General features: G+C 72.3%; 52 protein-coding genes, 7 tRNA genes and 1 pseudogene (1 of these 60 running past the window's edge). 15 read left to right on the top strand and 45 right to left on the bottom strand.

Features of this window, described 5'->3' with window-relative positions:
• The 9 genes from aroB to ABEB07_RS06535 form a co-directional block, all read right to left on the bottom strand.
• A protein-coding gene (aroB, locus tag ABEB07_RS06575) for a 3-dehydroquinate synthase (RefSeq protein ID WP_176148238.1) crosses the window boundary here: on the bottom strand, positions 1–91 show its start. Its footprint begins 1,001 nt before the window's first position; only the first 91 of its 1,092 coding nucleotides appear in the window; its start codon is at positions 89–91; its stop codon lies beyond the left edge, outside the window.
• On the bottom strand, positions 88–606 hold the full coding sequence (locus tag ABEB07_RS06570) for a shikimate kinase (protein WP_164585476.1): 519 nt from the start codon (positions 604–606) through the stop codon (positions 88–90). The genes aroB and ABEB07_RS06570 overlap by 4 nt, the downstream gene beginning before the upstream one ends.
• Complete coding sequence (aroC, locus tag ABEB07_RS06565; protein WP_176148239.1) at positions 603–1,787, bottom strand: chorismate synthase; 1,185 nt, start codon at positions 1,785–1,787, stop codon at positions 603–605. Before aroC ends, ABEB07_RS06570 begins: the two co-directional genes overlap by 4 nt.
• Positions 1,788–1,936: 149 nt before the next feature.
• Entirely contained in the window at positions 1,937–2,776 is an 840-nt protein-coding gene (locus ABEB07_RS06560) for a shikimate dehydrogenase (RefSeq protein WP_345667408.1), read from the bottom strand.
• Positions 2,757–4,601, bottom strand: coding sequence for an endolytic transglycosylase MltG (gene mltG, locus ABEB07_RS06555; RefSeq protein WP_425588964.1), 1,845 nt, complete (start codon positions 4,599–4,601; stop codon positions 2,757–2,759). The genes ABEB07_RS06560 and mltG overlap by 20 nt, the downstream gene beginning before the upstream one ends.
• A 174-nt stretch (positions 4,602–4,775) precedes the next feature.
• Positions 4,776–5,240 (bottom strand): Holliday junction resolvase RuvX, encoded by a 465-nt coding sequence (gene ruvX, locus ABEB07_RS06550; protein WP_176148242.1) that lies wholly within the window; start codon positions 5,238–5,240, stop codon positions 4,776–4,778.
• A 35-nt stretch (positions 5,241–5,275) separates the two neighbouring features.
• The gene (alaS, locus tag ABEB07_RS06545; RefSeq protein WP_176148243.1) at positions 5,276–7,948 is read right to left on the bottom strand and encodes an alanine--tRNA ligase; all 2,673 of its coding nucleotides are present in this window, start codon (positions 7,946–7,948) and stop codon (positions 5,276–5,278) included.
• Positions 7,948–8,307 (bottom strand): hypothetical protein, encoded by a 360-nt coding sequence (locus ABEB07_RS06540; protein WP_164585470.1) that lies wholly within the window; start codon positions 8,305–8,307, stop codon positions 7,948–7,950. The genes alaS and ABEB07_RS06540 overlap by 1 nt, the downstream gene beginning before the upstream one ends.
• Before the next feature lie 9 nt (positions 8,308–8,316).
• A complete protein-coding gene (locus ABEB07_RS06535) occupies positions 8,317–8,766 on the bottom strand; it encodes a DUF948 domain-containing protein (protein ID WP_176148244.1) in 450 nt (149 codons plus the stop codon).
• A 196-nt stretch (positions 8,767–8,962) separates the two neighbouring features.
• On the opposite strand from ABEB07_RS06535, the pseudogene ABEB07_RS06530 reads away from it, so the two are divergent.
• Positions 8,963–11,239 (top strand): annotated as a pseudogene (locus tag ABEB07_RS06530) (ATP-binding protein).
• On the opposite strand, the gene rpsD reads toward ABEB07_RS06530, so the two are convergent.
• The 5 genes from rpsD to ABEB07_RS06505 form a co-directional block, all read right to left on the bottom strand.
• Entirely contained in the window at positions 11,240–11,854 is a 615-nt protein-coding gene (gene rpsD / locus ABEB07_RS06525; protein ID WP_018570215.1) for a 30S ribosomal protein S4, read from the bottom strand.
• 297 nt (positions 11,855–12,151) lie between these two features.
• Positions 12,152–13,507, bottom strand: a complete 1,356-nt coding sequence (locus ABEB07_RS06520) for a replication-associated recombination protein A (RefSeq protein ID WP_164588911.1) — start codon at positions 13,505–13,507, stop codon at positions 12,152–12,154.
• A 92-nt stretch (positions 13,508–13,599) separates the two neighbouring features.
• A complete protein-coding gene (locus tag ABEB07_RS06515) occupies positions 13,600–14,256 on the bottom strand; it encodes a vitamin K epoxide reductase family protein (protein WP_164588910.1) in 657 nt (218 codons plus the stop codon).
• 268 nt (positions 14,257–14,524) lie between these two features.
• Positions 14,525–15,787: a histidine--tRNA ligase gene (hisS, locus tag ABEB07_RS06510; RefSeq protein WP_345667405.1), complete on the bottom strand. Its 1,263-nt coding sequence runs from the start codon at positions 15,785–15,787 to the stop codon at positions 14,525–14,527.
• 11 nt (positions 15,788–15,798) lie between these two features.
• Positions 15,799–16,512 carry an MBL fold metallo-hydrolase gene (locus ABEB07_RS06505; RefSeq protein ID WP_176148246.1) on the bottom strand — a complete coding sequence of 238 codons (714 nt, stop codon included), beginning with the start codon at positions 16,510–16,512 and terminating at the stop codon, positions 15,799–15,801.
• Between the two features lie 180 nt (positions 16,513–16,692).
• Here ABEB07_RS06505 and ABEB07_RS06500 point away from each other — a divergent pair, with 180 nt between their 5' ends.
• On the top strand, positions 16,693–17,514 hold the full coding sequence (locus ABEB07_RS06500; protein ID WP_164588907.1) for a peptidylprolyl isomerase: 822 nt from the start codon (positions 16,693–16,695) through the stop codon (positions 17,512–17,514).
• A 138-nt stretch (positions 17,515–17,652) separates the two neighbouring features.
• Positions 17,653–18,882 carry a DUF349 domain-containing protein gene (locus tag ABEB07_RS06495; protein ID WP_345667404.1) on the top strand — a complete coding sequence of 410 codons (1,230 nt, stop codon included), beginning with the start codon at positions 17,653–17,655 and terminating at the stop codon, positions 18,880–18,882.
• A 72-nt stretch (positions 18,883–18,954) separates the two neighbouring features.
• Here the strand turns inward: ABEB07_RS06495 and ABEB07_RS06490 are convergent, their stop codons facing one another.
• From ABEB07_RS06490 to pgsA, 15 genes are all read right to left on the bottom strand, one after another.
• The gene (locus ABEB07_RS06490) at positions 18,955–21,480 is read right to left on the bottom strand and encodes a RelA/SpoT family protein (RefSeq protein WP_164588905.1); all 2,526 of its coding nucleotides are present in this window, start codon (positions 21,478–21,480) and stop codon (positions 18,955–18,957) included.
• A 207-nt stretch (positions 21,481–21,687) separates the two neighbouring features.
• A complete protein-coding gene (locus ABEB07_RS06485; protein WP_176151878.1) occupies positions 21,688–22,227 on the bottom strand; it encodes an adenine phosphoribosyltransferase in 540 nt (179 codons plus the stop codon).
• 5 nt (positions 22,228–22,232) lie between these two features.
• Positions 22,233–23,348, bottom strand: coding sequence for a protein translocase subunit SecF (secF, locus tag ABEB07_RS06480; RefSeq protein ID WP_164588904.1), 1,116 nt, complete (start codon positions 23,346–23,348; stop codon positions 22,233–22,235).
• Between the two features lie 3 nt (positions 23,349–23,351).
• Positions 23,352–25,145 carry a protein translocase subunit SecD gene (secD, locus tag ABEB07_RS06475; RefSeq protein ID WP_345667403.1) on the bottom strand — a complete coding sequence of 598 codons (1,794 nt, stop codon included), beginning with the start codon at positions 25,143–25,145 and terminating at the stop codon, positions 23,352–23,354.
• A 131-nt stretch (positions 25,146–25,276) separates the two neighbouring features.
• Positions 25,277–25,774: a preprotein translocase subunit YajC gene (gene yajC, locus ABEB07_RS06470; RefSeq protein WP_176148249.1), complete on the bottom strand. Its 498-nt coding sequence runs from the start codon at positions 25,772–25,774 to the stop codon at positions 25,277–25,279.
• Positions 25,775–25,937: 163 nt separating this feature from the next.
• Entirely contained in the window at positions 25,938–27,008 is a 1,071-nt protein-coding gene (gene ruvB, locus ABEB07_RS06465; RefSeq protein WP_345667402.1) for a Holliday junction branch migration DNA helicase RuvB, read from the bottom strand.
• Positions 27,009–27,036: 28 nt separating this feature from the next.
• Positions 27,037–27,642 (bottom strand): Holliday junction branch migration protein RuvA, encoded by a 606-nt coding sequence (ruvA, locus tag ABEB07_RS06460; RefSeq protein WP_164588900.1) that lies wholly within the window; start codon positions 27,640–27,642, stop codon positions 27,037–27,039.
• Positions 27,639–28,205 (bottom strand): crossover junction endodeoxyribonuclease RuvC, encoded by a 567-nt coding sequence (gene ruvC / locus ABEB07_RS06455; protein WP_164588899.1) that lies wholly within the window; start codon positions 28,203–28,205, stop codon positions 27,639–27,641. The genes ruvA and ruvC overlap by 4 nt, the downstream gene beginning before the upstream one ends.
• Positions 28,206–28,317: 112 nt before the next feature.
• Positions 28,318–29,070 carry a YebC/PmpR family DNA-binding transcriptional regulator gene (locus tag ABEB07_RS06450; RefSeq protein ID WP_164588898.1) on the bottom strand — a complete coding sequence of 251 codons (753 nt, stop codon included), beginning with the start codon at positions 29,068–29,070 and terminating at the stop codon, positions 28,318–28,320.
• Positions 29,071–29,148: 78 nt separating this feature from the next.
• Positions 29,149–29,760, bottom strand: coding sequence for a pyridoxal 5'-phosphate synthase glutaminase subunit PdxT (pdxT, locus tag ABEB07_RS06445; protein ID WP_164588897.1), 612 nt, complete (start codon positions 29,758–29,760; stop codon positions 29,149–29,151).
• Between the two features lie 7 nt (positions 29,761–29,767).
• The gene (gene pdxS, locus ABEB07_RS06440) at positions 29,768–30,616 is read right to left on the bottom strand and encodes a pyridoxal 5'-phosphate synthase lyase subunit PdxS (RefSeq protein WP_234311763.1); all 849 of its coding nucleotides are present in this window, start codon (positions 30,614–30,616) and stop codon (positions 29,768–29,770) included.
• A gap of 175 nt (positions 30,617–30,791) precedes the next feature.
• Complete coding sequence (locus ABEB07_RS06435; protein ID WP_345667401.1) at positions 30,792–31,334, bottom strand: LemA family protein; 543 nt, start codon at positions 31,332–31,334, stop codon at positions 30,792–30,794.
• Between the two features lie 171 nt (positions 31,335–31,505).
• Positions 31,506–32,669, bottom strand: coding sequence for a glycosyltransferase family 4 protein (locus ABEB07_RS06430; RefSeq protein WP_345667400.1), 1,164 nt, complete (start codon positions 32,667–32,669; stop codon positions 31,506–31,508).
• Complete coding sequence (locus ABEB07_RS06425; RefSeq protein ID WP_345667399.1) at positions 32,666–33,574, bottom strand: phosphatidylinositol mannoside acyltransferase; 909 nt, start codon at positions 33,572–33,574, stop codon at positions 32,666–32,668. The genes ABEB07_RS06430 and ABEB07_RS06425 overlap by 4 nt, the downstream gene beginning before the upstream one ends.
• A complete protein-coding gene (gene pgsA / locus ABEB07_RS06420) occupies positions 33,571–34,245 on the bottom strand; it encodes a phosphatidylinositol phosphate synthase (RefSeq protein WP_176148255.1) in 675 nt (224 codons plus the stop codon). The genes ABEB07_RS06425 and pgsA overlap by 4 nt, the downstream gene beginning before the upstream one ends.
• Positions 34,246–34,523: 278 nt before the next feature.
• On the opposite strand from pgsA, the gene ABEB07_RS06415 reads away from it, so the two are divergent.
• The gene (locus ABEB07_RS06415; RefSeq protein ID WP_345667398.1) at positions 34,524–36,731 is read left to right on the top strand and encodes an elongation factor G-like protein EF-G2; all 2,208 of its coding nucleotides are present in this window, start codon (positions 34,524–34,526) and stop codon (positions 36,729–36,731) included.
• A 193-nt stretch (positions 36,732–36,924) separates the two neighbouring features.
• Positions 36,925–38,580 (top strand): hypothetical protein, encoded by a 1,656-nt coding sequence (locus ABEB07_RS06410; protein ID WP_176148257.1) that lies wholly within the window; start codon positions 36,925–36,927, stop codon positions 38,578–38,580.
• 9 nt (positions 38,581–38,589) lie between these two features.
• On the opposite strand, the gene ABEB07_RS06405 is transcribed toward ABEB07_RS06410, so the two are convergent.
• The 4 genes from ABEB07_RS06405 to ABEB07_RS06390 all read right to left on the bottom strand — a co-directional run bounded on the left by ABEB07_RS06405 (position 38,590) and on the right by ABEB07_RS06390 (position 43,148).
• The gene (locus ABEB07_RS06405; RefSeq protein WP_345667397.1) at positions 38,590–39,147 is read right to left on the bottom strand and encodes an HIT family protein; all 558 of its coding nucleotides are present in this window, start codon (positions 39,145–39,147) and stop codon (positions 38,590–38,592) included.
• 82 nt (positions 39,148–39,229) lie between these two features.
• On the bottom strand, positions 39,230–41,206 hold the full coding sequence (thrS, locus tag ABEB07_RS06400) for a threonine--tRNA ligase (protein ID WP_176148258.1): 1,977 nt from the start codon (positions 41,204–41,206) through the stop codon (positions 39,230–39,232).
• Between the two features lie 95 nt (positions 41,207–41,301).
• Complete coding sequence (locus tag ABEB07_RS06395; RefSeq protein ID WP_345667396.1) at positions 41,302–42,585, bottom strand: hypothetical protein; 1,284 nt, start codon at positions 42,583–42,585, stop codon at positions 41,302–41,304.
• Entirely contained in the window at positions 42,582–43,148 is a 567-nt protein-coding gene (locus ABEB07_RS06390; protein WP_164583536.1) for a DUF4365 domain-containing protein, read from the bottom strand. Before ABEB07_RS06390 ends, ABEB07_RS06395 begins: the two co-directional genes overlap by 4 nt.
• A gap of 191 nt (positions 43,149–43,339) precedes the next feature.
• Between ABEB07_RS06390 and ABEB07_RS06385 the strand changes: the two genes are divergently transcribed.
• Positions 43,340–44,068 (top strand): 3'-5' exonuclease, encoded by a 729-nt coding sequence (locus ABEB07_RS06385; RefSeq protein WP_345667454.1) that lies wholly within the window; start codon positions 43,340–43,342, stop codon positions 44,066–44,068.
• Positions 44,069–44,141: 73 nt separating this feature from the next.
• On the opposite strand, the gene ABEB07_RS06380 is transcribed toward ABEB07_RS06385, so the two are convergent.
• The 4 genes from ABEB07_RS06380 to ABEB07_RS06365 form a co-directional block, all read right to left on the bottom strand.
• Positions 44,142–44,216 (bottom strand) — tRNA-Val (locus tag ABEB07_RS06380).
• 39 nt (positions 44,217–44,255) lie between these two features.
• Complete coding sequence (locus ABEB07_RS06375) at positions 44,256–44,702, bottom strand: SRPBCC family protein (RefSeq protein WP_345667395.1); 447 nt, start codon at positions 44,700–44,702, stop codon at positions 44,256–44,258.
• Between the two features lie 317 nt (positions 44,703–45,019).
• A tRNA-Val gene (locus ABEB07_RS06370) sits at positions 45,020–45,091 on the bottom strand.
• Positions 45,092–45,189: 98 nt separating this feature from the next.
• On the bottom strand, positions 45,190–45,663 hold the full coding sequence (locus ABEB07_RS06365; RefSeq protein ID WP_345667394.1) for a TIGR02611 family protein: 474 nt from the start codon (positions 45,661–45,663) through the stop codon (positions 45,190–45,192).
• Positions 45,664–45,854: 191 nt separating this feature from the next.
• On the opposite strand from ABEB07_RS06365, the gene ABEB07_RS06360 reads away from it, so the two are divergent.
• Both ABEB07_RS06360 and ABEB07_RS06355 read left to right on the top strand, forming a co-directional pair.
• Positions 45,855–46,268 carry an SsgA family sporulation/cell division regulator gene (locus tag ABEB07_RS06360; RefSeq protein WP_004002642.1) on the top strand — a complete coding sequence of 138 codons (414 nt, stop codon included), beginning with the start codon at positions 45,855–45,857 and terminating at the stop codon, positions 46,266–46,268.
• Between the two features lie 309 nt (positions 46,269–46,577).
• Entirely contained in the window at positions 46,578–47,138 is a 561-nt protein-coding gene (locus ABEB07_RS06355) for a CGNR zinc finger domain-containing protein (RefSeq protein WP_164583540.1), read from the top strand.
• A gap of 100 nt (positions 47,139–47,238) precedes the next feature.
• Here ABEB07_RS06355 and ABEB07_RS06350 read toward each other — a convergent pair whose 3' ends face one another.
• Positions 47,239–47,391, bottom strand: coding sequence for a hypothetical protein (locus tag ABEB07_RS06350; RefSeq protein WP_176148262.1), 153 nt, complete (start codon positions 47,389–47,391; stop codon positions 47,239–47,241).
• A 235-nt stretch (positions 47,392–47,626) separates the two neighbouring features.
• Positions 47,627–48,079 (bottom strand): hypothetical protein, encoded by a 453-nt coding sequence (locus ABEB07_RS06345; protein WP_345667392.1) that lies wholly within the window; start codon positions 48,077–48,079, stop codon positions 47,627–47,629.
• 261 nt (positions 48,080–48,340) lie between these two features.
• Between ABEB07_RS06345 and ABEB07_RS06340 the strand changes: the two genes are divergently transcribed.
• The gene (locus ABEB07_RS06340; protein WP_203632950.1) at positions 48,341–48,868 is read left to right on the top strand and encodes a DsbA family protein; all 528 of its coding nucleotides are present in this window, start codon (positions 48,341–48,343) and stop codon (positions 48,866–48,868) included.
• Positions 48,869–48,943: 75 nt separating this feature from the next.
• Here the strand turns inward: ABEB07_RS06340 and ABEB07_RS06335 are convergent, their stop codons facing one another.
• The 3 genes from ABEB07_RS06335 to ABEB07_RS06325 all read right to left on the bottom strand — a co-directional run bounded on the left by ABEB07_RS06335 (position 48,944) and on the right by ABEB07_RS06325 (position 51,749).
• Positions 48,944–49,768 (bottom strand): GNAT family N-acetyltransferase, encoded by an 825-nt coding sequence (locus ABEB07_RS06335; RefSeq protein ID WP_345667391.1) that lies wholly within the window; start codon positions 49,766–49,768, stop codon positions 48,944–48,946.
• A gap of 82 nt (positions 49,769–49,850) precedes the next feature.
• Positions 49,851–50,672: an aminotransferase class IV gene (locus ABEB07_RS06330; RefSeq protein ID WP_345667390.1), complete on the bottom strand. Its 822-nt coding sequence runs from the start codon at positions 50,670–50,672 to the stop codon at positions 49,851–49,853.
• Positions 50,673–50,705: 33 nt separating this feature from the next.
• Positions 50,706–51,749: a chorismate-binding protein gene (locus ABEB07_RS06325; RefSeq protein WP_345667389.1), complete on the bottom strand. Its 1,044-nt coding sequence runs from the start codon at positions 51,747–51,749 to the stop codon at positions 50,706–50,708.
• Between the two features lie 214 nt (positions 51,750–51,963).
• Here ABEB07_RS06325 and ABEB07_RS06320 point away from each other — a divergent pair.
• The 5 genes from ABEB07_RS06320 (at position 51,964) to ABEB07_RS06300 (ending at position 52,427) form a co-directional block, all read left to right on the top strand.
• Positions 51,964–52,036: transfer RNA gene (locus ABEB07_RS06320), tRNA-Gly, on the top strand.
• Positions 52,037–52,073: 37 nt separating this feature from the next.
• A tRNA-Cys gene (locus tag ABEB07_RS06315) sits at positions 52,074–52,147 on the top strand.
• 1 nt (position 52,148) lies between these two features.
• Positions 52,149–52,220: transfer RNA gene (locus ABEB07_RS06310), tRNA-Val, on the top strand.
• Positions 52,221–52,243: 23 nt separating this feature from the next.
• Positions 52,244–52,315 (top strand) — tRNA-Val (locus ABEB07_RS06305).
• Positions 52,316–52,355: 40 nt separating this feature from the next.
• A tRNA-Val gene (locus ABEB07_RS06300) sits at positions 52,356–52,427 on the top strand.
• Positions 52,428–52,479: 52 nt separating this feature from the next.
• Here the strand turns inward: ABEB07_RS06300 and ABEB07_RS06295 are convergent.
• The 3 genes from ABEB07_RS06295 to ABEB07_RS06285 all read right to left on the bottom strand — a co-directional run bounded on the left by ABEB07_RS06295 (position 52,480) and on the right by ABEB07_RS06285 (position 54,351).
• On the bottom strand, positions 52,480–52,767 hold the full coding sequence (locus ABEB07_RS06295; RefSeq protein ID WP_345667388.1) for a TFIIB-type zinc ribbon-containing protein: 288 nt from the start codon (positions 52,765–52,767) through the stop codon (positions 52,480–52,482).
• An 81-nt stretch (positions 52,768–52,848) separates the two neighbouring features.
• Positions 52,849–53,790, bottom strand: a complete 942-nt coding sequence (locus tag ABEB07_RS06290; RefSeq protein ID WP_345667386.1) for a phosphotransferase family protein — start codon at positions 53,788–53,790, stop codon at positions 52,849–52,851.
• A gap of 366 nt (positions 53,791–54,156) precedes the next feature.
• On the bottom strand, positions 54,157–54,351 hold the full coding sequence (locus ABEB07_RS06285; protein ID WP_164584476.1) for a hypothetical protein: 195 nt from the start codon (positions 54,349–54,351) through the stop codon (positions 54,157–54,159).
• A gap of 633 nt (positions 54,352–54,984) precedes the next feature.
• Here ABEB07_RS06285 and ABEB07_RS06280 point away from each other — a divergent pair.
• A partial coding sequence (locus tag ABEB07_RS06280) for a serine/threonine-protein kinase (protein WP_345667385.1) occupies positions 54,985–56,099 on the top strand: 1,115 nt, incomplete at its 3' end.

Raw genomic sequence — 56,099 nt, 5'->3', positions numbered from 1 at the left:
GCTCGCCCAGGAGCTGACGGCCCACCAGGACGTCGTAGGGCTCACTGCCGGCGGTGCCGCCGACGTGGATGCGCGTCACTGCGTCGCTCATGCTTCTTTCCACTCCACTACGTCGAGGACGGCTTGGGCGACTTCCTCGGGCGTACGGCCGTCGGTGGCGACCACCGCGGTGGCGACCTCCTCGTACAGGTGCCGCCGTGCCTCCATCAGCTCGCGCCACTGCTTGCGCGGGTTGACCGCGAGCAGCGGGCGGGCCACGTTCAGGCCGGTGCGCTTGACGGCCTCCTCGACGTCCATCGAGAGGTAGACCACGGGCACGGCGGCGAGCAGCGCGCGGGTGTCGGCGTCGAGGACGGCGCCGCCGCCGAGCGCGAGGACGCCCTCGTGCTCGGCGACGGCCCGGCGCACCGCCTGCTTCTCCAGCGCGCGGAAGGCGGCCTCGCCCTCCTCCACGAAGATGTCGGAGATGGGGCGGTCCCGCTCGGCGACGATGTCCTCGTCGGTGTCGCGGTAGCCGGTCCCGAGACGGTCGGCCAGCAGGCGCCCGACGGTGGACTTGCCCACGCCCATCGGTCCGACCAGCACGACGCGGGGCGTCACGGTCATCGGATCGCCAGGTTGTCGAGGTAGGAGCGGACGTTGCGACGGGTCTCGGGGACGCTGTCGCCGCCGAACTTCTCCGCGACCGCGTCGGCGAGGACCAGGGCCACCATGGCCTCGGCGACGATGCCGGCCGCCGGGACCGCGCACACGTCGGAGCGCTGGTGGTGGGCCTGGGCCGGCTCGCCGGTGGCCACGTCGACCGTCCGCAGGGCGCGCGGCACGGTGGCGATCGGCTTCATGGCCGCCCGCACCCGCAGCAGCTCGCCGGTGCTCAGGCCGCCCTCGGTGCCGCCGGAGCGGCCGGTGGCCCGCTTGATGCCGTCGTCGGTGGTGAGGATCTCGTCGTGGGCCTGCGAGCCGGGCACCCGGGCCAGGTCGAAGCCGTCGCCGACCTCGACGCCCTTGATCGCCTGGATGCCCATGAGGGCCGCGGCGAGCCGCGCGTCCAGGCGCCGGTCCCAGTGCGTGTGCGAGCCGAGGCCCACCGGCACGCCGTAGGCCAGCACCTCGACCACGCCGCCGAGCGTGTCGCCGTCCTTGTGGGCCTGGTCGATCTCCTCGACCATCGCCCTGGAGGCGTCCTCGTCCAGGCAGCGCACCGGGTCGGCGTCCAGCTTCTCCACGTCCGCCGGGGTCGGGTACACGCCGTACGGCGCCTTCGCCGCGGCCAGCTCCACGACGTGGCTGACGATCTCGATGCCGGCGGTCTCCTTCAGGTACGACCGGGCCACCGCGCCGAGCGCCACGCGCGCCGCGGTCTCCCGGGCCGAGGCCCGCTCCAGGATCGGCCGGGCCTCGTCGAAGCCGTACTTCTGCATGCCGGCGAGGTCGGCGTGGCCGGGCCGGGGGCGGGTCAGCGGCGCGTTGCGGGCCAGCTCGGCCAGCTTCGCCGGGTCGACCGGGTCGGCCGCCATGACCTGCTCCCACTTCGGCCACTCGGTGTTGCCCACCATGACCGCCACCGGGGAGCCGAGGGTCAGACCGTGCCGGACGCCGCCGAGGAAGGTCACCTCGTCCCGTTCGAACTTCATCCGGGCGCCGCGGCCGTAGCCGAGCCGGCGCCGGGCGAGGTGGTCAGCCACCATCTCCGTGGTGATCGGCACGCCGGCGGGAAGTCCCTCCAGCGTGGCGACGAGTGCGGGTCCGTGCGACTCCCCCGCGGTCAGCCAACGCAACCTGCTCAACGGTGCTCCTCATGTGCGCGCCTGGAACTGCGATGGCGCGACCGGGTGCGCGGCCCGGGCCCGCCACCTCCGATCCTCCCACGTCCGGGGACCGGAGACGGCCGCCGGTCCAGCAGTCGGACGCCCGGTGGACCGCCGCGCGGGCCGGGTCAGCGGTCGGCGAGGGCCTTCTCGCCCGCGTGGCGCATGGCGTGCAGCGGGGCCGGAGTCAGCCCGGTCATCTGTTCGACCTGGAGCACGGCCTGGTGGACCAGGAGGTCCAGGCCGCCGACGACGGCGCCGCCGGACATCGACCAGCGCGCCGCCAGTTCGGTGGGCCAGGGCTCGTAGAGCACGTCGAAGAGGGTGGCGGGCCGCTCGGGGACGGCGGCGGCGAGGGCGTCGGCGGCGCCGGCCGGGGTGGTGGCGAAGACCAGCGGGGCGCGCAGGGCCCGCTCGGCGTCCGCCCAGTCGGCGGTGCGGACCGCGACGTCGAGGCGCTCGCCCCACTCGCGCATCTCGGCGGCGCGGACCTCGCTGCGGACGTAGACGGTGACCTCGCCGGTGCAGATCCGGGCGAGCGCGGCGAGCGCGGAGGAGGCGGTGGCGCCGGCGCCGAGGATCGCCGCCGAGTCGACCTGCTCGATGCCGTGCTCGCGCAGGGCGGCGATCATGCCGGGGATGTCGGTGTTGTCGCCGGTGCGGCGGCCGTCCTCGGCGAGGACGACGGTGTTGACCGCCTCCACGGCGGCCGCCGTCTCGCTGATCGCGTCCAGCAGCGGGATCACCGCCCGCTTCAGGGGCATGGTCAGCGACAGTCCCGCCCACTCCGGCCCGAGCGCCTCCAGGAAGCCGGGCAGAGCGGCCTCGTCGACGTCGAACCGGTCGTACGACCAGCCCGCGAGCCCCAGTTCCCGGTAGGCGGTCCGGTGCAGCACCGGGGAGAGGGAGTGGGCGATGGGCGAACCGAGCACGGCGGCCCGGCGGGCGTCAGTGGCCCGAGCTGGCATTGAACTTTTCCTTGAGCTTGTTGAAGTCGGCCAGGTTCTTGGCGAACTCGGTCTTGTTCATGCCGTCGGTCGCCACGAAGTAGAGCCAGCCCTCGTCGGTCGGGTTCATCGCCGCCTTCAGCGCGTCCTCGCCGGGGTTCCCGATCGGGCCGGGCGGCAGCCCCTTGTGGGTGTACGTGTTGTACGGGCTCTGGTTGCCGTGCACGTCCTTCTCGGCGATGTGGATGTTGCTCTCGCCCTTGAGGTAGTTGTAGGTCGAGTCAAACTGGAGCAGCTGGTTGGTCTCGGTGTTGGTCGGCTTGAGCCGGTTGTAGATCACCTCGGCCATGGCGCGGAAGTCGTCGTGCGTCTTGCCCTCGGCCTGCACCAGGCTCGCGAGCGTGACGAACTCCAGCGGGTCGGCGAGGTCGAACTGCTTCGCCTTCGCCGTCACGTCGTAGCGCTTGTAGGCCTCGCCGGCCTGTTTGACCATGGCCCTGAGGACCATGTCCGGCTTCATGCCCTTGGCCGCCGGATAGGTGCCCGGGTAGAGGAACCCCTCCAGCGGGTCCATGATCTGGCCGTTGCCGTCCGCCCAGGAGGGCAGGCCGAGGCTCTTGTACTGCTTGGCGGCGATGTTCTTGGTCGTGCCCGCGGACAGGTGGAGCTGTTTGTCGATCGCCTGGTAGACCTCGGCGTTGCGCTCGCCCGGTTTCACCAGGACGCTGCTCTGGCTCGTGGGGTCGAGCATCATCGCGACGGCGCTGGCCGCGGACATCTCCTTCTTCAGCAGATAGGCGCCCGCCTGGATCTGCTTGCCCTGGGGATTGTTCGACTGGGCGGAGACGAACGCGTCGACGCTCTTGACGACGCCCGCCTTCTTCAGCGCGCGGCCGATGTCGTAGCCGACGGCGCCCTGCGGGATCTCCACGGTGACGGTCTCGCCGGTGCCGTTGCCCGCGTAGTCCGGCGCCGCGCCGAAACGATTTTGGTAGAACTGGTAGCCGTAGTAGGCGACGCCGGCCGCGCCGCCGCCGAACACCAGCACCACGACCAGGCAGGCGCAGCCGTTGCGGCGCTTCTTGCCGCTCTTGCCCTTGCCGCCCCGTCCCTTGCGGCCGGCCCGGCCGCGGCCCCCGCCCGGTTCGCCGGCGCCCGGGGCGTCGTCCTCGTCGGCCCCGTCGTCGTCGCCCGCGAAGAAGGCGTGGTCCTCGTCCTGGTCGCCCTCCTGTTCCGGGTCCCAGTCCGGGCGAGGCTCCGGCTCGGCGGTGCGGCGGTTGGGAGGCTCCGGCGGGGGGTATGCCTCGGGGGTGCCGTACAGATCGGGCTGCTCGGCGCCGTAGGCCGCGGCCTGCTGCCCGTAGGGATCCACGGGATCGGCGGCGTACGGCGGCTGCTGGTGCCCGGCGGCGCCGTCCCAGCCGGCCTGCTGCTGGTGCTGGTCCTGGAGGTGGGCCCCGTACTGCGGGTCGTACGGGTGGTGGCCCTGGTGACCGTGCTGCTCGGGGTGCTGGCCCTGGTGACCGTGCTGCTCGGGGTGCTGGGGCTGGTGACCGTGCTGCTCGGGGTGCTGGGGCTGGTGACCGTGCTGCTCGGGGTGCTGGGGCTGGTGACCGTGGTGCTGGGCCTGCTGGCCCTGGTGCTGGGGCTGCTGGCCCTGGTGCTGGGCCTGCGGGTCGTAGTGCTGCGGGTACTGCTGGCCGTAGCCGGACTGCTGCTCCTGGCCCCAGTCGCCGTACTGCTGGGGGTGCTGCGGCTGCTGCGGGTGGTGCTGCGGCAGGCCGCCGTAAGGAGGCTGCGGGGCCGGCCGGCCCTGCTGCTCTCCCCATCCGCCGTCCCCGTACAACGGGTCCTCCGGATGCCACGGTTCGGAGCCTGGGCCCCGGCCATACTCAGTCATCGATCCCCTAGAGCCGCGAGGCAGCGGTCACTCAGCGTATCGCCCGGCACCGTCCCGCCTCTTGCTGTGCGCCGGCTGTTCGAACACCGGCGCATCGCGCGGAACGTTACCGTATCGCGATCACATGACCACTTCGACGCCCTCGCCGGGTGGCTCACCTGACACCCGTTCGGATTCGAGGGCCTGCTGCAGGATGATGACGGCGGCGGCCTGGTCGATCACGGAGCGTCCCTTCTTGGACTTCACCCCCGAGGCCCGCAGCCCCTGGCTCGCCGTCACCGTGGTCATCCGCTCGTCCACCAGCCGCACCGGCACCGGCGCGATCCGCCTGGCCAGTTCGCCCGCGAACGCGCGGACCTTCACGGCGGCGGGGCCCTCGCCCCCCTTGAGGGAGCGAGGGAGACCGACGACGACCTCGACCGGCTCGTACTCCTCGACCAGCTGCCCGAGGCGACGGTGCGCCGCCTGGACGTCCCGGCCGGGGACGGTCTCGACCGGGGTGGCGAGGATCCCGTCGGGGTCGCACGAGGCGACCCCGATCCGGGCGTCCCCGACGTCGATCGCGAGCCGACGTCCTCTGCGCATCTTCTCGACCGTCTCTTGCTCGCTCCCCGTCGTTCCTACTTGGCGGTCTCGGCGACCAGGCGCTCGACCGCGTCGACGGCCTCGCCGACGGCGGCCGGGTTCTGGCCGCCGCCCTGGGCGACGTCCGGCTTGCCGCCACCGCCGCCGCCGAGCGTCTTGGCGGCGGTGCGGACCAGGTCGCCGGCCTTCAGGCCGCGCTCACGGGCGGCCTCGTTGGTGGCGATGACCGTGAGCGGCTTGCCGTTGTTCACGGTGAACAGGGCGACCACGGCGGCCCGGCCGCCCTGGATGCGGCCGCGCACGTCCAGCACCAGCCTGCGCAGGTCGTCCGGCGTGGTGCCGTCCGGGACCTGGCCGGTGACCAGGGCCACGCCGCGCACGTCCTTGGCGGACTCGGCGAGACCGCCGGCCGCCTGGAGCACCTTCTCGGCGCGGAACTTCTCGATCTCCTTCTCGGCGTCCTTCAGCTTGCCGAGCATGGCGGAGACCTTCTCCGGCAGCTCCTCCGCGCGGCCCTTGATCAGCTCCTGGAGCTGGGCGACGACCGTGTGCTCGCGGGCGAGGAAGTTGTAGGCGTCCACGCCGACCAGGGCCTCGATACGGCGCACGCCCGAGCCGATGGAGGACTCGCCGAGCAGCTTCACCAGGCCCAGCTGGGCGGTGTTGTGCACATGGGTGCCGCCGCACAGCTCCTTGGAGAAGTCGCCGATGGTGACGACCCGCACGCGCTCGCCGTACTTCTCGCCGAACTCGGCGATGGCGCCCTGCTTCTTGGCCTCGTCGATGCCCATGACCTCGGCGTGCACGTCGAGATCGCGGGCCAGCACCTCGTTGATCTTCTGCTCGACGTCGGTCATCACGGCCGTCGGGACGGCGGCGGGGGAACCGAAGTCGAAGCGGAAGCGGCCGGGCTGGTTCTCGGAGCCGGCCTGGGCGGCCGTCGGGCCGAGCGCGTCGCGCAGCGCCTGGTGGGTGAGGTGGGTGGCCGAGTGGGCGCGGGCGATGGCGGTGCGGCGGCGGGAGTCGATCGAGGCGTGCGCCTTGGCGCCCACAGTGACCTCGCCGAACTGGACGACGCCCTTGTGGACGTAGACGCCCGGGACCGGCTTCTGGCAGTCGCGGACCTCGATGACGGCGCCGGAGTCGACCTTGATGCGGCCGGTGTCGCCGATCTGGCCGCCGCCCTCGGCGTAGAACGGGGTGCGGTCGAGGACGACCTCCACCTCGTCGCCCTCGGTGGCGGCCGGGGAGGACACGCCGTCGACGAGGAGGCCGACGATCGTGGACTCGCCCTCGGTGTCGCCGTAGCCGATGAAGTCGGTCTCGCCGGCGGCGTCGGCGATCTCCCGGTAGGCGCCCAGGTCGGCGTGGCCGGTCTTCTTGGCCTGGGCGTCGGCCTTGGCGCGCTCCCGCTGCTCCTTCATCAGGCGGCGGAAGCCGTCCTCGTCCACGGACAGGCCCTGTTCGGCGGCCATCTCCAGGGTGAGGTCGATCGGGAAGCCCCAGGTGTCGTGGAGCAGGAACGCCTTGTCGCCGGAGAGGACCTTGCCGCCGGACTGCTTGGTCTCGGTGACGGCGGTGTCCAGGATGTTGGTGCCGGCCTTCAGCGTCTTCAGGAAGGCGTTCTCCTCGGCGAGGGCGACCTTCTCGATGCGCTCGCGCTCGGTGACCAGCTCCGGGTACTGCTGGCCCATCATGCCGATGACGACCTCGATGAGGTCCTGTACGACCAGGCCGGTGGCGCCCAGCAGGCGCATGTTGCGGATGGCGCGGCGCATGATGCGGCGCAGCACGTAGCCGCGGCCCTCGTTGCCCGGGGTGACGCCGTCGCCGATGAGCATGGTGGCGGTGCGCATGTGGTCGGTGACCACGCGCAGGGACACGTCCGAGGCGTGGGCGTCGCCGTAGGCGACACCGGTCAGCTCGGTGGCCTTCCTGATGACGGCCATCGAGGTGTCGATCTCGTACATGTTCTGCACGCCCTGCAGGATCATGGCGAGGCGTTCGAGACCGAGGCCGGTGTCGATGTTCTGGCTCGGCAGGTCGCCGAGGATCTCGAAGTTGTCCTTGCCGATGCCCTCGCCGCGCTCGTACTGCATGAAGACGAGGTTCCAGATCTCCACGTACCGCTCGTCGTTGACGGCGGGGCCGCCCTCGGCGCCGAACTCGGGGCCGCGGTCGTAGTTGATCTCGGAGCAGGGGCCGCACGGGCCGGGGACGCCCATGGACCAGTAGTTGTCCTTCATGCCCAGGCGCTGGATGCGCTCCTTGGGCACTCCGACGACCTCGTGCCAGATGCGCTCGGCCTCGTCGTCGTCCTTGTAGACGGTGATCCACAGGCGCTCGGGGTCGAGGCCGTAACCGCCCTCGTCCTGGGCGCCGGTGAGCAGCTCCCAGGCGAACTTGATGGCGCCTTCCTTGAAGTAGTCGCCGAAGGAGAAGTTGCCGCACATCTGGAAGAACGTGCCGTGCCGCGTGGTCTTGCCGACCTCTTCGATGTCGGGCGTGCGCACGCACTTCTGCACGCTGGTGGCGCGCGGGAACGGCGGCTTGACCTCGCCCAGGAAGTAGGGCTTGAAGGGCACCATGCCGGCCGGGACGAGGAGCAGAGTCGGGTCGTCCGCGATGAGCGACGCCGAAGGGACGACGGTGTGCCCGCGCTCCTCGAAGAAGCTCAGCCAGCGGCGGCGGATCTCAGCCGACTCCATCAGTGGTCCTCATTCCGGTTGTTCGAGTTCGTCGGGTACGCCGAGCCGTCGACGTACTTCGGGCTGTGGTGGTTCTCGATGGCGGCGAGCCGCCTGGGCGGGGGCAGTTGGGCGTCGACGGAGGCGTTGATGCCGAGCGCGTCGCCGAGTTCGGCCTCCCGCTGCGCCATGTTGTCGCGGACGTCGAGCGCGAAGCCGACCGCGCGGTCCTTGATCCGGTGACCGGTCTCCAGCGCCTTGTTCGCCGCGGTGACGGCGAGCGACTCGGGGGTCAGCTGTCGCAGCTTGCGGTTGACCTTGGTGGTGGCCCACACACCGGCGGCGACACCTGTGCTGAACCAGAACGAACGGCGGAACATCGCTAGTCCTTACTTCTCCCGGTTGTTCCGCTTCCCCCGCCGTGCGGCCGGGACGGTGCGGCCCACGATCACGGTACGCCTCGACGCCTTGGCGGGCACGTCCTCCTTGCGGCCGCCCAGGGCCCGGCGCACGCCGTAGCCGAAGGCGGCGACCTTCACCAGGGGGCCGCCGAAGGTGGAGGCGACGGTCGTCGACAGCGCGGACGCGTTGGAGGTGACCTCCTGGACGTCGGAGGCGATGGCGTCGACGCGGTCGATCTGGGTCTGCGCGGAGCGCACCGCCTGCGACGCGTCGGACAGCAGCGGAACGGCCTGGTCGGTCACGTCCGCCACGAGCTTGGTGGTCGCCTTGAGCGTCTGGGCCAGCCTCGCCAGCGCCACGGCGAGGAAGGAGACCAGGATCGCCCAGAAGACGGCCACCAGGATCCCGGCCACCTCACCACCGGACACTGTGCGCACCCGCTCCCTGAAACGTGCCTGAACTTCGGGACTGTCCGGAAGATCTAGAACGCCTGGCACCTAGAACACCGAGAAAGCCGTACACCGAGCCTATCGCGCCCGGGGCGGGGCTCCGTACCGGATTACCGCCGGTGCGCCGCGCGGCGCGGACCGGCGATTGTACGGACCGATTACGGTTCAGTACGCTCCGTGTCCCATGCGAGACCCCATGCGTGACTCCACGCCGGCCGGCCGGTCCCCGGGCGGCGGCGCCGCGGGCAATCTGCCCGCCGAACTCGACGCGTTCGTCGGCCGCGCGGCCGAACTCGACGCGCTGGCGCGGACGCTCGGCGCCGCGCGGCTGGTGACGGTGACCGGCGTGGGCGGGGTCGGCAAGTCGCGGCTGGCGGCGCGGGCGGCCGCCCGCCCGGCGGCGCCGGACGGCGTGTGGCGGGTGGACCTCGCGCCGCTCCAGGACCCGGAGTTCCTGGACCACGCCGTGGTGGAGGCGATGGGGCTGACCGACCACACCACGCGTCCGCCGCGCGAGGCCCTGCTCGCTCATCTGGCCGAGCGCCAGCTGCTGCTGGTGCTCGACGGGTTCGAACACCTGGCGGACGCCTGCGCCGGCCTGGCGGCCGAGCTGCTCCGGCGGACCCCGGGGCTCACGGTGCTGGCCGCGGGGCGGCGGCCGCTGGGGGTGGCGGGCGAACGGCTGTTCCCGCTGGCACCGCTGGGCGCGGAGGACGCCGCCGAACTGCTGGTGGCGCGGGCCGCGCAGCAGGACGTCACGGTGGACGGCGGCGATCCGGCGGTACGGGAGCTGTGCCGGCGCCTGGACGGGATCCCGCTGGCGATCGAGCTGGCCGCGGGACGGCTGCGGGCGCTGTCGCCGGTGCGGCTGCTGGAGCGCCTCGACGACCGGTTCCGGCTGCTGACCGGCGGCGGCCGCGACGCCCTGCCTCGGCACCGCACGCTGCGCACGGCGATCGGCTGGAGCCACGAGCTGTGCACGCCCGCCGAGCGGCTGCTGTGGGCGCGCCTGTCGGCGTTCGCCGGGCCGTTCGACCTGGAGGCCGCCGAGTACGTGTGCGGCGGGCGCGGTCTGCCCTCCGAGGACGTCCTCGACGTGCTGACCGAGCTGCTGGCGCAGTCCGTGGTGGCGCGCGAGGAGACGGCGGCGGGGGTGCGCTACCGGATGCTGGACACGGTGCGCGCCTACGGCGCCCAGTGGCTGGCGGCGGCCGGGGACGCGGAGCGGCTGCGGCGCCGGCACCGCGACTGGTACGTCGGGCTGGCCACCTGGTGCGAGCTGGAGTGGTTCTCGCCCCGGCAGCGGGAGGTGGCCGCGCGGATCGAGGCGGAGCTGCCGAATCTGCGCGCCGCCCTGGAGTACTGCATGACCGGCCCGGACGAGGCCCGGCTGGGCCAGTACCTGGCGGGCTGCCTGTGGTTCTGCTGGGCCGGCTGCGGGCGGCTGTCGGAGGGCCGGCACTGGCTGGGGCGGGCGGTGGAGCTGGCGGGCGGGCACGAGCAGTCCCGGCTGCGGGCGCTGGCGACGCTCGGCTACGTGGCCATCCTCCAGGGCGACACGGCGCCGGCGCTGGCCGCGCTGCGCGAGTGCCGGGAGAGCGCGGAGCGCTCGGCGAGCGCGCCGGCGCTGGCGTACGCGGAGCACCGCACCGGCTGTCTGGCGCTGATCACGGACGACGTGGAGCGCGCGGAGCGGCTGCTGCGCTCGGCGCTGGAGCGCTACCGGGAGCTGGGCGAGCTGAACAGCACCGTGCTGATGGGCCAGGTGGAGCTGGCGATGACGCGGGCGTTCCAGGGCGATCTGCCGGACGCGGTGCGGTTGTGCGAGGACGTGCGCCGGGTGTGCGAGGAGCACGGCGAGCGCTGGACGCGCGCGTACGCGCTGTACGTCCTGGCGTACGCGGCCTGGCGCGAGGGGAACCTGGGCTGCGCGCGGGAGCTGCTGGTGGACTGTCTGGGCAGCGCGCACGGGTTCCGCGATCTGCTGGGCTCGGTGCTGGCGGTGGAGCTGCTGGCGCTGGTGACGGCGGCCGAGGGCGACGCGGCGGAGGCGGCGGTGCTCCAGGGGGCCGCGGCCGGCATGTGGCCGGCGGTGGGGCTGCGGCTGTTCGGCTCGGCGCACTACAACGCCCCGCACGAGCTGTGCGAGGCGATGGCCCGGGAGCTGCTGGGCGACGAGCGGTACGAGGAGTGCGTGCGCCAGGGGGCGGGGCTCGGCCGGGAGGCGGCGGTGACGCGGGCGCTGCGCGGCGCGCGCACCCGGTCGCTGCGGCGGCTGCCGGCGCCGCGCGGTCCGGGCGCGGTCCGCCGGCTGCGCTCCCAGCTGTCGAACGGCGACTGACCGGCGGCCCGAGGTGCGTCTTGGGCGCGTCCGGGCCCGGGAACGGGCGAACCCGCCGCCCCGCCCGCCCGGAAGGGCGGCGGGACGGCGGGTCGAGGTGGTGCTACGGCCTGCCGGTGATCAGCGGGCGTAGTACTCGACGACGAGCTGCTCGTCGCAGATCACCGGGATCTCCTTGCGGTTCGGCTCGCGGTCCAGGCGGAACGCCAGGGCCTTGAGGTTCACCTGGAGGTAGCGCGGGGTCTCGCCCTCGGGGGCGAAGCCGCCCTCACGGGCGATGGTGAAGAGCGTCTTCTCCTTGGAGCGGTCGCGGACCTGCACGACGTCGTCCGGACGGACGCGGAAGGACGGCTTGTCGACCTTCTGGCCGTTGACCTGGATGTGGCCGTGGACGACCATCTGGCGGGCCTGGTAGATCGTGCGGGCGATGCCCGAACGCAGGACCAGCGCGTCGAGGCGGCGCTCCAGCTCGATGATCAGGGCCTCACCGGTCTTGCCCTGGACCTTGGAGGCACGCTCGTAGGCGCGGACGAGCTGACGCTCGGACACGTCGTACTGCGCGCGCAGACGCTGCTTCTCGAGCAGACGGACCTTGTAGTCCGAGTTCTGCTTGCGGCCGCGGCCGTGCTCGCCCGGCGGGTAGGGACGGGCCTCGAAGTACTTGACGGCCTTCGGGGTCAGCGCGATGCCGAGGGCACGCGACTTCTTCACCTTGGGGCGGGACTGGTTCGCCACTGTCTCTCATTTCCTAGTTTTCCGGCTTGCCAGGGTTACGGAGGTCGCATCCGCAGCCGGGAAGACCCGCAGGTCCACGAGGGACCCGCTGGGCAGCCGCTTCCTGATCTGGGCACATACGTGCAGCACGCGAGTGGCCCACCGACCGTCCCGGAACCCCGGGTGGTGGTGGGCTGCCCGCGACACCGTTCGACGGTGCGCGACGCTCCTGGAGCCGGTCCGCGAGGACCGGGCCTCCGGCTGACTGTCCCGCTCTGACGGCACGGGACTCAGCACTGTGCAGCAGTCTACAGGCTGCTACGACCGCTTCCGACCGAGGTGCTGGCGGGTCCACTCCACCGCGTCCGCGTAGCGCGCCTCGGCGCCGTGCCGGCTCGGGCTGTAGTACTCGCGGTCCTTGAGGGCGTCCGGCGCGTACTGCTGGGCGGCGATGCCCTCGGCCAGGTCGTGCGGGTAGACGTAGCCCTGCGCGTGGCCGAGCTTGGCGGCGCCCTTGTAGTGCCCGTCCCGCAGGTGCGGCGGCACCGAGCCGGCCAGTCCCTTGCGCACGTCCTCCAGGGCGGCGCCGATCGCGGTCGTCGCCGAGTTGGACTTGGGGGCGAGCGCGAGGGCGATGGTGGCGTGGCTGAGGGTGAGGGCGGCCTCGGGGAAGCCGATCATGGCGACGGCCTGCGCGGCGGCGACGGCCGTGGGCAGCGCGGTGGGGTCGGCGAGGCCGATGTCCTCGCTGGCGGAGATCATCAGCCGGCGGGCGATGAACCGGGGGTCCTCGCCGGCCTCGATCATCCGGGCCAGGTAGTGCAGCGCGGCGTCGACGTCGGAGCCCCGGATGGACTTGATCAGGGCGCTGGAGACGTCGTAGTGCTGGTCGCCGTCGCGGTCGTACTTCACCGCGGCCCGGTCGACCGTCTCCTCCAGCGTGGTCAGGGAGATCTCGTCCTCGCCCTTGTCGAGGGCGGCCCCGGCGGCGGCCTCCAGCGCGGTCAGCGCCCGGCGGGCGTCGCCGCCGGCGATGCGCAGCAGGTGGTCCTCGGTGTCCTCGGGCAGCGCGACCGCGGACTTCAGACCGCGCTCGTCGGTCAGGGCGCGGCGCAGCAGACCGCGTACGTCGTCGTCGGTGAGGGGTTCGAGGGTGAGCAGCAGGGAGCGGGACAGCAGCGGGGAGATCACCGAGAAGTACGGGTTCTCGGTGGTGGCGGCGATCAGGGTCACCCAGCGGTTCTCCACCGCCGGGAGCAGGGAGTCCTGCTGGGCCTTGCTGAAGCGGTGGATCTCGTCCAGGAAGAGGACGGTCTCCTGGCCGTACCCGCCGGTGGCGCGGCGGGCGCCGTCGATGACCGCGCGGACCTCCTTGACGCCCGCGGTGATCGCCGACAGCTCCACGAAGCGCTTGTTGGTGGCCTTGGAGACGACGTAGGCGAGGGTGGTCTTGCCGGTGCCGGGCGGACCCCACAGGATCACCGAGGAGGGCCCGGCCGGGCCGCCCGCGCCTTCGCCGACGAGCCGCCGCAGGGGCGAGCCGGGCTTGAGCAGGTGCTGCTGGCCCACCACCTCGTCGAGGGTGCGCGGGCGCATCCGGACGGCCAGCGGGCTGGCGGCCGGATCCTTCTCCTGGCGTTCTTCTGCTGCGGCGGTGAACAGGTCGGGCTCCACACGGAAACCCTAGGGCACGCCACTGACAACGCCGCCGGCCGTCGGACCCGGGGGCCCGGGTACGACGGCCGGCCTGTTCCGGACGAGAGGGCCTAGGCCCAGAGGCTGCTGCCCCAGCGGGTGAGGATCAGCATGGCGATGACGCCGGTGTGAGTGACCGGGAGCACCCAGGTGAACTCGGCCAGGAACGACTTCACCGCGCGCGGGGCGGGCAGGAAGTCGTTGCGGATGGTGAAGGAGGTGACGTACCAGAACAGGGTGAGGGTGGCGACCCAGGCCAGCGAGCACCACAGGCACAGCGCGTTGATCCGGTACAGCGACTGGAACTGCAGCCAGGTGACGAAGCAGACGCCGAAGAGGGTGCCGGCGTTGAAGGTCAGCCAGTACCAGCGCGGGAAGCGGGCGCGGCCGAGCAGGCTCATGCCGACGCAGATCACCACGGCGTAGGCGGCCAGGCCGAGCATGGGGTTGGGGAACCCGAAGACGGAGGCCTGCTTGCTCTCCATCACGCTGCCGCAGGAGATGATCGGGTTGATGCTGCAGCTCGGCGTGAAGGTCTTGCCGCTCAGCTTGCCTTCGAGGATCTTCTGCTTGTCGATCGTGATGACCCAGGCGGCGAGCAGTCCGGCGGCGCCGCAGATCACCAGCAGCAGGGCGAGGGCGCGGCTGCCGCCGGCCGTCCGCGGTCCGGGGGCCGGGTGCTCGGAGTCGGGCTCCATGGAGACGTCCTTGACTGTCGTCTTGCTCATCACGCCGATTCCGTCGCTCGAGAGTCGGAGGGTGCTTCGGGCAGGGCCATTGTGCCGTACGCGCACGCGTGTGCACCGTTCGGTGCGGATAAGGAAGTGACCGCCGGGAACGCGGTCGCCGTGGGCGTGAGCGGCGCCCACGGCCAGGAGCGGCGTTCACGCCCGTCCACCGAAACCGCCCGACGTGGTGAAGCGCCACGCACGAGGTTGACGTGCCGGGGCGCCGGGCCCCGGTGCGGGGATCCGGCGCCCTCGACGCGCGGGTGGCTCAGCCGAGCCGCGACTCCAGTTCGGCGACGATCTCGTTGACGCCGATGGCCACCTGCTCGCCGGACTCCATGTCCTTGAGCTGGACGACGCCCTCGGCGAGGTCGCGTTCGCCGGCCACGATCGCGTAGCGGGCGCCGCTGCGGTTGGCGTTCTTCATGGCGCCCTTGAGGCCCTTGCCGCCGTAGGAGAAGTCGGCGGCGACGCCGTTCTTGCGCAGCTCGGTGACCTTGGCGAACAGGACGCGGCGCGCCTCCTCGCCGAGCGGGACCGCGAAGACGCTGGTGGCGGCGGGCAGTTGCAGTTCGACGCCCTCCGCCTCCAGGGCCAGGACGGTGCGGTCCACGCCCAGCGCCCAGCCCACCGAGGGCAGCGCGGGGCCGCCGATCATCTCCGACAGGCCGTCGTAGCGGCCGCCGCCGCCGACCGCGGACTGCGAGCCGAGGCCGTCGTGCACGAACTCGAAGGTGGTGCGCGTGTAGTAGTCCAGGCCGCGCACCAGCCTGGCGTCGTCCTCGAAGGAGACGCCCGCCGCGGTGATCAGCTCGCGGACCTCCTCGTGGTACGCCTTGCACGCGTCGCACAGGTAGTCGCGCAGCAGCGGCGCGTCGGTGAGCTGCTTCTGCACGTCGGGGCGCTTGTCGTCGAGCACGCGCAGCGGGTTGATCTCCGCGCGGCGCAGCGTGTCCTCGTCCAGGTCGAGGCCGCGCAGGAAGTCCTGGAGCGCCGTGCGGTACAGCGGGCGGCACTCCTTGTCGCCGAGGCTGTTGAGCAGGATGCGGAAGTTCCTGAGGCCCAGCGAGCGGTAGGCCTGATCGGCCAGGATGATCAGCTCGGCGTCGAGCGCCGGGTCCTCCGCGCCGATCGCCTCGGCGCCCACCTGGGAGAAGTGGCGGTAGCGGCCCTTCTGGGGGCGCTCGTAGCGGTAGTAGGAGCCGGAGTACCAGAGCTTGACCGGCAGGTTGCCGCTCTTGTGGAGGTTGGCCTCCAGGGCGGCGCGCAGCACGGAGGCGGTGCCCTCGGGACGCAGCGCGAGCCGGTCGCCGCCCTTGGTCTCGAAGGCGTACATCTCCTTGGTCACGATGTCGGTGGACTCGCCGACACCGCGCGCGAACAGCTCGACGCTCTCGAAGCCGGGCGTCTCGACGTAGCCGTAGCCGGAGTTGCGCAGCGGGGCGGCGATGGCCTCGCGCACCGCGAGGTACTTGGCGGAGTCCGGCGGGATCAGGTCGTAGGTGCCCTTGGGGGCCTTGAAGGTGCTCACGGAGTCTCTCGTCACATTCCTCGTCGGGGAGCGGGACCGGTGTCCGCTCCCTGGCCGGCCGCCACCTGCCGCAGATACGGGTTGGTGGCGCGCTCCTGGCCGATGGTCGTCTGGGGGCCGTGGCCGGACAGCACCACGGTCGAGTCGTCGAGCGGCAGGCACACGCGGGCCAGCGAGTCGAGGATCTCGGCCATGTCGCCGCCGGGCAGGTCGGTGCGTCCGATGGAGCCGGCGAACAGCAGATCCCCGGAGAAGAAGACCTGCGGGACGTCCGCGGTCTCGGGCATCCGGAACGTCACCGACCCCTTGGTATGGCCCGGCGCGTGCGCGACGGAGAACTCCAGACCGGCCAGCTCCAGCCGGGCGCCGTCGGTCAGTTCCTCGACGTCGTCCGGCTCCCCCACGGTCAGCTCGCCCATCAGCGGCATGCCGATGGAGCGGCCGAGGGCCTTCTCGGGGTCGCTCATCATGTACCGGTCGGCCGGGTGGATCCAGGCCGGTACGCCGTGTGCGCCGCATACCGGGACGACCGAGGCCACGTGGTCGATGTGGCCGTGGGTGAGGACGACGGCGACGGGCTTGAGCCGATGCTTCTTCAGCGCTTCCTCGACGCCTGGGGCGGCCTGGTGGCCGGGGTCGATGATCACGCACTCCTCACCGGCGGCGGGGGCGACGAGGTAGCAGTTCGTCCCCCAGGCCCCGGCGGGGAACCCGGCAATGAGCACGATCGTCCTTCGTTTGTCTCGGTACGGGAGGGCTTCGGCCGGCTGGGCCGGTGATCCGAGCCTACCGGCGCTGCCGGATCCTCAGGTAACCCATATACGGTACGGGGCACACGCAGGCGGTCGACGCACGGGACGCGCGCGTACCGGTCGGCACACGAGACGCAATGAGGAGAGAACCCGGTGGTCAGCCAGGAGCAGCGGCGGCGTCAGCTCGCCCGGGAGAAGTTCTTGCGGCAGCAGCAGCGGCGCACCGACGCGCGGCGCAAGTCGCGCATGCGCAACTCGGTGATCGCGTCGGTGCTCGCCGTCGTGGTCATCGGCGGCGTGGCGCTGTACACGACCGGGGTCCTGAAGAACGGCTCGGACGACGACAAGGCCGCGCCGAGCACGACGCCGAGCGCCTCGGCCACCAGCAAGGCGCCGGACCCGTGCGCCAAGCCGGCCGCGGGCGCGGTGAAGAAGCTGAGCTGGAAGAAGGAGCCGGCGATGACGATCGACACGTCGGCGGCGTACGCGATGAAGCTGGCGACGACGTGCGGCGACATCGACATCGCGCTGAAGACGGCGGCGGCCCCGCACACGGTGAACTCGTTCGACTTCCTGGCGGGCAAGGGCTTCTTCGACCACACCAAGTGCCACCGGCTCACCACCAACGGCATCTACGTGCTCCAGTGCGGCGACCCGACGGCGCAGGGCAACGGCGGGCCGGGCTACACGATCCCGGACGAGAACCTCAAGGACAAGAGCCTGAAGGGCAACGTCTACCCGGCGGGCACGGTCGCGATGGCGAACACCGGCCAGAAGCACACCGGCGGCAGCCAGTTCTTCCTGGTGTACCAGGACAGCCAGCTTCCGCCCAACTACACCCCCTTCGGTACGATTTCGCAGTCCGGCCTGAAGGTGCTCAAGAAGATCGCCGCCGCGGGTGAGAACACGGGCGGCGGCGACGGGGCGCCCAACGCGACGGTCGTCATCGACAAGGCCACGGTCACGAAATCCTGATCGTCAACTGCGTAATTTCGGTCGCGCTGGATGCGGACAGGCAACCCGCCGGTCGCCTATGTTGGCCGTGACGAAACTGTGGACGATGCCCGGGGGAGCCACGAAGCCCCCTCGCGGGCATCATGTGGAGGAGGCGCTGTGAGCAGCGACCCGTGGGGCCGCGTCGACGAGACGGGCACCGTGTACGTGCGTACGGCCGACGGCGAGCAGGTCGTCGGTTCCTGGCAGGCCGGCTCCCCCGAGGAGGCGCTGGCCTACTTCGAGCGCAAGTACGAGGGCCTGGTGGTCGAGATCGGCCTCCTCGAGAAGCGGGTGCGGACCACCGACCTGTCGTCGAAGGACGCGCAGGTCGCCATCGGCCACATCAGGGAACAGGTCGACGCGCACCACGCGGTCGGTGATCTCCAGGCGCTGCGCGCCCGGCTGGACAAGCTGGTCGAGACCGTCGAGTCGCGGCGCGAGGAGCGCAAGGCGCAGCGCGCCCGGCAGACGGACGAGGCCCGGCACGCCAAGGAGTCGCTGGTCGCGGAGGCGGAGGAGCTGGCCCGTTCCGACCAGTGGCGGGTGGCCGGTGAGCGGCTGCGGGCGCTGGTGGACACCTGGAAGGGGCTGCCGCGGCTGGACCGCAAGTCCGACGACGAGCTGTGGCACCGCTTCTCGCACGCGCGCTCGGCGTTCTCCAAGCGGCGCAAGGCGCACTTCGCGCAGCTGGACGCGCAGCGCGAGGACGCCCGCCGGATCAAGGAGCGGCTGGTCGGCGAGGCCGAGGCGCTGTCCGGCTCGACGGACTGGGGGCCGACCGCGGCCCGCTACCGCGATCTGATGGCCGAGTGGAAGGCCGCGGGCCGCGCCCAGCGCGAGCACGAGGACGACCTGTGGAACCGTTTCCGCGGCGCCCAGGACGTGTTCTTCGCCGCGCGCGGTTCGGTGTTCGCCGAGCGCGACGCCGAGCAGACGGAGAACCTCAAGCTGAAGGAGGAGCTGGCCGAGGAGGCCGAGCGGCTGCTGCCGGTCAGCGACCTGAAGGCCTCCCGGGCCGCCTTCCGCACGATCAACGAACGCTGGGAGGCCATCGGCCATGTGCCGCGGGACGCCCGGCCCAAGGTCGAGGGCCGGATGCACACGGTCGAGCGGGCCCTTCAGGAGGCCGAGGAGGCCGAGTGGCGCCGGACGAACCCGGAGGCGCGTGCGCGTGCCGAGGGTCTGACCGGTCAGCTCCAGGCCGCCGTGGACAAGCTGCGCGGTCAGATCGAGCAGGCGCGCGCCCAGGGCAACTCCTCCCGGGCGGACAAGCTGGAGAAGGAGCTGGAAGGCCGCCAGGCGCTCCTGGACCAGGCCCTGAAGGGTCTCCAGGAGTTCGGCGGCTGAGCACCCCTTCCGCATGACTGAGGGCTCCCGTACGGCGCGTACGGGAGCCCTCAGGCGTGTGCCGGACAGGCTCTAGGAGCGGTTGCGCGCCGAGGTCACCCGGTACACGTCGTAGACGCCCTCCACGCCGCGTACGGCCCGCAGGACGTGGCCCAGGTGCTTGGGGTCGCCCATCTCGAAGGTGAAGCGGGAGGTGGCGACCCGGTCGCGGGAGGTCTGGACGGCCGCGGAGAGGATGTTGACGTGCTGGTCGGACAGGACGCGGGTGACGTCCGACAGCAGCCGGGAGCGGTCCAGCGCCTCGACCTGGATGGCGACCAGGAAGACGGAGGACTGGGTGGGCGCCCACTCGACGTCGAGGATCCGCTCGGGCTCGCGGGAGAGCGACTCCACGTTGACGCAGTCGTTGCGGTGCACCGAGACGCCGCTGCCGCGGGTGACGAAGCCGATGATCGGGTCGCCGGGCACCGGGGTGCAGCAGCGGGCCAGCTTCACCCACACGTCGTCGACGCCCTTGACGACGACCCCCGGGTCGGCGCTGGAGCGGCGCTTGCGGCCGCGGCCGCGCGCGGGCGGCAGCTCCTCGTCGATCTCGTCGGTGGCGGCCTCCTCGCCGCCGAGGGCCTGCACGAGCTTCTGGACGATGTTCTGCGCCGAGACGTGGCCCTCGCCGATCGCCGCGTACAGCGCGGAGATGTCGGAGTAGCGCATCTCGTGGGCGAGGGTGACCAGCGAGTCGCCGGTCAGGATCCGCTGGATCGGCAGGTTCTGCTTGCGCATGGCGCGGACGATGGCGTCCTTGCCCTGCTCGATCGCCTCGTCGCGGCGCTCCTTGGAGAACCAGCCGCGGATCTTGTTGCGGGCGCGCGGTGACTTGACGAAGCCGAGCCAGTCCCGGGAGGGGCCGGCGCCGGTCGCCTTGGAGGTGAAGACCTCCACCAGGTCGCCGTTGTCCAGGGTGGACTCCAGCGGCACCAGACGGCCGTTGACCCGGGCCCCTATGGTGCGGTGGCCGACCTCGGTGTGCACGGCGTAGGCGAAGTCCACGGGGGTGGCGCCGGCCGGCAGCGCTATGACGTCGCCCTTGGGCGTGAAGACGAAGACCTCGTTGCGGGAGAGGTCGAAGCGCAGCGACTCCAGGAACTCGCCGGGGTCCTCGGTCTCCTTCTGCCAGTCCAGCAGCTGCCTGAGCCACGCCATGTCGTTGATGGCGGCCGAGTCCTTGCCCGACTTGCCGGCGGGCGACTTCGGCGCGTCGGTGCGGACCTTGGAGGCGCCGGCGACGGCCTCCTGCTTGTACTTCCAGTGCGCGGCGATGCCGTACTCGGCGCGGCGGTGCATGTCGAAGGTGCGGATCTGGAGCTCGACCGGCTTGCCGTTGGGGCCGATGACCGTGGTGTGCAGCGACTGGTACATGTTGAACTTGGGCATCGCGATGTAGTCCTTGAACCGGCCGGGGACCGGGTTCCATCGCGCGTGCACGGTGCCGAGGGCGGCGTAGCAGTCCCGGACGGTGTCGACCAGGACGCGGATGCCGACCAGGTCGTAGATCTCCGCGAAGTCGCGGCCGCGGACGATCATCTTCTGGTAGACGCTGTAGTAGTGCTTGGGGCGGCCGGTGACGGTGGCCTTGATGCGGGCGGCGCGCAGGTCGGCCTGGACCTCGTCGGTGACGACGGCCAGGTACTCGTCGCGCTTGGGCGCGCGTTCGGCGACGAGGCGGACGATCTCGTCGTACATCTTGGGGTAGAGGATCGCGAAGGCGAGGTCCTCCAGCTCCCACTTGATGGTGTTCATGCCCAGGCGGTGGGCGAGCGGCGCGTAGATCTCCAGGGTCTCGCGCGCCTTCTTCTCCTGCTTCTCGCGCTTGAGGTAGCGCATGGTGCGCATGTTGTGCAGGCGGTCGGCGAGCTTGATGACCAGGACGCGGGGGTCCTTGGCCATGGCGACGACCATCTTGCGCACGGTCTCGGCCTGCGCGGCCTCGCCGAACTTGACCTTGTCCAGCTTGGTGACGCCGTCGACGAGCAGGGCGACCACGTCGCCGAAGTCGCGGCGCAGGTCCTCCAGGCCGTACTCGGTGTCCTCGACGGTGTCGTGCAGCAGGCCGGCCATCAGGGTGGCCGGGTCCATGCCCAGTTCGGCGAGGATGGTGGTGACGGCGAGCGGGTGCGTGATGTACGGGTCGCCGCTCTTGCGCTTCTGGCCGCGGTGCCAGCGCTCGGCGACCTGGTAGGCGCGCTCGATCTGGCGCAGCGTCGAGGTCTCGATCTTGGGGTCGTTGCTGCGCACTATCCGCAGCAGCGGTTCCAGGACCGGGTTGTAGGGGTTGGCGCGCTGCACGCCGAGGCGGGCCAGGCGGGCGCGGACGCGGTTGGAGGAGCCGGAGCGGGCGCCGGAGCCGCCGGCGGAGCGCACGGGCGGAGCGGGTTTGGGGCGCGAGGCCTCGGCGGTCTTCTCGACCGGCGCGGACTGGGCGTGCTCGACCGCCCGCCGGGTGTCGTTCTTCGCGTTCGACCCCTTCGGCGCGGGCTTCGCCGCGGACGCCGAGGCGGACTCGGGCTTGGCGGCGGTCAGTGGCTGGGCCTCGTCTGGCAAGAGGACTCCTCGTGCGCGATCCGGGTCCCCCGGGCAGGCTCCGGAAACCCCATGGTAGCGATCCCGGGCCGTGGCATCGCCTTCAGTCCGGGTGCGCGGTCCGTTCATTGGTCAAACACCGGAGACGGGCACCGGATTCCTCCGGGCCCGCCTCTTTCGGTGCTTTCCGTACGGATACGGGGATTTCGTCCCCTTTCCGCGTCCTGGTCAGACCTGGAGCAGCGCCTCCAGGGGCGCTCCGGCCAGGGCCGGTTCGAGTCGGCCGCGGCCGCCCAGGAAGCCCAGCTCCATCAGGACGGCGACGCCGGCGATCTCCGCGCCCGCCCGGCGGATCAGCTGGAGGGACGCCTCGGCGGTGCCGCCGGTGGCCAGCACGTCGTCGACGACCAGGATCCGGTCGCCGGCACTCAGGTCCTCGGCGTGCACCTCGATCTCCGCCGAGCCGTACTCCAGGTCGTAGGCCTGGCGCAGGGTCGCTCCGGGGAGCTTGCCCGCCTTGCGCACGGGGATGAAGCCCAGGCCGGCGCGGACCGCGACCGGGGCGCCGAGGATGAAGCCGCGGGCCTCCAGGCCGACGATCTTCGTGGCGCGGGTGCGCTCGGCGATCTCGGCGAACGCGTCGGTCAGGGCGGTGAACGCCGCCGGGTCCGCCAGGAGCGGGGTGATGTCCTTGAACATCACGCCCTGCTCCGGGTAGTCCTCCACATCGCGGATCCGGCTGAGCAGCAGTTCCTGGATGTCGGTCATCACGGTCACCGGCGCTTCCCGGAGGGCCGGCCGCGGCCCCGGCTGCGGGAGGCGCCCTGCTCGCGCGGTCCGACGACCGCGGGCGCGGCGTCCGCGGTCTCCTCGTCGAAGGAGGCTCCGGCGCGGTCCGCGACCGGCTCGCCCTGGGCCTCGGCCTGCGCCCGCTTGGCGAGCACCCGCTTCCTGAGGGCCTTCATCTGCGGCTCGCGCTCCTTGAGGTCGGCGACGAGCGGCGTGGCGATGAAGATCGAGGAGTACGCGCCGGCCGCGAGGCCGACGAACAGCGACAGCGAGATGTCGTTGAGCATGCCCGCGCCGAGCACGCCGCCGCCGATGAACAGCAGGCCCGCCACCGGCAGCAGCGCGACCACCGTGGTGTTGATGGAGCGCATCAGCGTGCCGTTGATCGACAGGTTGGCGATGTCGCTGTAGGTCCAGCGGGTCTGCTTGGTGATGTCCTTCGTCTGCTCCTTGAGGCTGTCGAAGACGACGACCGTGTCGTAGAGCGAGTAACCGAGGATGGTCAGCAGACCGATCACGGTGCCCGGCGTGACCTCGAAGCCGACGAGGGCGTAGATGCCGGTGGTGATCGTGATGTCGTGGATCAGGGCGACCAGGGCGGCCAGCGCCATCCGCCACTCGAAGGCGATCGCCAGGTAGATCACGACCAGGACCATGAAGATCGCCAGGCCCTCCCAGGCCTTGTTGGCGATCTGCTTGCCCCAGCTGGGGCCGACCAGGTCGGCGTTGATCTGCTCGGCGTTGACCTTCAGGTCCTTGGAGAGCGTGTCCTTGATCTCGTCGGACTTGCCGGTGTCGATGCCCGCGATCTGGATGCGCAGGCTGCCGTCACCGAGCTTCTGCACGATCGCGTCGTGGCCGGAGGCCTCCACGGCGTACGTCTCGGCCTGGCTGACCGAGGTCGACATGTGCTTCGGCGTGGTGAAGACCGCTCCGCCCTGGAACTCGATGCCCATGTTCAGGCCGCGCACCGCCAGGCCGAGGATGGCCGTGATGGTGATCAGGATGGAGATGCCGTACCAGATCTTGCGGTTCTTGACGAAGTCGTAGCCGACCTCGCCACGGTGGAGCCGGGCGCCGAGGGAGCCGATCTTCGACATCGCTCACGCCTCCTTCGTGTCGACGGGGCGGGCGGGGCGGCGGGTACGGCGCAGCGGCGGCTTGGCACCCAGGGCCTTCGGGTCGAGACCGGACAGCTTGTGGCCGTTCGCGTAGAACTTCCTGCGGGCCAGGATCGTCATCAGCGGCTTGGTGAACAGGAAGACGACGACCACGTCGAGCAGGGTGGTCAGACCGAGCGTGAACGCGAAGCCCTGCACCTTGCCGACGGTGACGATGAAGAGCACCGCGGCGGCCAGGAACGAGACGAAGTCGGAGACCAGGATGGTCCGCCGGGCCCGCGGCCAGGCGCGCTCGACGGCGGGCCGCAGCGTGCGGCCCTCGCGGATCTCGTCCCGGATGCGCTCGAAGAACACGATGAAGGAGTCCGCAGTGATGCCGATGGCCACGATCGCGCCGCACACGGCGGGCAGGTTCAGCGCGAAGCCGATGGCCGGGCCGAGCAGCGACATGATCACGTAGGCGAGGACCGCCGAGACCAGCAGCGAGGGGATGGCGATCAGCGACAGGCCGCGGTAGAAGACCAGCAGGTAGACGACGACCAGGGCGAGGCCGATGGCGCCCGCGATCAGGCCGGCGTGCAGCTGGTCGCCGCCGAGCGCGGCCGTCACGGTGGTGACGCTGTCCTCCTTGAAGGTCAGCGGCAGGGCGCCGTAGGACAGCATGTTGGCCAGGTTCTGCGCGGACTGCTGGTCGAAGCTGCCGGAGATCTGGGCGTTGCCGCCGGTGATCGCGGTGGTGACCTGAGGGTCGGAGACGACCTCGCCGTCCAGGACGATCGCGAACTGGTTCTGCGGCGACTGGTTCTGGGCCAGCTTGCCGGTGACGTCGGCGAACTTCTTGCCGCCCGAGCCGGTGAAGTCGAGCTGGACAATCCAGCCGGCGGCGCCCTGCGTGTCGAAGACCGCCTGGCCCTTCTTGACGTCCGTGCCGTCGACGGCGGCCTTGTCGAGGACGTACTTCTGCCACACGCCCGCGTTGTTCTTGCCGCACGCGACGGTCGGCTCGGTGGGCAGCGCGCCCTTGCCGGCGGTGGCCCGGACGCTCTCCTTGGAGCAGTCGAGGGCGGCGTACTGGGCCTGGAGCTTGGCGGTGGCGTCGTTGCCCGCGCTGCCGCTCGGGGACGGGGAGCCACTGGCCTTGGGGGTGCTGGAGGACTTGGCGGAGCCGGTGGCGCCGCCGGACGGGGTGGCGTCGGCCTTCAGGGCGTCGGTGACGGCGCGGCCCTGCTGGGTCGCGGTCCCCGACGGACTGGCGGAGCCGGAGGTCGCCTTGTCACCCGAGGTCGCCTTGTCGCCGGAGCCCGTCGTCGCCTTGCCGGAGGGGCTGGCGGACGTGCTCGGCGACGGGCTGGCCGTGGCGGCGCCGGCGGACAGCTCGGTCGCGATGACCGGGCGGAAGTACAGCTTCGCGGTGGTGCCGACCTGCTCCCGGGCCTGCTTGGAGTTCGTGCCCTTGGGGATGTTGACGATGATGTTGTCGTCGCCCTGGGTCTGGACCTCGGCCTCCGAGACGCCAAGACCGTTGACACGCCGCTCCATGATGTTCACGGCCGTGTTCATGTTGGTCTTGTTGATCGCGGATTCCTGACCGCGCTCGGGGACCGCCCGCAGGGTGATGCTGGTACCGCCGGCCAGGTCGATGCCGAGACGCGGGGTGGTGTTCCCCGAGGCGAACATGCCGCCGGTGAGCGCCACGATGGCGATCAGGATGAGGGCCAGCGAGCGCCATGGCTTGCTCTGGGCGCTCGCGCTCCGGCCCTTCTTAGGTGCTGCCACCTTCTCGTACTCCCTCTCGGGCCGCTCCGCGCCGGGTCAGCCCGGTGGCGGCCATGACATGGTGTCGGGATCCCGCGCGAAGTGAACACGTCCCAGGGCGCGCGGGCGGTGCCGCGCGCCCCGAGTGGTGACTACTTCGCCTCGGAGTCGCCGTCGGTCTTCTTCGGCTCTGCGTCCGCCTTCGCCTCGGTGGCGGCGCCGGCCGGTCCCTCGGCCGCGTCCTTCTTCCCGAGGTCGATGGGCTTGTCGTCGGAAGCGGTGGAAGCGTCGGCGGCGGGCTCGTCGGTCTCGGTGAGGGAGGAGGCGTCGTCGGGAACGAGGTCGGCGTCGGACTTCAGGTCGTGCTCGATGCCGTGGACGATGCGGTTGTACTCGTCGTCGGACAGGACGGTGGCGATCGCGTTCTTGGCGAACAGCAGTTCCACGCCCGGACCGGCGTCAACGAGGACCGTGTCGTCGCTGACCTCCTTGACCGTGGCGTACATGCCCCCGATGGTGCGGATTCCGCTGCCGGGCTGCATCTGGTTCCGCATGTCGGCGGCCTGAGCCTGCTTGCGCTTGGCCGACCGGGTCATCAGGAACATGGCCCCGATGAGCACGATGAACGGGAGGAGGGTCACGAGACTCACGGGTCGGAACTTCCTTCACACGACCGCGATGGGGGCGGCCTGATGGTTGGGGGTGTGCGTGCCGTCGACAAGGGCGGCATCGGCGGAGTCTAAGCGAGTCCGCGCGTGGGGAACAACGCTCAGCATGGCACCTGGGTTCCTGCTCGGGCCAATGCCGCACGCATCACGCCCCGAACAAGTCCCCTTGTCCGTTTCCCGCGGTCTGCGAACGCGGCGGCGTCAGTCCGAGGTGCGCCCAGGCCGCGGGGGTGGCGACCCGCCCGCGGGGGGTGCGGGCGAGCAGGCCCTCCCGTACCAGGAAGGGCTCGGCGACCTCTTCCACGGTCTCACGTTCCTCCCCGACCGCCACCGCGAGCGTCGACAGGCCCACCGGTCCGCCGCCGAAGAGCTTCAGCAGGGCGTGCAGCACGGCGCGGTCGAGCCGGTCCAGGCCGCGCGGGTCGACCTCGTACACGGCGAGGGCCGCGGCGGCGATCTTCCGGGTGATGACGCCGTCCGCCTTGACCTGCGCGTAGTCGCGCACCCGGCGCAGCAGCCGGTTGGCGATGCGGGGCGTGCCGCGGGAGCGGCCGGCGATCTCGGCGGCGCCGGCGGTGTCGATCTCGACGTCGAGCAGGCTCGCCGAGCGGTGCACGACGCGCTCCAGTTCGGCGGGCTCGTAGAACTCCATGTGCGCGGTGAAGCCGAAGCGGTCGCGCAGCGGGGGCGGCAGCAGACCGGCGCGGGTGGTGGCGCCGACCAGGGTGAAGGGGGGCAGCTCCAGCGGGATGGCGGTGGCGCCGGGGCCCTTGCCGACGATGACGTCGACGCGGAAGTCCTCCATCGCCATGTAGAGCATCTCCTCGGCGGGCCGGGACATCCGGTGGATCTCGTCGAGGAAGAGGACCTCGCCCTCCTGGAGGGAGGACAGGATGGCGGCGAGGTCGCCGGCGTGCTGGATGGCGGGGCCCGAGGTGATCCGGATGGGAGCGCCCATCTCGGCCGCGATGATCATCGAAAGGGTGGTCTTGCCCAGGCCGGGCGCGCCGGAGAGCAGCACGTGGTCGGCGGTCGCGCCGCGCGCTCGGGCGGCGCGCAGCACGAGGTCGAGCTGTTCGCGCACCTTCTCCTGGCCGATGAACTCGCCCAGGTCCTTGGGGCGCAGGGCGGCCTCGACGGCCTGGTCCTCGCCGTCGGCGACAGAGCCCACCAGCCGTTCGCCGGCGGGCGTGTCGGTCGTGTCGTCCCAGTTCATGTCTGCTCTGCCTCGGGAGGGTGGTGGGTCAGCGGGCTCGGTTCAGGGTCTGCAGGGCGGCCTTCAGCAACTGCCCGACCTGCGGCGGGCCGCCGGCGGCCTCGGCCTGCGGGGCCACCGCCGACACGGCCTCGTCGGCCTCGCGGGTGGCGTAGCCCAGGCCGATGAGGGCGGCGTGCAGCTGGTCGCGCCAGCCCTGGGTGACGGGGGCGCCGACCGCGGGGGCGCCGACCGGTTCGCCGAGCCGGTCCTTCAGTTCCAGCAGGAGTTTCTGGGCGCCCTTCTTGCCGATGCCGGGCACCGCGGTGAGTGCCTTCTCGTCGCCGGTGGCGACCGCGCGGCGCAGGGCGTCGGGGCTGTGCACGGCGAGCATGGCCTGGGCGAGGCGGGGGCCGACGCCGCTCGCGGTCTGCAGGAGTGCGAAGACCTGGCGCTCGTCGTCGTCGGCGAAGCCGTACAGGGTCAGCGAGTCCTCGCGGACGACCAGGGAGGTGTGCAGCTTGGCGGGCTGTCCGATCCGCAGGGTCGACAGCGTGTTCGGGGCGCACAGGACGGTCATGCCGACGCCGCCCACCTCGATCACCGCGGTGTCGGGGGCGAGTGCGGCGACGGTGCCGCTGACGAAGGCGATCATGCCGTACGGCCTTTCGGTGTCATCGGGGTCATCGGGGTCATCGGTGCTCCGGCCGCGTGCCGGGCGACGGCCTGCTGGAGCCGGTTCTGGGCGGGCGCCCGCCAGATGTGGCAGATGGCGAGCGCGAGGGCGTCGGCGGCGTCGGCGGGCTTGGGCGGCGCGGCGAGCCGCAGCAGCCGGGTGACCATGGCGCCGACCTGGGCCTTGTCCGCGCGTCCGCTGCCGGTGACGGCGGCCTTGACCTCGCTGGGGGTGTGCAGGGCGACGGGGATGCCGCGGCGCGAGGCGCACAGGATGGCGACGGCGCTGGCCTGGGCGGTGCCCATCACCGTGCGCACGTTGTGCTGGCTGAAGACGCGCTCGACGGCGACGAACTCCGGGCGGTGCTCGTCGAGCCACTGCTCGACGCCCTGCTCGACGGCGACGAGGCGGCGGCCGAGGTCGGCGTCTGCGGGGGTGCGGACCACGCCGACGCCGATCATGGTCAGCGGGCGGCCCGCGACGCCCTCCACGACACCGATCCCGCACCGGGTCAGTCCCGGGTCCACCCCCAGTACGCGCACGCCCCGCCCCTTCCGTCTGCTGTTCGTGCAGGCTATCGGGCGCCACTGACAACGGCGGCGGGCCGGGGGACGTGTCCCTCCGGCCCGCCTGGGTCGCCGTGCGCGCGGTGCGTTACGCGTCGACCTTCTCCATGACCTCGTCGCTGACGTCGAAGTTGGCGAAGACGTTCTGCACGTCGTCGCTGTCCTCGAGCGCGTCGATCAGCTTGAAGATCTTCCGGGCGCCCTCCTCGTCCAGCTCGACCTGCATGGTCGGGACGAAGTTGGAGTCGGCGGAGTCGTAGTCGATGCCCGCCTCCTGGAGCGCGGTGCGGACCGCGACCAGGTCGGTGGCCTCGCTGAGCACCTCGAAGCTCTCGCCGAGGTCGTTGACCTCCTCGGCGCCCGCGTCCAGGACGGCGCCCAGGACGTCGTCCTCGCCCAGCTCGCCCTTGGGGACGATGATGACGCCCTTGCGGTGGAACAGGTACGACACCGAGCCCGGGTCGGCCATGTTGCCGCCGTTGCGGGTCATGGCGACACGGACGTCGGAGGCGGCGCGGTTGCGGTTGTCGGTGAGGCACTCGATGAGCACCGCGACGCCGTTGGGACCGTAGCCCTCGTACATGATCGTCTCGTAGTCGGCGCCGCCGGCCTCGAGACCGCCGCCGCGCTTGATGGCCGAGTCGATGTTCTTGTTGGGCACCGACTGCTTCTTCGCCTTCTGGACGGCGTCGTAGAGCGTCGGGTTGCCCTCCAGGTCGACGCCGCCCATGCGCGCCGCGACCTCGATGTTCTTGATCAGCTTCGCGAAGAGCTTGCCACGCTTGGCGTCGATGACGGCCTTCTTGTGCTTCGTCGTAGCCCATTTAGAGTGGCCGGACATCTGCCTGTCTCCTTCGCGTAAACCATCCTGTACGAACGCTCCCGGGCCTGCGGCAGCCGGGAGGTACCCCCGCAGATCCTACAAGGACTCCGCGGGCCGCATCGCGCGCACCATGTCGACGAACAGGGCGTGCACACGGTGGTCGCCGGTCAGCTCCGGGTGGAACGACGTGGCCAGCGCGTTGCCCTGGCGGACGGCGACGATGTGGCCGTCGTGCTCGGCGAGCACCTCGGCGCCGGCGCCGACCGACTCGACCCAGGGGGCGCGGATGAAGACGCCCTCCACGGGGTCGCCCGCGACGCCTTCCACGGCCACGGCGGCCTCGAAGGACTCGTTCTGGCGGCCGAAGGCGTTGCGGCGCACGATCATGTCGATGCCGCCGATGGTCTCCTGGCCCGAACGCGGGTCGAGGATCTTGTCGGCGAGCAGGATCATGCCGGCGCAGGTGCCGTACACGGGCAGGCCGGCGCGCACCCGCGCGCGCAGGGGTTCCATCACGCCGAACAGGACGGCGAGCTTGGAGATGGTGGTGGACTCGCCGCCGGGCAGGACCAGGCCGTCCACCTCGGCGAGTTCTTCGGGGCGCCTGACCGGCCTGGCCACGGCGTCGGCCGCGGCCAGGGCGATGAGGTGCTCCCGTACGTCGCCCTGGAGGGCCAGGACGCCGATGACAGGGGCTTCGTCGCTCATGGAGTGGTTACCAGCCGCGGTTGGCGTAGCGCTCGGTCTCGGGCAGGGTGTCGCAGTTGATGCCGACCATGGCCTCGCCGAGGTTGCGGGACGCGTCCGCGATGATCTTCGGGTCGTCGTAGAAGGTGGTCGCCTTCACGATGGCGGCGGCGCGCTTGGCCGGGTCGCCGGACTTGAAGATGCCGGAGCCGACGAAGACGCCCTCGGCGCCGAGCTGGCGCATCAGCGCGGCGTCGGCGGGGGTGGCGACACCGCCGGCGGAGAACAGCACCACCGGGAGCTTGCCCAGTTCGGCGACCTCGCGGACCAGCTCGTAGGGGGCGCGCAGCTCCTTGGCGGCGGCATAGAGCTCGTTGTTGTCGAAGCCGCGCAGCTTGGCGATCTCGTTCTTGATCTGGCGCAGGTGACGGACGGCCTCGACGACGTTGCCGGTGCCGGCCTCGCCCTTGGAGCGGATCATGGCCGCGCCCTCGGCGATGCGGCGCAGGGCCTCGCCGAGGTTGGTGGCGCCGCACACGAAGGGGGTGGTGAAGGCCCACTTGTCGGAGTGGTTGACCTCGTCGGCCGGGGTGAGGACCTCGGACTCGTCGATGTAGTCGACGCCGAGGGACTGGAGGACCTGGGCCTCGACGAAGTGGCCGATGCGGGACTTGGCCATGACCGGGATCGAGACGGCCTCGATGATGCCCTCGATCATGTCCGGGTCGGACATGCGGGCCACGCCGCCGTCCTTGCGGATGTCCGCCGGGACCCGCTCCAGGGCCATGACCGCGACGGCGCCCGCGTCCTCGGCGATCTTCGCCTGCTCCGGCGTGACGACGTCCATGATCACGCCGCCCTTGAGCTGCTCGGCCATGCCGCGCTTCACCCGCGCGGTGCCGGTCTCGGGGGTCTGGGCGGAGTCGGAAAGCGTGGTGGACACGGGTGACCTCACTCGGGGGGAAAAGAGGGGGTTGGTGCATCAGTGAGGAAACGCGAGTGGACCAGTCCACGGCAAGGGCCAATGCCGAGCCGGTGGATCCTTTTGCCCGTTACGCCGCGCGGTCCACAAGCGCGGCCGGCGGCTCGTCGTCCATCTCGAAGGCCAGCGGGAAGGGGGCGTGGCCGGCCAGCCGGAACCAGCGCACCTTGCGGTGTTCGCGCAGTCTGCGGGCCGCGCCCACGGCGTCGTTGTGGAAGCGGCGGGCCATCGGCACCCTGCGCACGGCCTCGGTCAGCTCGCGCGCCGCCGCCTCTCCCCCGGGCGCCTCGCGGACCGCCTCGACCTGGTCCGCCTCGGCGAACACCGCCCTGAGCGCCTGGCTCAGCTCGCTCTCGGCGACCTCGCGCTGGTCCTCCTCGGACTGCCGGGCGGCGTGCGCGGCCTCGTACAGCACGATCGAGGCGGCCGGGTCGAGGACTCCGGAGGTGGCCAGCTCCTGGGCCACGGAGGCGCGGCGCAGCAGTTGCGCGTCGAGCGCGGCGCGGGCGGCGTCGATCCGGGCGTGCAGCCGGTCCAGCCGGCCCGCCGTCCAGCTCAGGTACAGCCCGACGGCGACGAGGGCGACGAGGATCCAGACGAACGTTGCGATCACGGGCGGCAAGGCTACCGGCCCGGCCGACGGCACCCCTCGGCAGGCGACCTCAACAAGACACCGCCCCGAGGCCGCAGGCCGCAGGCGGCGTACCCGGGGCTCAGCGGGGCGCGGCGTCCCGAGATCCCCCCGGTCCCACCGAGCCGCCGCCCGCCCGGGGGGCCGTGCCGCTCAGTCGCGGGCCAGGCCCAGGCGGGCGCGCAGGCCCGTCGCGCGGTCGTCGGCGGCCACCGCCGCCGCTCCGGCCGTGACCGTCTCGTAGACCGACAGGATGTCCGCGCCGACGGTCGACCAGTCGAAGCGGCGGACGTGGGCGCTGCCGCGTTCGCGCAGTTCGGCGCGGCGGTCCGGGTCGGCCAGGAGCCGCAGCGCCGCCTCGGCGAGCGTGTCCGCGTCCTCGTTGGCGAACAGCTCGCCCGCCTTGCCCTGGTCGAGCACCTGGGCGAAGGCGTCCAGGTCGGAGGCGAGCACCGGGGCGCCGGCGGACATGGCCTCGACCAGGATGATGCCGAAGCTCTCCCCGCCGGTGTTGGGCGCGACGTACAGGTCGACGCTGCGCAGGAACCGTGCCTTGTCCTCGTCGCTGACCATGCCCAGGAACTCCACCCGCGGGCGCAGCTCGGCCGGCAGGCTCGCCACGGCCTCCTCCTCGTCGCCGCGGCCGGCCACCAGCAGCCGGGCGCCGGGGCGGGCGGCGAGGATCCGCGGCAGCGCCCGCATCAGCACCGGCAGGCCCTTGCGGGGCTCGTCGATGCGCCCGATGAAGCCGATCGTCTCGCCCTGCCACTCGGGCCGCGGTGCGGCCCGGGCGAAGAAGTCCACGTCGACGCCGTTGGGAATGACCACCGCGTCGCCGCCCAGGTGTTCGACGAGGGTGCGCCGGGCGTACTCGCTCACCGCGATCCGGGCGCTGATCTTCTCCAGCGCCGCCTGGAGGATGGCGTACGCGGCGACCATGGCGCGTGAGCGCGGGTTGGAGGTGTGGAAGGTGGCGACGATCGGCCCCTGCGCCGCCCAGCAGGTGAGCAGGCCCAGCGACGGCGAGGTCGGCTCGTGGATGTGGATGACGTCGAAGCGGCCGTCGTGCAGCCAGCGCCGTACCCGCGCGGCCGACAGGAAGCCGAAGTTCAGCCGGGCCACCGAGCCGTTGTACGGCACCGGCACCGCGCGGCCGGCCGAGACGACGTAGGGCGGCAGCGGGGTGTCGTCGTCGGCGGGGGCGAGGACGGACACCTCGTGGCCGAGGCGGATGAAGTACGCGGCGAGGTCGCGGATGTGGAACTGCACGCCGCCGGGCACGTCCCAGGAGTACGGGCAGACGATCCCGATTCTCACGCGGGTCCCTTCGCCGGGTCGAGGTCGGCGAGCCACAGCCGCTGGAGCATGTGCCAGTCCTCGGGGTGCTCGGCGATCCCGGTGCCGAAGGCGTCGGCCAGCGCCTGCGTCATCACGGCTGTCCGCTCGGTCCGGGTCCCCGCCTCCGGTACCTCGATCGGGGGATGGACACGGCCCCGCATGACGGGCGAGTCGTCGTACCAGAGGGTGACGGGCAGCAGCAGCGCGCCGGTCTGCTGGGCGAGCAGCGCGGGTCCGGCCGGCATCCGCGCGGTCGCTCCGAAGAAGTCCACCGCCACGCCGGAGGCGGACAGGTCGCGGTCGGCGACCAGGCAGACCAGGCCGCCGTCGCGCAGCCGCCGGGCCAGCGTGCCGAAGGCGGAGCCGCCGCTGTGCGGCAGCACCTCCATGCCCAGGCCCTCGCGGTAGGCGACGAACCGGTCGTAGAGCGTCTCGGGCTTGAGCCGCTCGGCGACCGTCGTGAACGGCGTGTCCAGCTCGGTGGTGACCCAGGCGCCCGCCAGGTCCCAGTTGGCCAGGTGGGGCAGGGCGAGGACGACGCCCCGGCCGGAGGCCAGACCGTCGGTGAGGTGGTGGACGTCCTTGGGGGCGAAGCCGGAGCGGATCCGCTCGGGGCTCCAGGCCGGCAGCCGGAAGGACTCCATCCAGTAGCGCAGATAGGACCGCATGCCCGCGCGGGACAGCTCGGCCAGTTCCTCGGGGCCGGCGTCCGGCCGCACCCGCGCGTAGTTGCCCTCCAGACGCTCCACGCCCTTGCCGCGCCGTTTCCAGGCGAGGTCGGCGACGGTGCGGCCGAGCCGTACGGCGGCCGGCTCGGGGAGCTTCTTCACGGTGCTCCAGCCGAGGCCGTAGAGGGCGTCGGTCAGGCGCTCCTGGGCCTTCACTTCGCCGCTCCGCTCCCCTGGCTCTCCTGCCGGGCGGCCTCCGCCTCGGCCTCCGCGGACTCGCGGCGGACCGTGACCACGCGCTGCACCAGCGTGACGAGGCTGCCGGCGGCGACCACCCACAGGGCGATCGGCAGCAGGTACTGGATGCCGGGCACCCCGAACTTGTGCAGGCCCGCGAAACCGGCCGCGACCAGCGAGATCACCAGCCGCTCGGCGCGCTCGACCAGCCCGTTGACGGCGACCGGCAGGCCGATCGACTCGCCGCGCGCCTTGGTGTACGACACCACCTGCCCGCTGGCCAGGCAGAAGATCGACACGGCGCACAGCACGTTGTCGTCGCCGCGCCCGGCGTACCACAGGGCGAAGCCGCCGAAGATCGCGCCGTCGGCCACCCGGTCCAGGGTGGAGTCGAGGAAGGCGCCCCAGCGGCTGGAGCGGCCGAGCTGGCGGGCCATGTTGCCGTCGACGAGGTCGGAGAAGACGAAGAGCGTGATCACGACCGTGCCCCAGAAGAACTCGCCCCGGGGGTAGAAGACCAGCGCGCCCGCGACCACTCCGGCGGTGCCGAGGAGCGTGACCGTGTCGGGACTCACGCCCCGGCGGATGAGAAACGTGGCGAACGGTGTGAGGACACGCGTGAAGAATGCACGCGCGTACTTGTTCAGCATGGCCTTCCCGACGGTCGGTGTGGCCGGACGGCCCCTGGTGGCCCCGGCTGGCCCATCGTAGCCACGCGCGCGGACGTGTGACGCCCGGGCACCGGAGCCCGCCCGTTCGCGGGGCGCCCGGCGGTGAACGCGGCCTGGGTCTTCGGGGCCGTTCGTATGGACGCGGGATGACAGGAGTGGAAAGCTCGAAGGACCGCGGGCGTCGCAGGAGCCGCCAGTGCACGCGGTGCCGCGTGTCCGCGCCCACAGTGACCTCACCGTCAACGGGAGGCAGGACCATGGGCGACAAGGCGCACACACACCCCGGGGCCGCCGGCAGAGCAGTGGCGGCCGACCGGCCCGCGTCCCTACGGAATGTGGTGCTGGTCGGCCACTCCGGATCGGGCAAGACGACCCTCGTGGAGGCCCTCGCGCTGACGGCGGGGGCGGTGAACCGGGCGGGCCGCGTCGAGGACGGCGGCTGCGTCTCCGACTACGACGCCATCGAGCACCGCCAGCAGCGCTCGGTGCAGCTCTCCCTGGTGCCCGTCGAATGGGAGGGCGTCAAGATCAACCTGCTGGACACGCCCGGCTACGCGGACTTCGTCGGGGAGCTGCGGGCCGGCCTCAGGGCGGCGGACGCGGCCCTGTTCGTCGTCTCGGCCGCCGACGGCGTGGACGGCTCGACCCGCATGGTGTGGGAGGAGTGCGCGGCCGTCGGCATGCCCCGCGCCCTGGTGGTCACGCACCTGGAGTCGGCGCGCGCCGACTTCGAGGAGATGACCCGGATGTGCGCCGAGGCGTTCGGCGCCGACGACCCGGACGCCGTGCTGCCGCTGTACCTGCCGCTGCGCGCTCCCGAGGGCTCCGACGGGCACGCCGCCGTCACCGGCCTGGTGGGGCTGCTGACCCGCAAGGTGTTCGACTACTCGACCGGCGCGCGCGAGGAGTCCGAGCCGGCCGCCGGCCAGCTGCCCGGGATGGAGGAGGCCCGCAACCGGCTGATCGAGGGGATCATCGCCGAGAGCGAGGACGAGACCCTCATGGACCGCTACCTCGCCGGCGAGCAGGTCGACCTCGACACCCTCGTCAAGGACCTGGAGCGGGCCGTCGCACGCGGCTCCTTCTTCCCGGTGCTGGCCGCAGCCCCGGCCGCCGAGGGCGCGAAGCAGGGCATCGGCACCGTCGAACTGCTCGACCTGGTCGTACGCGGCTTCCCGACCCCGCCCGAGCGGCAGACGCCCGCCGTCACGACGCTCGACGGCCGGACCCGCGAGCTGGAGCCCTGCGACCCCGACGGGCCGCTGGTCGCCGAGGTCGTCAAGACCTCCTCCGACCCCTACGTCGGCCGTGTCTCCCTGGTCCGCGTCTTCTCCGGCACCCTGCGCCCCGACGACACGGTGCACGTCTCCGGTCACGGGCTCGCCGACCGCGGCCCCGAGGACCGGACCCTGCACGAGGCCGACGAGCGCGTCGGCGCGCTGTCCACCCCCTTCGGCAAGCAGCAGCGTCCGGTGACGCACGCCGTCGCCGGCGACCTGGTCTCGGTGGCCAAGCTGACCCGCGCCGAGACCGGCGACACCCTGTCCGCCAAGGACGATCCGCTGCTGATGGCGCCCTGGCGGATGCCCGACCCGCTCCTGCCGGTCGCCATCCGCGCCCACAGCAAGGCCGACGAGGACAAACTGTCCCAGGGCCTGGCCCGGCTGGTCGCCGAGGACCCGACGATGCGCCTGGAACAGAACCAGGACACCCACCAGGTCGTCCTGTGGTGCCTGGGCGAGGCGCACGCCGACGTCGCCCTGGAACGGCTGCGCGGCCGTTACGGCGTCCAGGTCGACGTCGTCGCGCACCGCGTCGCCCTGCGCGAGACCTTCGCGGGCCGGTCCGCCGGACGCGGCCGGCACGTCAAGCAGTCCGGCGGGCACGGCCAGTACGCCATCTGCGAGATCGAGGTGGAACCGCTGCCGGGCGGCTCCGGCATCGAGTTCGTCGACAAGGTGGTCGGCGGCGCCGTACCCCGGCAGTTCATCCCCTCGGTGGAGAAGGGCGTCCGGGCCCAGGCCGCCAAGGGCGTGGCCGCCGGACACCCGCTGATCGACGTGCGGGTCACCCTGCTGGACGGCAAGGCGCACTCGGTGGACTCCTCGGACGCCGCGTTCCAGACGGCCGGCGCGCTCGCGCTGCGGGAGGCCGCGGCCGACGCGAGGATCCATCTGCTCGAACCGGTGGCCGAGGTCAGCGTCCTGCTCTCCGACGACTACGTGGGCGCCGTGATGAGCGACCTGTCCGGGCGGCGCGGCCGGGTGCTCGGCACCGAGCAGGCCGGCGGCGGGCGCACCCTGGTGCGGGCCGAGGTGCCCGAGATCGAGCTCGGCCGGTACGCCGTCGACCTGCGGTCCCTGTCGCACGGCACCGCCCGCTTCGACCGGCGCTACGCCCGGCACGAGCCGATGCCGCCGCAGGTCGCCGAGCGGATCCGGCAACAGGAGCGCGAGGCCCCCTAGTCGGCGCGCCCGGCGCACAACCGGGCGGACGGACCGGGGCGCGGAACGCTTCGCTCCGAAAAGGTGGACGGCTTCGGCCGTCCACCTCCGCGCGCGCACCGGGGCGGATACGCTGATGACCTGATCAACAGGTGTGCGGGGCAGGGAAGTCGGGAAGGCCGCAGAAGCAGACGCGGCGGCAGTGGGGGCGGCAGTGACGGACGGATTCGATTTCAGTCCAGGGGCGCAGGTGCCCCTGTCCGGCTCGGCGGGGCAGACGGCGGCGACCTACGCGCTGGCCGCGGCGGCCTACCGGGACGACGAGCTGATCAAGATCAAGGACGCGGACAACGAGTGGCACCAGTCCACCGTCACGCTTCCCCGCTCCTGGGCGAAGATCTTCCGCCCCAGGTTCGGCGAGGCGTTCTCCCGCGCGGTCATCGACCGCACGCTGGGCGCCGGACGCAAACCGCTCATCCAGTCCTTCGGCATCGAACCCCAGGTGGTGGTGGAGCACAGCCTCGCGGCCCACCGCATCCGCCGCGAACGCGACAACTGGCTCAGCGCCGTGACCGTGCTGTGCGGGATCCTGTTCCTGCCCGGATTCGTGCTCTGGCTGCTGGTGTTCACGCTGCGGGTCAACGTGAGCCGCCGGGAGGACAAGCGCGCCGGCGCCATGGGCACCGCGCTGCTGCTCGCCATGGGCGCGCTCGCCCTGCTGTGCCTGTTCAAGCTGCCCTTCCACGGCTTCTGGTCCTGGTACGCGCGCGCCGCGATCGTCATGCCGGTCGTCGGCTGGTTCTGGGCCAAGCGGATCTGCGAACGCACCGCGAACGACCTCAGGGACCGCTGGTCCAGCCTGCTGTCCGGCGGCGGCATCGGCGCCAAGATCCCCGAGGCGGTGCCCGGCAGCCCCGGCGACGCGGCCGAGCAGGTCCGCAAGGAACTGGCCCGCCTCGGCGCCGAGCAGCGCTCCAACTCCGTCTTCTACGCCGGCCCCAAGGGCATCCTCGGCATGGGCACCCGGTGGGGCAGCTGGCAGCTCGCCGAGGAGCTGGTCTCGGCCGAACCGGGCAAGGAGTTCCATCCGTTCCGCAGCTGGGACGTGATCACCGCCATCCAGGGCGGCCTCGGCATGCTGGAGCGCACCCCCATCAACACCGGCGGCTTCACCAAGCCGACCATCACCCACTGGGTCGTCACCCCCGTCGGCGAGAAGGCCAAGGAGGTCTCCCGGCCCAGCGGCTCCGACGTGGACGCGTACACCGTCCGCACCCACGCCGTCCAGGACATCTGCAACAAGCAGCAGTTCGGCAGCGGCGACCGGCACTACCTCGGCGTCCAGTGGACCCTGTGGGACGGCCACCTGGTGATCACCATGATGATCACCGTGACCGTGCTGCACGAGACGCTGCGCATCGAGGTCACCGGCCACGCCCTGGGCCCGGTCCACCCGCTGTTCAACGAGAAGCCCGCGACCAAGGAGAAGGAGGTGCAGAAGGCGTTCCGGTTCTGGGAGACCCGCAAGGTCAAGCTCCCGCTGATCGACCCCGACGAGGTCGTACGGCTCGCCGCCCGCGCCCCCCTGACCTGGTACCCGCCGCTGCTGAACTGGCTCGGCGGCAGCCTCGCCCTGCCCGAGCCGTTCGGTCTGCGGCACGCCTGGGCCGACCAGCCCTGGCGGCACCGCTTCATGGCCGACGACGCGCTGCGCGCCGCCACCCCGGTGCTGCGCGTGGTGCACGCGGCGGCGCTCAAGACGCTCCGGGACAACGGCGTGAACGTGGAGAAGTTCGGCAGCCGTTCGTCGGTGCTCAGCGGCGCCGTCCAGGACGCGTCGCCCCGGAAGGCCGACCTGTACGACGCGTAGCGGCGGCGGCTACGCGGGCCAGGCCTCGGCCAGCATCTTGCGGGTGTCGGCCAGCAGTTGGGGCAGCACCCGGGTGTGGCCGACCACCGGCATGAAGTTCGTGTCCCCGCCCCAGCGGGGCACGATGTGCTGGTGCAGGTGCGCGGCGATGCCGGCGCCGGCGACGGAGCCCTGGTTCATGCCGATGTTGAAGCCGTGCGCCCCGGAGGCGGCGCGCAGGGCCCGCATGGCCTGCTTGGTCAGCTCCCCCAGTTCGGCGGTCTCCGCCGCGGTGAGGTCCGTGTAGTCGGCGACGTGCCGGTAGGGGACGGTCATCAGGTGGCCGCCGTTGTACGGGTAGAGGTTGAGCACCGCGTACACGTGCTCGCCGCGCCGTACGACCAGGCCGTCCTCGTCGGACTTGGCCGGGATGGAGCAGAACGGGCAGCCGTCGCCGGACCCCGGTCCGGTCGGCTTGTTCTCGCCCAGGATGTACGCCATCCGGTGGGGCGTCCACAGGCGCTGGAACGCGTCCTGCGTCCCCACTCCGATCTGCTGCTCCGGCTCACTCGTCATGCCAGTCAGCATATGGCTTCGGGCCGGGGCGCAGGGCAAGGCCCCCGATGAGAGGTGATCACCGGGGGCCATCCGTCGCCGTCGTGCCGGCCGCTCAGACCTGCGTGCGCTCCTCGACGACCTTCGCGATCTTCGCGATGGCCTCGTCGAACGGGATGCCGTTCTCCTGGGAGCCGTCGCGGTAGCGGAAGGAGACGGCGTTGTTCGCCATGTCCTCGTCGCCCGCGATGACCATGAACGGCACCTTCTGCTTCTGGGCGTTGCGGATCTTCTTCTGCATCCGGTCCGAGGAGGAGTCGACCTCGACGCGCAGCCCCTTCCTGCGGGCCGCCGCCGTGAACTTCTCCAGGTACTCCACGTGCGCGTCGCCGATCGGGATGCCGATCGCCTGCACCGGCGCCAGCCACGCCGGGAACGCGCCCGCGTAGTGCTCCAGCAGCACCGCGAAGAACCGCTCGATGGAGCCGAACAGCGCGCGGTGGATCATGACCGGCCGCTGCTTGGTGCCGTCGGCGGCCGTGTACTCCAGGTTGAACCGCTCGGGCAGGTTGAAGTCGAGCTGGACCGTCGACATCTGCCAGGTGCGGCCGATGGCGTCCTTGACCTGGACGGAGATCTTCGGGCCGTAGAAGGCGGCGCCGCCCGGGTCCGGGACCAGCTCCAGGCCCTGCTTCTCGCCGACCTGGCGCAGGGTCTCGGTGGCCTCCTCCCACACCTCGTCGGAGCCGACGAACTTCTCCGGGTCCTTGGTGGACAGCTCCAGGTAGAAGTCGGTCAGACCGTAGTCGCGCAGCAGGTTCAGCACGAAGGTGAGCGTCTTGTCGAGCTCCTCGGCCATCTGCTCACGGGTGCAGTAGATGTGCGCGTCGTCCTGGGTGAAGCCGCGCGAGCGGGTCAGGCCGTGCACGACGCCCGACTTCTCGTACCGGTACACGGTTCCGAACTCGAACAGGCGCAGCGGCAGTTCGCGGTACGAGCGGCCGCGCGCGTCGAAGATCAGGTTGTGCATCGGGCAGTTCATGGGCTTGAGGTAGTAGTCCACGCCCTCGTCGAGCTGCATGGGCGGGTACATGCCGTCGGCGTACCAGTCCAGGTGGCCCGAGGTCTCGAAGAGCTTCCCCTTCGTCGCGTGCGGGGTGTAGACGAACTCGTAGCCCTCCTCCTCGTGGCGGCGGCGCGAGTAGTCCTCCATGACCCGGCGGATGGTGCCGCCCTTGGGGTGGAAGACGGCGAGGCCGGAGCCGATCTGGTCGGAGATCGAGAACAGGTCCAGCTCGTTGCCCAGCTTGCGGTGGTCGCGCTTCTCGGCCTCGGCGAGGAAGTCCAGGTGCTGCTTCAGCTCGTCCTTGGACGGCCAGGCGGTGCCGTAGATGCGCTGGAGCATCGGGTTCTTCTCGCTGCCGCGCCAGTAGGCGGCGGCGTTGCGCATCAGCTTGAACGCCGGGATGAGGCGGGTGGAGGGCAGGTGCGGACCGCGGCAGAGGTCCTTCCAGCACAGCTCGCCGGTCTTGGCGTCCAGGTTGTCGTAGATCGTCAGCTCGCCGGCGCCGACCTCGACGTCCGCGCCGTCGTCGTGCGAGGCGGCGCCCTTGAGGCCGATCAGCTCCAGCTTGTACGGCTCGTCGGCCAGCTCGGCGCGGGCCTCGTCGTCGCCGACGACGCGGCGGGAGAACTTCTGGCCGCGCTTCTGGATCTCCTGCATCTTCTTCTCGATGGCCTTGAGATCCTCGGGCGTGAACGGCTTCTCGACGTCGAAGTCGTAGTAGAAGCCGTCCCGGACCGGCGGGCCGATGCCCAGCTTGGCCTCGGGGAAGATCTCCTGCACGGCCTGCGCCATGACGTGCGCGGTGGAGTGGCGCAGGATGTCGAGGCCGTCCGGGGAGGAGATCTCCACGCCCTCGACGCTCTCGCCGTCCTTCAGCTCGTAGGCCAGGTCCTTCAGCTCGCCGCCGACGCGGGCGGCGATGACGGAGCGCTCGCCGGCGAAGAGGTCGGCGGCCGTGGTGCCCGTCGTCACCGTGCGCTCTTCCCGCTCGGAATCGCGTTGGATGATCACACGGACGTCTGACACCGGTTTCTCCTGACTGAAGGCGGGGTGCGGCGCCATACCGTGAGCGCGCGCATGACGGGAATCGTACCGACCCGGGCCCGCCGATCGCGAAACGGTTACCCGCAGTCCTCGGGCGGGTACGTCCCGCCGAAGAAGTCCGGGCCGCCCGGGTCCTCCCGCAGCCACTTCATCAGCCGGTCGCGTTCCTCGTCGTCCACCGGGACGGGTGCGACCTCACAGGCTCCGGTGAGCCGGCGGAAGCCGCCGCGGCTCTCCAGCCGGCCGAGCACCCGCACCGGCAGGCCGACGAGGTGGGCGTGGCCGGCGGTCCGGTAGTCCTCCTCGTCCAGGGCGACCCTGATGTAGGGCACCTCGGCGCCGGAGATCACCCGCAGCCGCACCGTGCCCTCGCCGTGCGGCTGCGGTCGGCGCATGCGGACCACGGCGCCGGTGATCCGCGCGGGCACGGACGGCTCGGCGCGCAGATAGCGGGCGCCCGCCTCGCGCAGCACCGGCAGGTCGCCGGGCGAGAACTCCACCGCCCCGGCCGCGCAGTCGGCGGGAACGCCGGCGGCCGGCGCCCACTCGACGGCGATCCTGGCGCCCTCGGTGCCGCGCACCAGGGCGACCAGGGCCTCGGTGAGCTCCCGGCTGGCGCCGGCCCGCACGGCGCCGTCGAAGGCGTCCAGCGATCCGGTGGCCCGCCGGTAGTCGACGGCCTCGCGCACGGCGTAGAGGGACTGGTGGAGGCGGACCGCGAGTGGGCGGCCGGGGGCGACGGGGACGAAGGCGGTCAGGTCGCAGCCGTCGGTGGCGGAGCCGACGAGGACGTGTTCGAGGGCGGCGCCGGCCGAGCGCCGGTGCCGTGCGCCGTGGTAACCGGCCCGGGCGCGGGTGGCCAGGGCGGCGGCCAGCAGCGTCTGCCGGGCGGCCGAGCGCAGCCGTTCCTGGACGGTCCAGGGCGCGGCGCCGGCGCCGGCCGGACCGCCGGGCACGTCGCGCCACCAGTGGATCTCGTCGCTGGGGACGGTGAGGGCGACCAGCACGTCGCGGGCGGCGGCGGTGCGGCTGCGGGCGAGGGCGTCGAGGGCGTCGCCGAGCAGGTCGTCGCTGTCGGGGAAGGCCCGGCTCTCGGGCACCAGCAGGCTGGTGCGGTCGCCGCCGGGGCCGGGGGGCGACCAGCGGCCGTAGCGTCCGGCGGCGCCGCCGCGCCGCTGCCAGCCGTGCCGGCGCAGCAGCGCGCCGAGGACGGCGGGGTCGACGTCGGCGGGCCGGGGCGCGTGGCCCCAGGGCGGGTCGACGGGGTGCGGCCGGGCCGGGCGCGGCGGCTCGCCGAGCGGGCGGTGCGTGGGGTCGCCCGGAGGGCGGTGGGCGGGGTCGCCGTGCGGGCGGTGGGTCATGGTCTGCCTCCCGTCCCGACCCGCGTCATGATCTCGCACAGGGCCCGGTCGTCGAAGATGCGCGCGGTCGGTATCCGCACGGTGGTGCGGGTCCGGCCGGTGATCGGGTGGCCGGCGAGGTTGATCCAGTAGCAGCAGTGCCTGAGGTCGAGCCGGTCGTGCCCGGCCCGCAGCCACTGGTCCGGGGAGCGGGGCACGATCATCACGACGAGGATCTTGTGCACCGAGACCGGGGTGCGGGCGAGTTTCGCCAGGTGGGCGTTGTCCAGGGTGAAGGCGAAGGACCGGCCCGGCGGGTGGGGCGGCAGCTGGTACGTGCACTTCAGCTGCACCTTGACGGTCACCTCGTCGTCGACGGTGTGTCCGGGGGCGCTGTGGCTGACGTGCCAGTCGATGCCGTTGTCCGGGAAGGGCTGGGACAGCGAGCAGCCGGCCGCGGCGGCGACCGCGTGCAGATAGCCCACCTGCAGGGTCTCCATGCAGGCGGTGGTGGCGAGTGTGCCGCGCGGGGCGCCCGGGTGCTCGGGCGGCAGCCCGCCCCGCTCGGGCCGCGCTATCGCCATGGCCAACAGCCTTCCCAGCCGGAAGAGTTGAAAGGGTGAGTGGGGGAATCCCCCGGAGCGGGTCCGTGAACTGCAAAGACCCGTACTCCTGTTGTCTCCTTCCGGCGTACGGCGCAAACGGGGCGGGTATCACCGAACGGGCGGAAGACGGTGCGTCAGCCGCCCGAGGTGAGCGAGGAGTTGTGGTCGACATGACGTGCTGCTGGTACGAGGGGCCGCTGGCCGCCTTCGACACCGAGACCACGGGCGTCGACGTCGAGACCGACCGCATCGTGTCGGCCGCCGTCGTCGTCCAGGACGCCCCGGGTACGCGGCCGCGGGTCTCCCGCTGGCTGGTGAACCCGGGGGTGCCGGTGCCGGTGGAGGCGACGGCGGTGCACGGGCTGACGGAGGAGCGGTTGCAGCGCACCGGGCGCTGGCCGGCCCCGGTGATGTACGAGATAGCCGAGCAGCTGGCGGAGCAGGCGGCGCGGGGCCGGCCGCTGGTGGTGATGAACGCGCCGTTCGATCTGACGCTGCTGGACCGGGAGTTGCGGCGGCACCGGGCCTCGTCGCTGAAGCGCTGGTTCGAGGCGACGCCGCTCAGGGTGCTGGACCCGCGGGTCATGGACAAGCATCTGGACCGGTACCGCAAGGGCCGGCGCACGCTGACCGATCTGTGCGCGCACTACGAGGTGGTGCTGGCGGACGCGCACGACGCGGCGGCGGACGCGCTGGCCGCGCTGGAGGTCGTCCGCGCGCTCGGCCGGCGTTTCTCCACCCGGCTGGAGCGGCTGTCGCCGGCCGAGTTGCACGCGTTGCAGACGGGCTGGCACGCGGCGCAGGCCCGAGGGTTGCAGGCGTGGTTCGCGCGCAGCGGCGCCGAGGAGACGGTGGACCCGTCCTGGCCGCTGCGGCCGGAGCTTCCGGCGGCGGCCTGAGCCCGCGCGCCGGGTCCGACACGACGAGAGCGACGCGGTCCGCACGGCCGGCGGACACACGTCGCTCTCGCGATGGTGGGCGATACTGGGATCGAACCAGTGACCTCTTCGGTGTGAACGAAGCGCTCTCCCGCTGAGCTAATCGCCCGGGAACGCACTGAACCATACAGGTCCCGGCGCCCTTCCTTCAAACCGTCCGGAGGCGGGCGGCCAGTCCGCGCCGCCCGGAGCGCATCATCAGCCGGTGGTTGAGCCGGAAGACCGGGCGGCCCGGCACGGCGAGACGCCTGAGCAGGGGTGCGGTCACGTCGACGACCTGGTCGTAGCGGACGAGGGTGCCGGCGCCGTGCGGGGTGAGCGTCCAGCGGGCCCAGCCCTCCAGGTCGCCGGCGAGCGCCGCCTCCAGGACCCCGGCGGCCGGGTCCCGGCGCGTCTCGCGGACGGTGAAGCACAGGTCGTACGGCAGCACGGCGCGCACGCGCAGGGCGGCGGTGTCCGCGCCGGTGCGCCGCACCGCGCGGACCTGCCGCCACCAGCGCGGGTAGTCCTCGACCCGGTCGAGCGCGTCGTACACGGCGGCGGGCGGGGCGCTCAGGGGCCATCGGCTGCGGAAGCGGTAGTGGCTCGGGTCCATGACGCTCCAGTGTGCCGGGCGAGGAATGTGACGGCCTTTCGGGAAATGCTTCCGGCGCTTGTTTCCGGATGCCACTCCGGGACTTCCACCGGAAAGACCGATACGTCTTAAAGTCGGCCTTCCTCTTGATCTGTTTGATGTGCGGGCGATTCTTCTCGAAAGGCGCAATGGTCTGATTGATCCACGGGGCGCGGTCCAGCAAGGGGGTCGTGGGTGACGGTTCGTCACCATCCGGCGCGGCGGGTCGCCTTCGCCTCCGGCGAGCGGACACGACGACGGCCCGTCCGCGTGATCGCGAACGGGCCGTCGTGTCCGGGTGGGCGATACTGGGTTCGAACCAGTGACCTCTTCGGTGTGAACGAAGCGCTCTCCCACTGAGCTAATCGCCCGGGCACAGGAAGAACATTACCGCATGTCAGCCGGTGCTCGGGACCACGGTCGCGCACGCGGGCCCGGGGCCGGTCCGGACGGGCGCGCCGGGGGCCGATCACTGGTGGCGGATGCTCCAGGGCAGGACGAGGCCGAACTTCCACACGTAGATCCCGACCAGCACCGCGACGATCACCAGTCCGGTCACGGTCAGGATGATGTTGCGCCGGCGCACCTTGGGGTCGAGGGCCTTCTGGGCCGCCTCGGTGACCTTGCGCTTGGTCCAGCGCAGGACGAGCTGCGCCCATACGAACTCGGTCGCCCAGATCGCCATGCCGCCGAAGATCACCACCCAGCCCGGTCCGGGCAGCGGCAGCATGACCACGCCGGCGGCGACCACCGCGAGACCGACGACGAAGACGCCGACCTGCCAGCTCAGGTGCAGCGCCCGCCGGGACCGGACGAACTCCGGCGCCCGCGAGCCCAGACCCCGCCGGTCGCGCCCGTCGTCCGCCTCTTTCCCGGGTCCCTCCATCGTCGCTCCGTCCGACGCCGCCGCAACCTCGCCCGGCCGGTCACTCCCCGTATTCATACGTCGAAACCCTACCGGAGAGAAACCGGTCACCGGAATGGTCGTACCACCCGAACCGGTTCTCGGCCGGAAGAGTTACGTAAAGCCAGGCAAAACACGCAGAGGGGTTTACAACGGCACCGTAGGTGGCATGTCGATTTCGCCGACGTGCGAATCCCCGAGCGCACACTGAGCGAAAGGCCCTGGCGCTTATGAACACCACGGTCAGCTGCGAGCTGCACCTGCGCCTCGTTGTGTCGAGCGAGTCATCCCTGCCTGTCCCCGCAGGCCTGCGGTACGACACGGCCGACCCCTACGCCGTGCACGCCACCTTCCACACCGGAGCCGAGGAAACCGTCGAGTGGGTGTTCGCCCGCGACCTCCTGGCCGAGGGGCTTCACCGTCCCACGGGAACCGGCGACGTCCGTGTCTGGCCGTCGCGCAGTCATGGTCAGGGCGTCGTGTGCATCGCCCTCAGCTCCCCGGAGGGGGAGGCGCTGCTCGAGGCCCCGGCGCGGGCCCTGGAGTCCTTCCTGAAGCGAACCGACGCCGCCGTGCCCCCCGGCACGGAGCACCGGCACTTCGATCTCGACCAGGAGCTCTCGCACATCCTCGCGGAAAGTTAGCGGGAGGCCCGGCGAGCCCCTTCGAGCCGCCCGTCGCCGTCCACTCGGGGAGACGGCCCGGGCCACGACAACCGCATAGGGAAGCACCGGTGCCGGTTCCCCGCGGGGAGCCGGTGCCGGTGCGCCCGTGCACCGCCACCGGTCGCGGTGACGCACGGTGACCGCCGGCCGCCTCGGGGGCGGCCGGCGCACCCGTGCGTCCGCCGCGGCCGACGCGTGCGCCGCCGCCCTGCCCGGGTGACCGGCCGAGCCACTACCATCGGCCAGCATCGACGGGCGTGTGCCCGATCCCCAGGCAGGGAGCGAAACGTGCTGATCACCCACGACACCCGGTGCGCGCTGGACACCGTGGTCGATCTGGTGAACACCGCGCCGGAGGACGACGCGGCGCCGGACGGGCTGGCGGACGTCACAGCCCTCGCGGACTTCGTGCGCGGCCACGACGTGAGCGACATCGGCGTGCTCTCGGAGTTCGACCTCTCGGCGGTGCGCCGCATCCGCGGCCGGTTCGCCGGGATCTTCGCGGCCCCCGACCCGCGCGCGGCCGCCCACATGATCAACGAACTGGTGGCCGCGGCGGGCACCACACCGCGTCTGACCGATCACGACGGCTACGACTGGCACGTCCACTACTTCGCCCCCGGCGCCTCGGTGGCCGATCACCTCGCCGCGGACTGCGGGATGGCGCTCGCCTTCTTCGTGGTGGCCGGGGAGCAGGAGCGGCTGCGGCGCTGTGAGGCCCCGGACTGCCGGCGCGCCTTCGTCGACCTGTCCCGCAACCGGTCGCGGCGCTACTGCGACAGCCGGACCTGCGGCAACCGGCTGCATGTGGCCGCGTACCGCGCGCGACGCAAGGAGGCCACGGGCTGACGGCCGGCGCCGTACCGGGCGGGCCGGCGTCGCCGGGCGGATGGCGCCCCGGTGGTGTCGTGGTCCCCGGCGGGTGACGCCGAGGAGCCACGGTTACGGCTCACAGCAGCAGCAGGTCGTGCAGCGCAGCCATGAGCAGCAGCATCCCGATCACCGCAAGGAAGATCATCAGCGGCGGCTGGGATAGGGCGAAGAGGCAACCGCGCGGCTCGTCCTTCGACGGCGCGGCCTCGCTCTGTGTCGTATCCACCATCTCGCGGCGATGATGACGCAGAGTGCGCCGCCCACGCGATCAAGACGCACGAAATGTCCGGGAGTTCGCCGATTCTCGTGATCTTCGCTTCGGATCGGCCCGGGTACTGATCGTTTCCGGGGCACCCCTTGGACGCCCCCGGCTCACCAGGCGGACACCCGCAGGTCGTCCCCGGGGCGCCCGGGACTCCGGCCCGGCCCGCCCGTCGGCCGGGCCGGCCGTCCTGTGCCGTGCTTCATATGCCGTGCTTCTTGAGGATGGCCTCGATGTCGCTGAAGTCGTCCTCGCTCCGGGGCTTGCCCTGCGGCCGGGCGGCGGCGGGCCGGGCGGCCGGGCCTGCGGCCGCGCCCAGGGACGGCGTCGACGCCGCCGGGGCCACCGCGTCGCCTCCCGCGGCGCGAGCCGCCGCCCGGCGCTCCTTGCGGGTGCCGCCGCGGCGGCGCTCCACCGCGCGGGTCGTCGCGAAGAGCGCCCAGGCGCAGCCGAGCAGGACGAAACCGGCCCAGGCGGTGGGGCTGAAGGCCGTGTCGGCGAGCCAGCCGACGACGCCGGTCAGCACCAGGCCGACCGGGACGAGGGCGTAGGCGGCGATGCGCGCCGCCGCGAGGAAGCGCTTGCGGTAGGCCGTGACCGCGGCGATGCCGAGGCCGGCCGCGGAGACGGCGGAGCAGACGGTCTCGGCAATCATCCGGTCCTCCTGGGCATGGCTCACCGGTCGGGCAGTTCGTCCCTTCCATCCTGCACCGCTCCCCTCCCCCGGGGCCACGCTCCCGGCGGACATCAGGGACATCTCCGGGTCGCCTCCTTCGCAGGTGCCGGTCGCCGGGCCGGTCCGGGAGGCGGCCCGGCCGGGGCCGGCCCGCACCCGGCCGGCGCCCCGGGCCGTCCGGCCGGCGTCCGCGGCCGCTCCGGATTGGGTCCTGTGCGGCGGGCCTGGGAGACTGGGCGCATGAGCGACTCCTCCTCCGCGCCAGCCGTCCCGGTTCTCGACGTCTGGTGCGAACTGCAGTGCCCGGACTGCCGCACCGCCCTGGACGACCTGCGCGCCCTGCGCGCCCGCTACGGCGACCGGCTGGAGCTGCGGCTGCGGCACTTCCCGCTGGAGAAGCACAAGCACTCCTTCGCCGCCGCGCAGGCCGCCGAGGAGGCCGCCGAGCAGGGCCGGCTGTGGCCGTACGTGGAGGAGGTGCTCGGCCGGGTCGAGGAGCTGGACCGGCGCGGCGAATCGTTCCTGGTCGACGCCGCCCGCGAACTGGGCCTGGACGCCGAGGAGTTCGACACGGCGCTCATCGACGGCCGGCACATCCTGATCGTCGACGCCGATCAGGCCGAGGGCAAGGCGATCGGTGTGACCGGCACCCCGACGTACGTCGTCGGCGGTGAGCGCCTGGACGGCGGCAAGAGCCAGGAGGGGCTGCGCGAGCGCGTCGAGGAGATCGTGGACCGGCTGCTGGCCGAGGCCGGCCAGGACGTCTGATCCGGCACGGCGTCCGCGGCACGCCCTCCTCCCGGCCTCGGCGGCAGCGGCGACCCGGCGGTTCGCCGGCCCGGTCTAGATCAGTTCCTTGAGCATGGCGTACACCGTCGGCTCGTAGCCGAGGGACGCGTAGAGGCGTTCGGCGGGGGTGTTGCCGGCGAAGACGTTCAGACCGATCGCGCCTTTCCCGGCGGCCACCGCGTGCCGCTCGGCCAGGAGCATCAGCGAGCGGCCGTGGCCCCGGCCGCGGAAGCGCTCGTCGGCCACGACGTCGTAGACGAAGGCGCGGTTCTCCTCGATCGCCACCCACACGGTGCCGACCGGGACGCCCTCGTGCTCCAGGAGGCTGATGTGCATGCCGGGGGTGGCCGGGCCCTCGGGCAGCAGCCGGGCGTGGTCGTCCTCCATCTTGGCCCGGGCCCGGTCCGCGGGCACGCCGCGGTCGGTCCAGATCCGGACGTAGGCCGCCCCGCCCTGTGCGCGCCACGTCTCGTACTCGTCCCGCGTCAGCTCGCGGCCCCGGCTGCCCGCGGGCAGTTCGGGCGGGACCACGCCGAGGCGTTTCTCCAGGCCGCGATTGCGCTGGACGTAGCCGAGCGCGGTGACGAGCCGCAGGGCGGCCTCGGCGTCGGCGGGCACGATGGCCTCGATCCGCTCGCACCCCCAGCCGCGCACCACCTCCTCGGCGGCCAGCGCGGCGACCGCGCCCCGGCCCCGGCCCCGGTCCGGCTCGTCGACGCGCAGGTCGAGGAAGCGGGCGGTGGCCGGGCCGAAGAAGGGGTGGGTCGCGAGGTGCACCGCGCCGACGGGACGGCTGTTCACGCACACCTGGTAATGGCGTGAACGGGTTCCGTCGTCGTTCTGCTGGAGCGGCTCAACGGGCCGCAGGGTCGTGGTCATCCAAGGAGTTCTACCCCCTGCCGGGCCGTCGGTCAGCCGAAAAAGAGCGCGGTTTCCATGACCGGGGCCACCCGGCCGGGGCTCACGGGTCGAGGTCGTCGCCCGCGCGCTCCGCGAAGATCCGCATGGCCTTGGCGGTCACCGGGCCCGCGGCGCCCGGCAGTTCGCGGTCGTCGAGGCGGTGGACGGCCTGGACATCGCGCAGGGTGGAGGTGAGGAAGACCTCCTCGGCGCGGTCGAGCACGTCCAGCGGCAGGTCGGTCTCCGTCGCGCCCGTCCACTCGGCGGCGAGCGCGCGGGTCACGCCGGCGAGGCAGCCGGAGGCGAGCGGCGGGGTGTGGATCTCGCCGTCGAGGACGACGAAGACGTTGGACCCGGTGCCCTCGCAGAGCCGGCCGACCGTGTTGCCGAACAGGGCCTCGGAGGCGCCGTGGCGGTGGGCATGGGCCAGGGCGACGACGTTCTCGGCGTACGAGGTGGTCTTCAGGCCGGTGAGCGCGCCGCGTTCGTTGCGGGTCCAGGGGACCGTGACGACGGCGGTGGAGTCGGGGCGGCGGGTGGTCTCGCCGAGGGCGACCACCAGGGTGGCGCCCTGTTCGCCGCGGTCGGAGCCGAGCGGGCCCTGGCCTCCGGTGTACGTGACGCGCAGCCGGCCGAGCGGCATCGGGTTGGCCTCGATCACGGCGGCACAGGCGCGGCGGACCTCGTCGTGGTCGGGGTCGGGCAGGCCGAGGCCGCGTGCCGAGCGGGTCAGCCGGTCCAGGTGACGGGTGAGCGCGAACGGCTTCCCGTCGACCGCCTTGACCGTCTCGAAGACGCCGTCGCCCACGGTCAGTCCGTGGTCGAGGACGGAGACGCGCGCGGACTCGATGTCCCGCAGCCCGCCGTCGAGCCAGATCCTCACTGCTTGCCTACCTCACACGTCGGTGCGTCGACGTCACTGTCCGGTCTCCGCGTACGTCCCCGACGCTACCGCGAGCAGCCGGGCGGCCTTCAGTTCGGTCTCCCGCCACTCCCCCTCCGGGTCGGAGTCCCAGGTGATGCCGGCGCCGGCGCCGAACCGCAGGACGGCCGCGCCGCCGGGGCTCCGGTCGATCCAGAAGGTGCGTATCCCGACGGCCAGCTCGCCCGTGCCGCGGTCGGCGTCGACCCAGCCGACGCCGCCGCAGTAGGGGCCGCGGGGCGCGGTCTCCAGGGCGTCGATGATCCGCAGGGCGCTCGACTTGGGGGCGCCGGTGATGGAGCCGGCCGGGAAGGCGGCGGTCAGCAGCTCGGGCCAGCCGGCGCCGGGGAGCAGTTCGCCGCGGACGGTGGAGACGAGGTGGACCAGGCCGGGGTGCTTCTCGACGGCGCACAGGTCGGGGACGGTGACGCTGCCGGTGACGCAGATCCGCCCGAGGTCGTTGCGGACCAGGTCCACGATCATCACGTTCTCGGCGTGGTCCTTGGCCAGGAGTTCGGCCTCGGTGCGGGCGGTGCCCTTGATCGGTCCGGACTCGACGGCGCGGCCGGCGCGGCGCAGGAAGAGTTCGGGGGAGGCGGTGGCGATCTCCACGCCGTGCCCGGGCAGGCGGATCGTTCCGGCGTAGGGGGCCGGGTTGCCGCGGGCGAGCACGGCGGTGAGGGCGTCCACGTCGGCGTCGGGCGCGACGGGCGCGCTGAGCACCCGGCAGAGGTTCACCTGGTAGACCTCGCCGGCCGCGATGTGCTCGCGGACGCGCCGTACGGCCGCCGTGTATCCGGCGCGGTCGAGGGAGGACGTCCAGTCGCCGGGCGCCGGGCCGCGCCACCGGCCGGGCGCGGGGGCGGGCACCGGCCGCTCCCGTACGTCCCGGAAGCGGGCGCAGGTCAGGCGGCCCTCGTAGTCGGCGGCGACGGCCCAGAAGCCGCTGGAGTCGAGGGCCTCGGGGTCGCTGGTGACGTCGGTCAGGCCGGTGGCCAGACGTTCGCCGAAGCGGGCGAGGGCGGGCAGGTCCAACACGCCGTCGAGTCTATGGCGCGTGTCGTCCCGATGGCCTGTGAGTTACCCGCCGGGAGCCCGGTCGGGGGCGGGGGCCGCGGGTCCGGCCGCGGGTGCGACCGGGTGGCCGGCGGGACGCACCGCAGCACGCTGCGCAAACGCGTTTTTGTACTGGCCCGGGAATCCGCTAGAGTTCAACACGTCGCCGGGACGCGCAAGCGGACCGAACCGACAGGCGGACGTAGCTCAGTTGGTAGAGCGCAACCTTGCCAAGGTTGAGGTCGCGAGTTCGAGCCTCGTCGTCCGCTCGTAGGAAGAAGGGGACTCCCGGTCCCCAGCACTCCTGGTGGAGTGGCCGAGAGGCGAGGCAACGGCCTGCAAAGCCGTCTACACGGGTTCAAATCCCGTCTCCACCTCCAAGGACGATTAGCTCAGCGGGAGAGCGCTTCCCTGACACGGAAGAGGTCACTGGTTCAATCCCAGTATCGTCCACTGAAGCCTCAAGGCTTCCCCCCGCGCGATTAGCTCAGCGGGAGAGCGCTTCCCTGACACGGAAGAGGTCACTGGTTCAATCCCAGTATCGCGCACGCAGTGCCCGTGATCGTCTCCGCGCGATCATGGTCCCGAGGACGATTAGCTCAGCGGGAGAGCGCTTCCCTGACACGGAAGAGGTCACTGGTTCAATCCCAGTATCGTCCACACACCGCGCAAGCCCCCGGCCGTCTCGTACGGCCGGGGGCTTCGTCGTGCGTCAGCTGGAGAACAGCATGCGGCCGAAGCTCTTCTTGTGGTGGTGACCGTGCCCGTAGTGGCCGCCGTGGCCGCCGTGCGGCGCGCCCCAGGCCGGGGCGGGCGGAGCGGGGTAGGCCTGCGGGGCGGGCGGCGGCGGCGCGGGCTGGGACCACTGGGACTCCAGGCGGGTCAGCGCCTCCAGCTCGCCGTAGTCGAGGAAGATGCCGCGGCAGCCGCTGCACTGCTCGATCTGGACGCCGTTGCGGTTGTAGGTGTGCATCGGCGCATGGCACTTCGGACACTGCATGCTCGGCTCAACTCCTCGCCGGTGGGTTCTGCTTCGGGTACCGCGGTGACAGACTCCGTCCGGCCTGCGGTCGGTTGCACCCTACTTCGGCGTGTCGTCCGCCAACCGCGGCGGGAGGCGGCTCATTCGGTCGCAGGCGTCCACCACGGCCTGCTCGACCTCGTCCACCGGGCGGCCCGCCTCGGTCGCCTTGGCGACGGCCAGCGCCGCGGTCTGCACGGTCAGCGCGCGGGCCGCGGTGTCCAGGGCCTCCCATGGGTCGCCGGCCGGCGAGACGGCCGGTCCGCCCGCCGCCCGGTAGGCGGCGAGGAACCGCGTCCACGCCGTGGGCGGGAGCAGCCCGCAGGCGTACCAGGCGGCGGGGCGGCCCAGGTCCCAGGAGGGCACGCCGACGCCGAGGTCGTCGACGTCGATCAGTTTCCAGGGGCCGTCCGGGGCCGGGTGGCGCACCAGCTGGCCGAGGTGGAGGTCGCCGTGGCAGAGGCTGCCGGGGCCCGGCATGGGCGCTTCGGCGCGGGCCCAGCCGGGGAGCGTGGCCCAGGCGCGCGCGACGGCGCGCGCGCCGGGGTGGTCGGGTGCGGCGGCATGGAGCCGGGCCATGGCCTGCGCGGCCTTGGCGGGGCCGCGCATCGGCGGCAGGCCCGCGGGCGCGGGGCTGCGGTGCAGCAGGGCCAGGAGCGTCGCGGCGGCCTCCCAGGGGGCGGCGTCGGGGTCGTCGGGGTCCACGGGGGCGCCATAGGGCCAGAGGGTGACGAGGCGGTCGTGGAGCGGGGCGGGTTCCGCGGTGAGCGGGGGCAGCAGGATCTCGGGCAGCCGGGCGGCCGTGGTGAGGCGCAGGGCGAGGGGGCCGGGGTCGGTGCCGGGGGCGTGCGCCTTGGCGACCGCGCCGGCGTGCCGGACGACCGTGGCGTCGGGGCGGACGGCGAGGACGGCCGCCTCGCAGGGGCAGCCGCCCGTGGCGCGGTGGTGGGCGGCCCGGACGGCCTGTGCGGTCAGCGCGGGCAACAGGGCGTCGGCGGTCACGGGGCTCCCTCGGGTACGGCGGCGACCGCGAGCTTACGAGGGCTGGGCGGCCGCGTGGGGGCGTGGGTGCGCCGGAGCCCGCGGGCGTGCGGGTGGACGGGTGGCCGGGAAGGTGAACGCGCGGGCGCGCGGAACGGCGGGTGCGCGGGAAAGTGATCGTGGGGGCGCGCACGAAGGCGGGTGTACGGGGAGGTGATCGCGCGGGTGCGCGGGGGCGGGGAAGGGAAGAGGGGGCCGGGAAAAGACAATGCCGGCGCAGCTCCCCAGCTGCGCCGGCATTCTGCCGTCCGCCGCACCCCCGTCCCCACGGGGTTTCATGGGTGGATGTCCCTGCCCGGACCGCTCTTCCGGGCCTGGGGTCGCCGCTCAGCGCCCCAGCATCACTCCCACGGACGACGCCTGTGTGGCCACCGTCTCCCAGCCGTCGAAGACGAGCAGGAGCAGGGCCGCCAGGGGAAGGGCCATCAGCGTCGCCACCAAGGGGTGGCGGCGTCCCGTACGGCGCGGGCGCGTGCCGCGTACCCGTCCGCGAAGCAGTGTCCGCGGTGCCGTGTGGGCCATGGTCCCTCTCCTGACCGTTTTTGTGTGGTTCCGTTGTGGTTCCGTTGTGGTGCTGTCCTCGTCTGCAGCGGCGGGCGACCGACCTCGGGGGACGAGTGCTGCACCCGCCGCTTGACCTCAAATCTAGGCGGGCGGTGACGGGCGGGCGTCATGCCCTCGTACCCCTTGCCGGGCCTCCGGGAGGATGAGCCGTGGCCCGAGGTGTACTCCCCTGGGTGGAGACATCGCGCCGGGCCTCGGGGTCTTCCCGGAGGGGTCGCCGTAGGGACATCCGAAGTGTCCCGTCTTCCGCCGTTTCCGCCCGTGACTTCGCTCACTCGCGTCAAGTCCGGGCGGACCGGCGTCCGCCCCGGCAGGTCCGGCCCGCCCACCGCCGGGCCGTGGCCGCGCGCCGGTCGCCGCGGGTCCGCCGCCCTTCTTCCGCCGCCGCCCCGGAGCGTGCCAACCCCCTTGACACGGGCAGTGGTTGGCGCTCGCCGCCCGGCCCCGCGCAGGGGGCCGCCGGTGTGCTGACCGTCCCTCAAGTGGCCCGTACGGCAATGACAATCGGTCGGGTCGAGAGGGCGCGGCCTATGCGCGGGAACGGCCCCGGAAACGTAAGCTGTGGCTCGTCACAGGGACCGGGCAGCGGGGATGAACATGGCGATGATGCGCCTGAGGCGCGAGGACCCGCGTGTCGTCGGCTCGTTCAGGCTTCACCGACGGCTCGGCGCGGGCGGGATGGGCGTGGTCTACCTCGGCTCCGACCGCAAGGGCCAGCGGGTGGCGCTGAAGGTCATCCGGCCGGACCTCGCGGAGGACCAGGAGTTCCGTTCGCGGTTCGCGCGCGAGGTGTCGGCGGCCCGCCGGATCCGCGGCGGGTGCACGGCGCGGCTGGTGGCGGCGGACCTGGAGGCGGACCGGCCGTGGTTCGCCACGCAGTACGTGCCCGGGCCCTCCCTGCACGACAAGGTGGCCGACGAGGGCGCGCTGGGCGCGGCGGAGGCGGCGGCGATCGGGGCCGCGCTGTCCGAGGGACTGGTCGCCGTGCACGAGGCCGGGGTGGTGCACCGGGACCTGAAGCCGTCCAACATCCTGCTGTCCCCGAAGGGGCCGCGGATCATCGACTTCGGCATCGCCTGGGCGACCGGCGCCTCCACGCTCACGCACGTGGGCACCGCGGTCGGCTCCCCCGGCTTCCTCGCCCCCGAGCAGGTGCGCGGCGCCACCGTCACCCCGGCCACCGACGTGTTCTCGCTGGGGGCCACGCTGGCGTACGCGTCGACGGGCGACTCGCCCTTCGGGCACGGCAGTTCCGAGGTGATGCTGTACCGGGTCGTGCACGAGGAGCCGCAGCTGCACGGCGTGCCCGACGCGCTGGCCCCGCTCGTACGGGCCTGCCTGGCCAAGGACCCGGAGGAGCGGCCGAGCACGCTCCAGCTGTCGCTGCGGCTGAAGGAGATCGCCGCGCGCGAGGCGCAGGGTCTCGGCGATCTGCGGCCGCCCGCGCCGCGCGCCGCGGAAGCGGACCGGCCGACCGGCCGGCTCGCCGACACCTATCCCGACCAACAGCGCGCCACCTACCCGGAGCAGCAGCGGGCCGGCCGGCCCGAGCAGTCGCGGGCCGGCTACGCCGAGCCGCAGCGGGGGCGGCGGCGTCCGCCGGGCCCCTCCGCCGCCACGCCGGCGCCACGCGGTACCGTGCCGCCCTCGCGCAGCGGCGGTCCGTCGCGCACGGGCGGTGCGGCCCGCAGCGGCGGCACGCCGCG

Origin of the sequence: Streptomyces similanensis (assembly GCF_039543625.1) — a bacterium.
GTDB lineage: Bacteria > Actinomycetota > Actinomycetes > Streptomycetales > Streptomycetaceae > Streptomyces > Streptomyces similanensis.
Note: the sequence above shows the minus strand (reverse complement) of the source record. Positions and strands in the feature narration are given on the sequence as shown.

Excerpts from the sequence above, each read along its gene's own strand:
- ABEB07_RS06570 (WP_164585476.1), bottom strand. The coding sequence starts at position 606 with ATGACCGTGACGCCCCGCGTCGTGCTGGTCGGACCGATGGGCGTGGGC.
- ABEB07_RS06560 (WP_345667408.1), bottom strand. The coding sequence starts at position 2,776 with ATGCCAGCTCGGGCCACTGACGCCCGCCGGGCCGCCGTGCTCGGTTCG.
- ruvX (WP_176148242.1), bottom strand. The coding sequence starts at position 5,240 with ATGCGCAGAGGACGTCGGCTCGCGATCGACGTCGGGGACGCCCGGATC.
- alaS (WP_176148243.1), bottom strand. The coding sequence starts at position 7,948 with ATGGAGTCGGCTGAGATCCGCCGCCGCTGGCTGAGCTTCTTCGAGGAG.
- ABEB07_RS06540 (WP_164585470.1), bottom strand. The coding sequence starts at position 8,307 with ATGTTCCGCCGTTCGTTCTGGTTCAGCACAGGTGTCGCCGCCGGTGTG.
- ABEB07_RS06515 (WP_164588910.1), bottom strand. The coding sequence starts at position 14,256 with ATGAGCAAGACGACAGTCAAGGACGTCTCCATGGAGCCCGACTCCGAG.
- ABEB07_RS06485 (WP_176151878.1), bottom strand. The coding sequence starts at position 22,227 with ATGACCGACATCCAGGAACTGCTGCTCAGCCGGATCCGCGATGTGGAG.
- secF (WP_164588904.1), bottom strand. The coding sequence starts at position 23,348 with ATGTCGAAGATCGGCTCCCTCGGCGCCCGGCTCCACCGTGGCGAGGTC.
- ruvB (WP_345667402.1), bottom strand. The coding sequence starts at position 27,008 with ATGAACTGGGACGACACGACCGACACGCCCGCCGGCGAACGGCTGGTG.
- ruvA (WP_164588900.1), bottom strand. The coding sequence starts at position 27,642 with ATGATCGCCTTCGTCAGCGGCACCGTCGCCGCACTCGCCCCCGACACC.
- ABEB07_RS06450 (WP_164588898.1), bottom strand. The coding sequence starts at position 29,070 with ATGTCCGGCCACTCTAAATGGGCTACGACGAAGCACAAGAAGGCCGTC.
- pdxT (WP_164588897.1), bottom strand. The coding sequence starts at position 29,760 with ATGAGCGACGAAGCCCCTGTCATCGGCGTCCTGGCCCTCCAGGGCGAC.
- pdxS (WP_234311763.1), bottom strand. The coding sequence starts at position 30,616 with ATGGCCGAGCAGCTCAAGGGCGGCGTGATCATGGACGTCGTCACGCCG.
- pgsA (WP_176148255.1), bottom strand. The coding sequence starts at position 34,245 with ATGCTGAACAAGTACGCGCGTGCATTCTTCACGCGTGTCCTCACACCG.
- ABEB07_RS06415 (WP_345667398.1), top strand. The coding sequence starts at position 34,524 with ATGGGCGACAAGGCGCACACACACCCCGGGGCCGCCGGCAGAGCAGTG.
- ABEB07_RS06405 (WP_345667397.1), bottom strand. The coding sequence starts at position 39,147 with ATGCTGACTGGCATGACGAGTGAGCCGGAGCAGCAGATCGGAGTGGGG.
- ABEB07_RS06395 (WP_345667396.1), bottom strand. The coding sequence starts at position 42,585 with ATGACCCACCGCCCGCACGGCGACCCCGCCCACCGCCCTCCGGGCGAC.
- ABEB07_RS06390 (WP_164583536.1), bottom strand. The coding sequence starts at position 43,148 with ATGGCGATAGCGCGGCCCGAGCGGGGCGGGCTGCCGCCCGAGCACCCG.
- ABEB07_RS06385 (WP_345667454.1), top strand. The coding sequence starts at position 43,340 with ATGACGTGCTGCTGGTACGAGGGGCCGCTGGCCGCCTTCGACACCGAG.
- ABEB07_RS06375 (WP_345667395.1), bottom strand. The coding sequence starts at position 44,702 with ATGGACCCGAGCCACTACCGCTTCCGCAGCCGATGGCCCCTGAGCGCC.
- ABEB07_RS06365 (WP_345667394.1), bottom strand. The coding sequence starts at position 45,663 with ATGAATACGGGGAGTGACCGGCCGGGCGAGGTTGCGGCGGCGTCGGAC.
- ABEB07_RS06360 (WP_004002642.1), top strand. The coding sequence starts at position 45,855 with ATGAACACCACGGTCAGCTGCGAGCTGCACCTGCGCCTCGTTGTGTCG.
- ABEB07_RS06350 (WP_176148262.1), bottom strand. The coding sequence starts at position 47,391 with ATGGTGGATACGACACAGAGCGAGGCCGCGCCGTCGAAGGACGAGCCG.
- ABEB07_RS06345 (WP_345667392.1), bottom strand. The coding sequence starts at position 48,079 with ATGATTGCCGAGACCGTCTGCTCCGCCGTCTCCGCGGCCGGCCTCGGC.
- ABEB07_RS06340 (WP_203632950.1), top strand. The coding sequence starts at position 48,341 with ATGAGCGACTCCTCCTCCGCGCCAGCCGTCCCGGTTCTCGACGTCTGG.
- ABEB07_RS06335 (WP_345667391.1), bottom strand. The coding sequence starts at position 49,768 with ATGACCACGACCCTGCGGCCCGTTGAGCCGCTCCAGCAGAACGACGAC.
- ABEB07_RS06295 (WP_345667388.1), bottom strand. The coding sequence starts at position 52,767 with ATGCAGTGTCCGAAGTGCCATGCGCCGATGCACACCTACAACCGCAAC.
- ABEB07_RS06285 (WP_164584476.1), bottom strand. The coding sequence starts at position 54,351 with ATGGCCCACACGGCACCGCGGACACTGCTTCGCGGACGGGTACGCGGC.